The following is a 45,157-nucleotide window of genomic DNA, read 5'->3' as shown; positions in this document are numbered from 1 at the left end:
CCCGGCCCGTCGGCCCGGCCCGTCGGCCGGCCCGGCTCGCCGCGGCCCGTCGGCCGACCCATCTCACCGTGCACACCCAGCTGAGCCTTCCATTCCGTGGCTAATTCAGGAGATTCCACGAGCAGCGGTCCCAGCCCCGCGAAGTGTCGCATGATTCTGCGGGCCGAACGCACCGTGCGCTCGTTTCTCCTGAGTTAGCCCCAACGACCTGCCCGACCGGGCCAGCCCCGCCCAGCCCGCACCACCCGGCCGGCCCGGGTCATCCATCGCCCCGGCGCATAACTCCTGCCAATTCCGGTGAGTGCCCGGAACCGCCCAGGCGTCCCGGGCATCCGTGCCGCAGCTCCGCCGAATTGGAGGAGTTGTGCGCACGGACCGACCTGCACCCCGAATCGGGCAGCAGCAGCAGCAGCAGCCGCGCACACGTCGTGGCCAACTCAGGAGATTCCGGCGAGCGGCGGCCGCGCCCCCGCAGATTTTCGCATGTTTGCGCGGAGTTCTGCGAGTCGGCCACACCATCCGCACGTTTCTCCTGAGTTAGCCCCAGCGCACCGGGCCGATCGAGTCGAGCGGGCGCGCCGGCGGCGGCGAGCTACAGCCAGCGCATGGTGAAGGCGCGGGCGAGCACGGCGCTGGCGGGCGGCGCCGCGAGGGCGCGCACGAGGCCGTTCCGCGCGCGCAGGCGAAGCCCCTGCACGGGTCCGCCCATCGCCATGTTGAAGTCGGCCTGCCGGGCGGCCATCCGAGCGCTGCGCCGGCGGCGGCGGTCGTAATCCCCGAGCACGCCTGAAGCGGCCTCCGGATCCCGCAGCGCCCGCTCCAGCGCCGGGGCCAGTTGCAGCGCGTCGAGCCACCCGAGGTTCATGCCCTGCCCGCCGATCGGGCTGATCTGGTGCGCCGCGTCGCCGATGAGCACGACCCGTCCCGCTACAAGTCTCGTGGCGAGGCGCTGCTGCACCGAGAAGGCGCTGGCCTCCGCGGTCGTCGGAGGCAGCTGCGTGCCGGTGCGGGCACGGATGAGCGCAGCCAGGTCGTCGGACGTCGCATCGGCCTGCAGGGTCGGGGTCATGGCCACCCAGCGGCGTCGGCCTCCCGGCAACGGGAACGACTCGACCACACCACCCCGCTCGAAGAAGAGCACGGCCTCCCCGAGATGCTCCCCCGTGTCGGGGTAGTCGCTCATCAGATACGTCTCGCCGCCGGTGCGCGCGGTGCAGCGGATGCCGAGTAGGTCGCGCACGAGACTGCGGGCGCCGTCGGCGGCGACCACGTAGCGAGCCTCGAGAGTTTCGCCGGCAGACACGCCCCCCTCGCCCGTCCCGCCCGTCCCGATCCCCTCGACCGTCCCGTGCGTCCCGCCTGGCTTCGCCGTCTCGACTGTCTTAGCCGTCTCGACCGCGACCCGACCACCGCGCTCGGACACCCCGGTCACCGTTACGCCGCCGCGCAGCCGGCCGGGCGCGAGTTCGGCGAAGCGCGCGCGCAGCACGGCCTCGGTCTCGAACTGCGGCAGAGAGATCACGCTCTGCATCCGGTCGACGGTTTCGGTGAACGCCAGTCGGCCCAGCGTGCGCCCGTCCGAGCGCACCACACCGCCGCGGATGCGCACCGCCCGGGCGAGCACCTCTTCTGCCACGCCCAGTTGCTCCAGAGCCCGCAACGACGGCGGGTGGATGCCGATGGCCCGGGATCGCAGCGACGGCTTGGCTCGCTGCTCGACCACCTCCACGTCGACACCGCGCACCGCCAGCAGTCCAGCGAGCAGGATGCCCACCGGTCCCCCGCCGACCACGATCACGTCCCGAACCCGTGCCCCGCTGTCGTTCGCCTGCCCCCGCTCGTGCACGTGCACGCGTTCAGGTTCCCTTTCCGGTCGAGAGTGCCCGTTGCGCCGGTCACTTTTGACCGGAAAGGACACGCTCGCCGGCACCGTCTCAGCAAGAACCGACCCAGCCGACGCCGTGCCAGCAAGAACCGACACAGCCGACGCCGTGCCAGCAAGAACCGACACAGCCGACGCCGACACAGCCGACGCGAGCCCGGCAGACGCCGGTCCGGTCGGCACCACCCGGCGCAGCACGAGGCGCGACGGATGTTCCCGCGTCACCTGCCACCCGGGCGGCACCACCTCGCGCAGCTCGGCCGCCGTAAAACTGCGGCGAATGGAGGTGAGCCCGTCGTCGCGGATGAACGACCGGCGAAAGAGCGGCCAGGTGCCGAGCCCGAAGCCGAGGTACGCGAACCGGCTGCGTTCGATGTCGGCGTGCAGCACCCGGTGCGCGGCGAGCCGTTCCGAGTCGGCGAGCAGTCCGCCGAGCTGTTCGCCGGTGAGGTGGTGCAGCACATGGTTGGAGACGACGACGTCGAACCGGCGCCTTTCTGCGACGAGATCGGAACTGAGCGCCCGCCGAAACGTCAGTCCGGGCAGTGGGGGCAGACTCATCGCGTAGGCGTGCGCGCGGGCATCCGGGTCAACGGCCGTGATGCGCAGGCGCAGGCCGTCCCGGGCGGCCCAGCGGGCCAGCGCCCGCGCCACGTCGCCGCCGCCGCAGCCGACGTCGAGCAGGGTGCTCTCCCGAGTGCTCGACAGCAATGGCCGGATATCGCGGCGGTACATCCCGCGCCACCCCGACACCACGCCGTTCACAAACCGGAAGTTCGCGTAGGTGCTGGCGAGTTTGACGGGGTCGCAGTCGGGGTCGTCCATGAGCTCGACGGCGTCACTCGCGCGCCGGCGCAGCGACGGAACGCCCAGTGACGGAACGCCCTGCGACGAGACGCCCAGGAAGGGACGACTCCGCGACGATCGGCGCGCCGAAGGGAAATGCATCGACGGGATGCCCACTTCCGCTACCCGGCGGTGACGGTCATCAGCCCGGATTCGACCGTGAGCCCCGGGCCGAACGCCATCGCGCAGACCCGCTCGCCGTCATCCGTGGCCGGGGAGTCGAGGATGGCCTTGAGCACGAACAGGATCGTCGCGCTGCTCATGTTGCCGTAGGTGCGGAGAGTCTCCCGCGAGGGCACGAGCTGCGCCTCGCTCAGCCCGAGCTTCGCCTCGGTCTTGTCCAGGATGCTGCGCCCGCCCGGATGGATCGCCCAGTGCGCGATCGCGGTGGCCGGTGTGGTGACCGGCGCGACGTCAACCGGTGCGACCAGGGTTGCGACCGACCCGGCCGAGACACCCTCCGGCACCCCGGCAGGCAGGAGCGACGGCACCTTGGAAGGCACAAGCGCCGGCGCCAACACTGCGCTGAGCGCGACGTCCCGCGCGAAGAGGGGTGCCAGCGCCCCCTCGATGTGCTGGTCGATGATGTGCGGCACGTAGGTGCTGAGGATCATCTCGAACCCTTCGTCGCCGATCTTCCAGGCCATGTCCCCCTCGCCGATGGGCGTGATCACGGTCTCGAACAGGTCGAGGTTGAGGGCGTTCTCGCCCGCCGCGGGGGCGCGGGAGCTGACGATCCCAGCCGCAGCTCCATCCGAGAACAGCGAGGAGGCGACGATCGTGTCCGGGTCGTCCGAGGTGCGCAGGTGCAGCGAACACAGCTCGGCGCTGACGACGAGCACGACGGCGTTCGGGTCGGCGTCGACGAACTGCTTCGCCGTGCGCAGGGCGGGCATCGACGCGTAGCAGCCCATGAAGCCGAGGTGGTAGCGCTGGGTCGCGGGGTTCAGGCCCAGCTCGCGCACGAGCATGTAGTCGGGTCCCGGAGCGTAGAACCCGGTGCACGACACGGTAACCACATGCGTGATGTCCGAGGCCTCGATGCCGGGGCACGCCTCGAGGGCCCGTCGCCCGGCCTCGACGAACAGCTTCGTCGCCTCCACGATGTAGAGCTCGTTGCGCACCCGGGTGCTCGGCTTGAGCAGCTCCTGCGTGGCGGCGTCGAAGAACTGGGGATCGGACGACGCCTTGTCGAGAGTGAGCTCGTCAATGACGGTGTGCCGGGTGTCGATCCCGGACAGGTTGAACGACGCGGTCACCAGGCGCTGGGCCAGGCGGCTGAGTCCCGGCTGGGCGGCGAAGATGTCGCGCACCTGATCCTGGATCAGTACTGTCGGGGGGACCACGGTCTGGAGCGCTCTAAGAGTGACGGGCATAGCCCAAGTGTTACACGTGGGCACGGCCCGGCACACCCCCGTAAATGCCGTCAGATCAGGGCAGTGGGGCGAACAAACGGATGCCCGTGAACCCGATCCCGAGCCCCGCGGCAACGATCGCGGTGACGCCGCCGATGTACGCGATGAGGGTTCCCGGGGTATCGCCGAACGCACGGAAGTACGTGACCAGGAACGCGGCGACCGCGACCGCGGCGAACGGGATCAGGATGCGCAGCTGCAGGCGGTCGACTCTGGGCGGGCGGGCGTTCGTCCCGCCGCGCGGTGCACCGCCCATCGACCACGGGCCGCGGGTCAGCACCAGGCCGGCCACGCAACCCCAGACCGCCACGACGAGCAGAGCCGCAATGACATCGCTGGGCCGATGCCAGCCGTTCGCCAGCGTGGCGACCCCGGCCAGGATGGCGAAGCCGGAACCGCCGAGGGCGGCGAGGCCGCGCGTGCGGGGACTCGCGACCAGGAAAACGGCGAGAGCGGATGCCGCCGCCACCGTTGTATGTCCCGAGGGGAACGAGTTGCCGTCGTAGCCCTCCACCCCGAGGTCCGGCCGGGTCAGGAGCATGATCTTCAGCAGCTGAGTGCTCAACACGGCGGCCACCGCTACCCCGCAGGCCACGATCAGGGTCCTGCCGTTGCGCCGAACGACGGTCACGACCCCGGTGAGCAGCAGTCCGGCGATGACGGAGACCAGCGGAACGGCATCCAGCAGCTCCTGCGCGAGCGGGGTGACGCTGCGGCGTCCGAACTCCGCGCCGTCGAAGGCGAGCTGGTCCATGGTCTGGCCGGAGAGGGTGCGCACGAAGTAGAGGTAGAGCCCGGCGAACAGGATGATTGCGACGAACGCCCCCACCAGGTAGCGAACGGGGCTGATCGACGAAGAGGTGCGCACGCTCTAGCTTCGCACGCGGCGGCGCGGTTGACTCCGTTCGGACCTCGGGCCTGACCCATCCCTCGGTGAGCCACCTCGGCCGAGCAGCCGTTGCAGGCGCAAGAGGGTACGAAGGAGACCACGTCCTGATCTCGCGGTGACGACGGGCCCGGAGGCGAAACACCCGGGTTCTTCACCGTGTTCGCCTGGCATTCACCTAAGGTTCAGCTCATGCTGCTCAAATAATCAGAGTAGAGTCAGCCAACTCTTCGAAGAGCTCTTAGCCCCAACGAATGGATGCTCCGTGAACATTCGAACGGCCGAATACCCCAAGCCGGATCATTTTCTACTCCACCTCAGCGACACCCACCTGCTTGCGAACGGCGGGCGCCTGTACGACCAGGTCGACAGCACCGCCCATCTCGCGCAGCTGTTCGCGGAGGTCGAAGCCTCCTCCGGCCGACCCGACGCCATCATCATCACGGGTGACCTGGCCGACAAGGGCGAACCGGATGCCTACCGGGCCGCTCAACTAATCGTCGAGCCGGCCGCGGCGCGGCTCGGTGCCCGCGTCTTCTGGGTGATGGGCAACCACGACGATCGGGCGGCGTTCCGCAGCACGCTGCTGAACGAGCCGGCGACCACCGAGCCGATCGACCACGTCGACTACATCGGCGGCCTGCGCCTGATCACGCTCGACACCTCCGTTCCCGGCCACCACCACGGCGCCGTGACCGACGACCAATTGCGCTGGCTGGCCGGCCAGCTGAGCGTTCCGGCGCCGGACGGCACCATTCTGGCCATGCACCACCCGCCCGTGCCGAGCGTGCTCGACCTGGCCGTGTCGGTCGAGTTGCGCGGCCAGGCCCGTCTTGCACAGGTGTTGCGCGGCTCGGATGTGCGCAGCATCCTCGCCGGACACCTGCACTACTCCTCGACCGCGACGTTCGCGGGCATTCCGGTGTCGGTGGCGTCGGCCACCTGCTACACCCAGGACCTGAATGTTCCGGTCGGCGGCACGCGGGGCCGCGACGGGGCACGCACCTTCAACCTCGTGCATGTGTTCGCTGACACGATACTGCACTCGGTCGTTCCGCTGGGTGACTACCCGGCGCTGGACTACGTCGACGCGACGGAAAGTGCGCGACGGCTCGCCGGCGACAACATCCGGATCATGCCCGCGGGTACTCTGCCAACGTTCCGCGAACCCCCGATGACCACACCGATCCCGGTTCTGCACTAGACGGCGGCGTGTGCCCGGCCTGGCCGGGAACGAGCTGGTTCTCGCGTTCCCACGGGGCGACGATCGGGAAGTAACGTTCGAGGAAGTCGGTCACGGCCGCGCGGCGAACCTCGTCGGAGATCTCCGGGTTGCTTCCGTCGTTCAGGCAGAACATGTCCTGGTCGCGGCGCTTGCGCAGGGCGTTCATCTGACGCAGTGCCAGCTTCAGCGTGGTTTCGATGTACAGTGAGCGCGCCTGGGTCTGCTCGACCGCCCGCCCGGTCATCAGCGCGTAGTAGTGGTACAGCGAGTTCGTGACCGAGATATCAGTCGCTGAGCGGAACTGGCTGGCCGCAGTGCGGGCGAAATCGCCGGGGAACTCCGCTTCGAGTTCCTGCATCACACTCCTGCGGAGCGGCGCCGCCGTGTGCTCGAGGTGCCGCGTGGTGACCTTGCCGAACCGATCGCGCAGCAGGGCGCGGTTGACCCGGGCGCCGTTCTCGAACCCGCTGCGGCTGGTGTTGTTCTCGCCGAGGCCGATCCGGGTGGATGCCTCGATGAACTTGGTCACGCCGCCCGGAGAGAAGAACAGCTCCGGTCCGACAGGGCGGCCGAAGAACATGTCGTCGTTGGAATAGAGGAAATGCTCGGCCAGTCCGGGGATGCGGTGCAGCTGACTCTCCACGGCGTGCGAGTTGTGCGTGGGCAGAACACTCAGGTCGGGGAAGAAATCCTCGCTGCGCATGATGGTGACGCGCGGGTGCTCGGCCAGCCACACCGGGGCCGGCGAATCCGTGGCGATGAAGATGCGGCGCACCCAGGGCGCGAACATGTAGACGCTGCGGAGGGCGTACTTGAGCTCGTCGATCTGGCGGAAACGGGCATCCGAATCGTCGCCGTCTCCGACGACATAGGCCTGCATGCGCTTGGCCCGTTCACGCTGGAAATCACTGGACGAGCCGTCGACCCAGGAGAAGACCATGTCGATGTCGAAACTGACGTCGCTGGCCAGGTCGTCGAACATGTGTTGCAGGGTGCGCCAGGTGCGCCCGAAGAGGTCGATCGTGGTCTCGCGGGCCTCCGAACGCGGCAGACGTGCCCGCATCAGCGAGTTCTCGACGGGCGCGACGATCTCATCGTCGCCGAAGTGCCAGAGCTCGAACTGGAAGGCCGTTTCGGCGCCGTAGCGCAGGCGGCCGATCGGCTCGATGCGCGGTCGGTAGACCCGGAAGACGGATGACTTGCGCAGCGTCGTCAGGGCGCCGTCCGCCAGGAGCAGGGCCGGGGTCAGATTCCCGTCGAGGGGCTTGGCGTAGAAGGGCTCGTTCGCGAAAGCCTCCGCAAGGATGCGGGTGAGGTTCTTGCGGCGTTTGCGGTCGACCGCGATCACCGGGCGGTCCCCGTCGCCGCGCACGAGCAGGAAGTCGATGCCGGCCCGTTCGAGCGCGTCGCGGACCGCGAGGAGGTCCTTGACCATCGACTCGTGGGGGGTGAAGTGACCGTTGATCAAGTTGATCTCGCCCTTGCGCACGACCACGTCATCACGGTCGAAACGGCGGGTGCGCGGGTCGGGTGAGAGCAGCACGAGCTCGGGTTCCTGGCTCAGCGTCAGCACGGGCAGGTTGTCTGCCGGTTCGTTCGAGGAGCGACGCTCGGTTTCCGGGCGATCGAACGTGGCCATGGTCCTCCTCGAGAAGAATTGGGAACACTCATTCACGAGGCAACCACACGCAGTGCCGGGGAGAGTGCGTCCGTTGATGCCGGACAGCAACGACCGGTTCAGAGACCGGAGCGAAGCAGCCGGCGGAACGCGGTGGCGCCGTTGTTATTCTACGTCTTCTGCGTCCCCCGCTCGCCGCGGTGACGGGACCGCCCGGTGATCGCGGTCGAACCCGTGCGCAGGCTTTCCTCGTCGTGGCCGACGGCTGTCATCCAGGAGGTACCGAACGCCAGCTGCGAGTACCCGATCGCGCCGACGACCATGCTGGACGCGGTGGCCAGGAGTACGGCCCCGATGGTGATTTCGGGAACCATCGCCGGAGTCCGTTCGGTCGTCGGCGCAGACCGATGAGGTCGGCTGGCGTGAGGTTGCCGGCTTGAGGTTACCGGCTTGTAGTTACTTCGGAGGCCCGACGGCCGGCGCGATTTCCGCTCAGGTATCGGGTCAGGCGAACGGGTCAGGCCCTGTCAATCACATACTCGGCCAGGATCCTGGCGTGGTTCACCATCGGGTCCCGAGCGCCGTAGACCAGCGTGGTTGTCGTCTGCTTCTCCTCGTCGCGGGCGATGAGCGTGCGGAGTTCCTGCACGGCCGCCGTCGTCTCGGGTGCGGTGTCGAGTTCGGCCCGGTAGCGCACCGCGAACTCATCCAGAAGTGCCCGGTCGTGGTTCCACCACCGGCGCAGCTCCGGGCTGGGCGCGATCTGCTTCAGCCAGGCGTCGAGCCGGGCTTCCTCCTTCGAGACTCCGCGCGGCCACAGCCGGTCGACCAGCACCCGGGTCCCGTCGCTCGCGGAAAGTTCGTCGTAGACCCGCTTGATCTGTATGCCCATCTGTCCATTCTGTTCCCGGCGCGGCCACCGGGCCGACCAGCCTCCGTCCGGGTCAGGCCATCGGCAGGTCGGCGGGATCGGTGACGGGCAGGCGGCAGACGAAGTCACGGCAGAGGTAGGCCGTCGGCAGACCCTGGTGTGCGACCCGGCCGCGGAACAGTTCGAAGCCGGCGTCGGCGAAGGCCTGCGCCTGAACCTCGGTGACGGATGCGACGAGCCCGCTCCCGCGTCGGCGCACCGCGTCGAGCAGTGCGGCGGGTTGCTCGGGGGCGGCCGCGTCCGGCCCTGCCCCCGGCCCGACCACGTCCGCCCCGACCACCACGAGTTGTTCCACGGGGCCGGTCAGAATGCCGGACAGTCGCAGGGCCGCCCCGAAGGCGAGCGGGCGTTCGAGTGCGCGCTCGGCGAGGGCCGCCATCGCGGCAACGGCGGCCGCGCGATAGCGGTCGTCGGCGGTCAGCAGGTAGAGCAGGTTCGCCGCCTCTGCGGTCGCCGTGATCCCGGACGGGTAGGCCCCCTCCGACGGGTCGACGTCCAGGGCGAGTCCTTGCGCGGCAAGCACCGGGTCGGGCCCGTCGGGAGCGCGAAACGGCATCCCGCCGGCGACAGTGCCGGCCGTGCCGGCGGCGTCGGTGGGGGCATTGGTGCCGGGAGTGCCGGAGCCGGGGATGTCGGTGGCGGACCGTACCGTTTTGGCATCCGTTCCCCCCAGCGTGCCGTCGATGAGCCGGCGCGCGGCCGTGGCATAGCGCACCTCGCCCGTGGCCAGAGCAAGCTCGAGAAGACCCTGTGCACACATCCCGAAGTCCTCCAGGGTGGCCTGAGCGGCAGACGTGCGCCCCGCGATGGAGGCCCGCACGAGGCTGCCGTCCCGGCGCAGGTGACGCGTGAGCAGGTGGTCGGCGGCCCTCGCGGCCGCCGTCGTGAGGTCGGGATCGGCGAGGGCGAACCCGGCGCGGGCCAGGGCTCTGATGGCAAGGCCGTTCCAGCCGGTGAGCACCTTTTCATCGAGCGCGGGCGGCTCCTCCTGCCGCCGGGCGTCCTCGTCCAGGGCGTAGTACAAGCCCTCGACGCGGCGACCGGCAACGGTGCTCTCGGAGTCCTGGGCGCTGGCGAACCCGCCGCCGGGCAGGCGCAGCACGGTCGTGAGGAACCCGGCGACACCCTCCGCGACCGTCTGCGCCCATTTCTCGCCGGTGAGCTGCCAGGCCTGGGTGTAGAGGTCGAGCAGCTGCGCGTTGTCGTAGAGCATCCGCTCGTAGTGCGGGTCGCTCCAGTCCCGGTTCACGGCGTAGCGGAAGAAACCGCCCTCCACCGGGTCGCGCAGGGGCGAGGCACCCATGCGCTTCAGGGTGCGCAGGGCGAGGGCCTGCGCTTCCGGGACCTGTCCCACGGCACCCGGCCGGCCGAGCAGAAACCCCAGCACCGGCGCTACGGGAAACTTGGGCGCGCCGCCGAATCCGCCGAAGCGGGGGTCTTCCAGGCCCACGAGTTCGGCCTGGACCCGGTCGAGCGCGGCGGGGCCGGGCAGCGCTCCGCCGGCACCCTGTCGTGCGGCGGCGGCCGCGAGCGTCTCGGCGACGAGGGACGCGCTCGCGGTGACCTCGGCGCGGCGGTTCGTCCAGGCATCCGTCACCGCTTCAAGCACCTGCCGGAACGACGGATGCCCCGGCAACGGCAGCGGCGGAAAGTAGGTGCCGGCGTAGAAAGCCTGCCCGTCGGGGGTGACGAACACGTTGAGCGGCCAGCCGAGCCCGCCCACGAAGGCGCTGGCCGCGGCGAGGTAGCTGGCGTCGACCTCGGGATGCTCCTCCCGGTCGACCTTGATGCTCACGAAGTGCCGGTTCAGGTAATCGGCGAGCTCCGGGTCGCTAAAGCTCTCCCGGGCCATGACGTGGCACCAGTGGCAGGTCGAGTAGCCGATCGAGACGAGCACGGGCAGATCCCGCAGCCGAGCCTCCACGAAAGCCTCCGAACCCCAGCCGAACCAGGCAACGGGATTGTCGGCGTGCGAGCGCAGATAGGGGCTGATTGCGTCGGCGAGGTGATTGGACATGCCTCCATTGTGCCGCTGTCCCCGGCCCAACGCTCCCTGCGTATTTCCTCAACGAACCTGAGCGGAGCAGGTCAGGGCCGGTCAGAGCCGGGCGGCCACCAGGTCGACCGCGAGGGCCCTGCGGGCGCGGCGCTGCACGCGCATCCAGACGAAGAAGCCGGCGAGGGTGAACGCGCCGTAGAAGATGTAGAGGATGGCCGAGGCGTAGTAGCCGGCGCTGAGCAGCAACGGCACCCCGACGATGTCGACCGCCACCCAGATCAGCCAGAACTCGGTCCAGCCCTTCGCCATGCCGTACGTGGCCAGCAACGAGCCGGTGAAGATCCAGGCATCGGCCCAGACGGGCTCGAACGAGCCGAGCGCACGGAAGACCGGCGTGAGCACCAGAGTGCCCGCGACGAGCCCGAATCCGAGCAGGATGCGCGCGCGAGCACCGGCCCAGTGCGGGGCCACGGCAGCCTGCGCGCTCCCCCGACGATGGGTGGACCACTGGACCCAGCCGAAGATCGACACGACGATGAACATGATCTGCCGTCCGGCCTGGCCGAGCAGATTGACCGGGTTGGGCGTGCCGAACACGGCGCCGAGGAACACCGTGAACAGCAGCACGTTGCCCGCGATTCCGATCGGCCAGGCCCACACCTTACGGCGCATCCCGCCGACGGCGCTCAGGATGCCGAAGGCGTTGCCGATGATCTCGCGCCAAAGAATGGTCTGGGTTCCGATCTGCAGCTGTGCGTCGAAAAGCCACTCGATCGGGTTCATCCGTCATCTTCCTCGCCGGGCGGTTCCCGCCCTCCCCAACCTAACCCTCCTCCCGGGCTGTTATTCCCGGTGGCGGCAGGGCGGAACGAGACCGCGCGAGGCGGAGCGCGTCAGTTCACGTCGTCGGGCTGCGCGCTCACCCGGCCGGCGGGCTCGGCTCGGCCCACTCGCTTCCGAGGTGCAAATGGCACAGCTCGGGACCCACGAACGGGCGCAGCCCGACCTGGTCCGGGTCGTGGCCGAGCTCGCGGGCGACCCCGCGCACGAGGCCCAGGTGCACCGAGCAGATGACGTCGGGGGCGTCCCGCGCATCGGCGCGAAACGGGCAGGCCAGCAGGGTGATCAGCGGGGCGGCAACGTCGGCGACACCGTCGGAGGCACCGTCGTCCGCCGCGGACTCGGCTTCCGAAGCCGGAGCCGGCTCCACCGCCGAAACCAGCTCCGGATCGAAGCCGAGCCGGTCGAGGATACTCAGCAGCGGCGCGATGCCCTCCGCGGCGCTCCCCCGCAGCTCGTCGGCGTAGCTCTCGGCCCAGGTCTCACCGGCGCGGATTGCCCGGGCCCGCCCGCTGTCGGCGTCCTCGGCGAGCGCGGTGGCCAGCACCCGGCTCAGATCGTGCTGGGCGCCGCCTTCCCGGGCGGCGGGTCCAGCGGTGAAGAGGATTCGCGGGCGCCCACGCGTCCCCGCGCGCCCGACGGCGCGCCGGATCAGGTCGGCGTTCTCGAGCTGATCGAGATGGAACCGGGCGGTCGTCACGTGCAGTCCGATGCGCGCCGCGACCGCGGCGGCGTCGAGCGGGGTGGCCGATCCCATCAGGAGGTCGAGCACCTGGCGGCGCGCGTCGGAGGCAAGGGCGGCGTGCCGGTCCCCCGTCCCTTCGTCGTTGATCATTCTTTGATGCTAACATCGTGCGGTTAAAAACGCGCCGATACAGCCACAGCCGTCGGGCCGATCACAGGCGAACCCGGGCAGCATCCGTCGTTCACCGCGAGGTCATACGATGGAAGGCTCATGATCCCCGTCGAAGTCACCTTCCCACCCGACCTTCCGGTCAGCCAGCGCCGGGAGGATATCGCGCGCGCCATCCGTGACAACCAGGTGGTCATCGTCGCCGGCGCGACGGGTTCCGGCAAGACCACCCAACTGCCGAAGATCTGCCTCGAGCTGGGCCGGGAGAACATCGGCCACACGCAACCCCGCCGTCTCGCCGCGCGCACGATCGCTGAACGCATCGCCGAGGAACTCGGACAGGAAGTCGGCCAGACGGTCGGCTACCAGGTGCGGTTCACCGACCAGGTCGGCCCGGACACCCGCATCAAGCTGATGACCGACGGCATCCTGCTCAACGAGATGCACCGCGACCGTCTGCTGCGCAAGTACGACACGATCATCATCGACGAGGCGCACGAGCGCAGCCTCAACATCGACTTCCTGCTCGGCTACCTGCGTCAGCTGCTGCCGCAGCGCCCCGACCTCAAGCTCATCATCACCTCCGCGACGATCGACCCGCAGAGCTTCGCCGAGCATTTCGCCACGCCCGACGGCACGCCGGCCCCGATCATCGAGGTCTCCGGGCGCACCTACCCGGTGGAGATCCGCTACCGGCCGCTGGTCGTCGAGGCGATGGACGGCGACGACGACGACACGACGGATGCCGCGCCCACGGTGGACAGGGACTACATCGAGGGAATCTCCGCCGCGCTCGATGAGCTCGAACGGGAGTCCAACGGCGATGTTCTGGTCTTCCTCAGCGGTGAGACCGAGATTCGGGACGCCGCGGACGCCCTGCAGGGCAAGTACGCCTCCTCGGGGCGCACCAGCCCCACCGAGATCCTGCCGCTGTACGGGCGGCTCTCCTCCGCCGACCAGCACAAGGTGTTCCAGCCGTCTAAGGTCGCCGGCGTGCGACGCCGCATCGTGCTGGCGACGAACGTGGCGGAGACCAGCCTGACCGTGCCGGGCATCCGCTACGTCATCGACGCCGGGACCGCCCGGATCAGCCGGTACAGCGTGCGCTCGAAGGTGCAGCGGCTGCCGATCGAGGCCATCTCGCAGGCCTCCGCGAACCAGCGCTCGGGCCGAAGCGGCCGCACCAGCGACGGTATCGCCATCCGCCTCTATTCGGAGGAGGACTTCACCCGCCGGCCTGAGTACACCGAGCCGGAGGTGCTGCGCACGAACCTGGCCGCGGTCATCCTGCAGATGATCTCGCTGGGCCTCGGCGACATCGCCGCGTTCCCGTTCCTCACCCCGCCCGACTCGCGCGGCATCAAGGACGGCCTCGACCTGCTCGCCGAGCTCGGCGCGGTGGCTGCGCTCACCGCCGGCCACAAATCCGGCATCTCCAAGCCCGGCATCTCCAAGCCCGGCATCTCCACACTGACCCGCATCGGCCAGCAGCTCGCAAAGCTGCCCATCGATCCTCGGTTCGGACGAATGGTGATCGAGTCGAAGACGCAGGCGGTGAGCCGCGAGGTGATGGTGATCGTCTCCGGGCTCACCATCCAGGACCCGCGCGAACGGCCCCTCGAGCGCCGCGCGCAGGCCGACCAGCAGCACGCCCGGTTCACCGACCCGACGAGCGACTTCCTGAGCCTGCTGAACCTCTGGAACTACCTCGAGACGCAGCAGAAGGAGCTCGGTTCCAGCGCCTTCCGACGCCTCTGCAAGAACGAGTTCCTCAACTATCTGCGCGTGCGCGAATGGCAGGACGTGTACAAGCAGTTGCGCCAGATGGCCAAGCCGCTCGGTCTCCACATCGGGGATCCCAGCGTGAATCCCGATGGGATCCACCGTTCGCTCCTCGCCGGTCTGCTTTCCCACATCGGTCTCAAGGACACCGCCAAGAAGGACTACATCGGCGCGCGCCAGCAGCGTTTCGTGATCTTCCCGGGCTCGGCGCTCGCGAAGAAGCAACCGAACGCCGTGATGAGCGCGGAACTGGTCGAGACCAGCCGCCTGTTCGCCCGGATGAACGCGGTCGTCGACCCCGCGTGGGCCGAGCCGCTCGCCGGCGACCTCTGCAAGCGCAGCTACTCCGAGCCGCACTGGGAGAAGAAGCAGGGCGCGGTCGTCGCCTACGAGCGGGTCACCCTGTACGGGGTGCCGATCGTGCCGCGCCGCCGGATCCAGTTTTCCCGGGTCGACCCGGCCTACGCTCGCGACCTATTCATCCGGCACGCGCTCGTCGAGGGTGAATGGGACCTTGACCGAATCGACCAGCGCGTCACGGCCTTCGACCGGGCGAACACGAGCCTGCGCAAGGAACTCGCCGAACTCGAGGAGCGCACGCGGCGCCGTGACATCCTGTTCGACGACGAGGCCGTGTTCGAGTTCTACCAGAAACGCATTCCCGCCGACGTATGCTCATCGCGCACGTTCGAAACCTGGTGGCGCCAGGCGCGCACCCAGACGCCCGATCTGCTCACGATGACCGCCGAGGCACTGGTGCCCGAGGACGCGCCGGAGATCGACGAGGCCGTGTTCCCGCCGATCTGGCGCCAGGGCGACCAGAAGTTCGCGCTCAGCTACCGGTTCGAGCCCGGCGCGGACGACGACGGCGTGACCGTGCAGATCCCGCTGGCCCTGCTCGCGAGGCTCTCTCCCACCGGCTTCGACTGGCAGGTACCGGGCCTCCGCGCCGACCTGGTGACCGCACTGATCAAGTCGCTGCCCAAGAGCATCCGTCGCAACGTGGTGCCGGCGGGGGACTGGGCCAAGCGACTGCTGAACGAGTTGCCGCCGGCGCCGGGCGAGGTCTCGGTCGGGGTGTCGGGCCTGGGCGAAGCCACCCGCGGCTCCATGTTCGACCGCGACGATGTCCCCTTCACCGAGACGCTCGCCGCCCTGATCCAGAAGCTCACCTACGTGTCCGTGAAGGCGAACGACTTCGAGCTGGTCCGGGTTCCGGCCCACCTTCGCATGACGTTCCGTGTCGTGGACGAACGCGGTCGCCCGAGCGCCTCCGGCAAGGACCTCCTGGAACTGCAGCGCCGGCTCGGCACCCAGGCCCGCGAGAGCGTGGCCGCGGCATCCGCTGCCACCCCCACCAATGCGATCGAGCGCACCGGACTCACCACCTGGGATTTCCCGGAGCTGCCCCGGTTCCTCGACACCAGGCAGGGTGACAACACCATCCGCGGCTACCCGACCCTCGTCGACGAGGGTGCGTCGGTGGCGATCCGCATGATGAGCACGGAGGCCGAGCAGGCCCGCACCCTGCCCGATGGCGTGCGTCGCCTGCTGCTGCTCGCCACGCCCTCCCCGGTGGCCTACGTGCAGCAGCACCTCACCGGGGCAGAGAAGCTCAGCCTGGCCACCAGCCCGTATCGCACCACCCAGGCGCTGTTCGACGACTGCCTCGCGGCGAGCGTCGACGACGTGCTTTTCCGGGTGAAGCCCGGCGGCCAGGTGTTCATGCACGCCGAGTTCGACACCATCCGGGACCGGGTGTCCGGCGTCGTGATGGATTCCATGTTCGATACGGTGGGCCTCGTCGCCCGCATCCTCGCCGCCGCGCGCGCCGCCGACAAGGCGCTCAAGGCGTCCACCAGCATGGCCCTGCTCCCGGCCCTGACGGATGCCCGCGCGCAGCTGACCGGGCTCGTCTACCCCGGTTTCGTGAGCGCCACGGGACTCGTGCAGCTGCGGCACTTGCCGCGATACCTCGGCGGCATCACCGCGCGCATCGTGAAGCTCAGCGACAATCCGAGCCGCGACCGGGTCTGGATGAATGAGAGCCAGGCAGCCACGGGCCGGTTCGAGGATGCCGGCGGCACGATCCCCCTGCAGGCGAACGCGGCCGCCAACCTGGTGCGTGCGCGCTGGCTGATCGAGGAACTTCGGATCAGCCTCTTCGCCCAGGAACTGAAGGCCGCGGAGCCCGTTTCCCTCCAGCGGATCCACAAGGCCCTGACCGGCTGAGGTCTCCGTCGTTCTCGGTATCCGGCACCGCTGCGCTGGATCATCGGTAGCCCACCTGCTTGAAGTCAGCGTTGAGGTGGTCCTCCAAACGATCCCTCATCGATACGGGTGCGGGCTGGGCTCCTGGCGGGGCTCCTGGCGGGGCTCCTAGCGGGGCTCCTAGCGGGGCTCCCTTGGAAGGCGTATATAAATACGATAAATTCTTAGTTTTTTCTAGGCTAACATGGTTTATTTGTTCACAATGAGATAAACTCGGGTTGGTGATCAACCTCCTGGAACAGCCCGAAGCGAATGCCGCGCACGGCCTGTCCGCGGCGGCTCGGGCGGTCGCGGGGCTGCATGCTCTCGCGGCGGGGCTCGGGGAATCCCTGCGGTGCTTGGCGGTGCGCGGTCTCGACGACGACGGCCTCCTGCAGGTGACCACGGCGGTCGAGGTCCTCGGCCGGCGGGTCGACGCGCTGCGGGTGGCGGCCGCGGCGGAGGTCGCCGACCGGTCCCGGCCCGAGCTCGGCACCGGGCAGCTCTCGGCGAAGCTGGGCTGCCGCACCGCCGGAGAACTACTCGAGCGCCTGACGCTCGTCTCCGGGCCGACCGCGGGGCGACGGATGCGGTTGGGCACGCAGCTGCGCACCGGCCGCTCCTTGGGGTGGCGAACCACTGCCGCCCACCTTCCCCGCCACGGCCATCGGCCTGGCCGCCGGGGCGATCGGCGTCGACACGGCCGACGCGATCCTCACCGCGTTGACGCCGACGCTGCGGTACACCGACCTGGACTCGGTGCAGGCAGCCGAGAGCGAGCTGGTCGCCTCGGCCACCGGCACCATTTCTGAGACCCCGGTGCCGGCGTCGGTGCCGGCGTCGCTGCCGGCGTCGCTGCCGGCGGATGAGATCCGGTTGCAGGGTGCGGTCTGGAGGGCCGTGCTCGCGCCCGACGGGTCCCGACCAGCGGCGCCACGACGTGCTCGCCGTGATCCTCGACGTCGTCTCCCGGGCCGGGGAGGCCCCGACCATCGGCGGCGCCCCGGCCACGGTTCTGGTCAGTGTGCGGGAACAGGACCTGAACGCGGACTTCGGTCAGGGCCGCGGCGTCGGCTGGATCGACGGCGTCGAAACCCCGATCTCGATCAGCGCCGTCACGGACCTGATCAGCAACGGCGGTCAGCAGAAAGTCGTCATCACCGACGAGGGACGCATCATCGCCCTCGGCTCACCCGAACGCTGCTTCACCGCCGCGCAACGCCGGGCGATTCAGCTCCGCGACGGCACCTGCATCATCCCAGGCCGCAAAATCCCGGCCGGGATGACCGAGATCCACCACGTGATCCCGCACTCCGAGGGCGGACCGACGCACACCGACAACAGCGTCTGTCTGTGCTGGTGGCATCACCGCTACCTCGCCGCCTCCGGCTGGGCAATCCGGATGATCCGCGGCGCCGTGCAGATCATGGCACCACCCTGGCTGGAGACCGGGGCCCCCAAATGGCGGAACGAGACCAAGTCCCGCCCCCGAATGACGGACGCGGCCGAACGGGAAAACGGATAGGGATCCCTGGCCCCTGGCCTCGACAGGCTCGACAGGCGTCCGCTTTTTCACCCAGCGACAGTGGGACCGCTCCGCTTAGGCTGTAGGCATGGAATTCCGCTATCTCGGTTCATCAGGCCTGAAAATCTCCGAAATCACCTACGGCAACTGGCTCACCCACGGTTCGCAGGTCGAGAACGACATCGCCACGCAGTGCGTGCATGCCGCGCTCGACGTGGGGATCACCAGCTTCGACACCGCCGACGTCTACGCCAACACGAAGGCGGAGTCCGTTCTCGGCGACGCCCTCAAGGGCCACCGCCGCGAAAGCCTCGAGATCTTCACCAAGGTCTATTGGCCGACCGGCCCGCGCGGCCACAACGACGTCGGGCTGTCCCGCAAGCACATCATGGAGTCGATCAACGGTTCTCTGACCCGACTGCAGACCGATTACGTCGACCTTTACCAGGCCCACCGCTTCGACACCGAGACCCCACTGGAGGAGACGATGCAGGCCTTCGCCGACATCGTTCGGCAGGGCAAGGCGCTCTACATCGGCGTCAGCGAGTGGACCGCCGCGCAGCTGCGAGCCGGCCACGCCCTCTCCCAGGAGTTGGGCTTCAGCCTGATCTCGAGCCAGCCGCAGTACTCGATGCTGTGGCGCGTCATCGAAGACGAGGTCGTGCCGACTTCGCGCGAGCTCGGCGTCGGCCAGATCGTCTGGTCCCCCGTGGCCCAGGGTGTGCTTACCGGCAAGTACAAGGCAGGCCAGGCCCCGCCGGCCGGCTCGCGCGCCACCGACCTCAAGGGCGGCGCCGACATGATCAGCCGCTTTATGAACGACGACGTGCTCACCCGGGTGCAGAAGCTTGAGCCGATCGCCGCCGACCTCAACCTGTCGATGGCGCAACTAGCCGTGGCCTGGGTGTTGCAGAACGACAACGTCTCAGCAGCCCTCGTCGGAGCTTCCCGCCCCGAGCAGGTGCGCGAGAACGTCGAGGCCGCGGGAGTGAAAATCCCGGCCGAGAGCATGAGGCAGATCGACGAGGTGCTCGGCGACGTCGTGGAGCACGATTCCGCGATGACCGCGGCTACCGCACCGCAGAGCCGCCCGGCGTAGGGCAGGCTCGGCGTCACACTGCTCGGCCCGAACGAGAGTCGCCGTTTGTGCCGAGAGTCGCCGCAACGGCGGGTACTCTCGGCACAAACGGCGACGGTCGCTGCGGTTTTCCTAGAGCAACATTTCTAGAACGCCATTTCTAAAGCACCTTCGACAGGAACGCCTGCGTGCGGCGGTGCTGCGGGTTCGTCAGGATCTCGTCCGGGTCGCCCGCTTCGACGACCACACCGCCGTCCATGAAGACGAGCGAGTCGGCGACCTCCTTGGCGAAGCCCATCTCGTGGGTGACCACGATCATGGTCATGCCCGATTTGGCCAGACCCTTCATCACGTCGAGTACCTCGCCGACGAGCTCAGGGTCGAGTGCGCTGGTAGGCTCGTCGAAGAGCATGAGCTTGGGTTCCATCGCGAGTGCGCGGGCGATCGCCACCCGCTGCTGCTGCCCACCCGACAGGTGCGCCGGGTAGTAGTCGGCACGTTCGGCCAGACCCACCCTGGCCAGCAGATCGAGAGCGCTCCGCTCCACCTGGGCCTTCGGCAGCCCCTTCACCCGGATCGGCGCCTCCATCACGTTCTCTAGCGCCGTCATGTGCGGAAACAGGTTGAACCGCTGGAACACCATGCCGATGTCCCGTCGCTGACGGGACGCTTCCTTGGGTGCCATCTCGTAGAGCTTGCCGTTGGTCTCCCGGTAGCCGATCAGCTCGCCGTCGACGCTGAGCCGACCGGCGGAAAGCACCTCGAGGTGGTTGATGCAGCGCAGGAACGTGGACTTGCCCGACCCACTGGGCCCGACCAGGCACATCACCTCGCCACGCTTCACCTCGAGGGAGATACTCTTGAGCACCTCGTTCGAGCCGAAGCTCTTCGATACCTGCTCGGCCAGAACCATGGGAGGAATCGTGACGGATGCCCCGGCCTGCGTGTTCACGTCGGTCATTTCACGCCTCCGGGGTTGGCTGGTGGATCGTTCTCGCGCGGCGGTGCGATCACCGACGGCTGCCCGGAACCGATGACGGGGACGACCCCGGTGAGGGTTCCCGTTCCGGTGCCGACGGCATCCTTGCGATCCGGCTGCCGGTCGCCCACGCCGCGGGCGAACCGCTTTTCGAGGAAGTACTGGCCGACCATCAGGATGGACGTGAAGAACAGGTACCAGATCGAGGCCACGATCAAAAGCGGGATCGGGTTGAACGTCTCCGCGGAAATATCCCGCGACCGGGTGAACAGCTCGAAGCTGAACGGCACGGCGGTGACGAGCGACGTGGTCTTCAGCATCGAAATGACCTCGTTGCCCGTCGGCGGGATGATCACGCGCATCGATTGCGGCAGGATCACCCGCGTCATGGTCTGCGACCAGCTCATTCCGAGCGCCGTCGCAGCCTCCTCCTGGCCGCTGTCCACGGCCAGGAGGCCGGCGCGCACGATTTCAGCCATGTAGGCCGCTTCGTTCAGGGCCAGCCCGATGATGGCGATGGTGAACGTGCTCAGTGCCGCGTTGGTCGAGAAGGACACCCACGGGTCCATGAACGGGATGCCGATGTCGATGCTCGAGTAGATCAGCGAGATCAGACCCCAGATCGTCAGCTGCACGTAGACCGGGGTGCCACGGAAGATCCACAGGTAGAACCAGGCCAGGCTCTTCACCACGGGGTTGGGCGAGAGCCGCATGACGGCCAGGATCACCCCGAGGACGATCGCGATGACCATGGAGTACACGGTCAGCTGCAGGGTCACGACGGCCGCCTGCGAGATGCGGCGGTCGAAGAGGTACTTGCCGACGGCGGGCCAGTCGTAGGCCGGCCGGAGCGCGGCGTCGACGACGATGGAGACGAAGACCACCACGAGCAGAATGGCGAACACCATCCTCCACGGATGCCGCAGCTTGATGGCCTTGATCGGCACCGATGGGGCCGGTTCCCCGGGCGGGCGGGTTGCCCCGCCCGCCTTCGGTGGAGTTGTGATGCTCATACGTTATCCGTTCGACGCGGCGTTGATCGTGATTGTCTCGATCGCACCATCCGCGACACCCCACTCGTCGAGGATGTCACCGTAGGTGCCGTCGTCGACCATGGACTGCAGCGCAGCCTGCACGGCCTTGGTCAGCTCGGAGTCCTTGGCGACCACGATGCCATACGGCGCCACATCGAAGGTCTCTCCGGCCGGCTGCAGCTTGCCCTCGGTCTGGGCGATCGCGTAGAGAGTGACGGGCGAGTCGGCGCTGAGCGCGTCGGCCTGGCCCAGCACGACCGCGTTGGTGGCCTGGTCCTGGGTGTCGTACTTCAGCTTGTCGATCGCCGGCTTGCCGGCCGCGACGCAGGCGTCACTCTTGGCCGGCACTTCGTCGGTGTCCTCATACGTGGTGGCCTGCACGGCGACCTTCAGCCCGCAGGCGTTGTCCGGATCGACGTCGTTGCCGACGGCCGAGGCCCACTGGATGCCGGCGACGAAATAGTTGACGAAGTCGACCTGCTTCTCCCGCTCGACGTTGTCGGTGAAGGAGGACACGCCGATGTCGGCCTTGCCGCCGGTCACGCTCGGAATGATGTTGTCGAATTTCGCGACCTGGAATTCCGGCTCCAAGCCGAGCTTGGCTGCGACGGCCTCAGCGATCTCGATGCCCCAGCCGATCGGCTCACCGGCTTCGTTCTTGAACTCGTTGGGAGCGTAGGTCGGGTCGGTCCCGATGACGAGCGTGCCGGAGTCGGCGACCTCGGCGGGAAGCATCGCGGCGGCGGCGTCGTCCACGGCGATCTCACTGGCGGAGGAGTCGGACGTCGCTCCGCCCGTGGTGTCCGTGGAGTTGTCCACGCAGCCGGTGAGCAGGAGTGCCGTGACGGCGGCGAGAGCCGGGAGCAGGTATTGAGCGCGCATTGCGTAACCTTTTTCGTGGTTGTCGGATGTGTCTGGTTCGTCTTTGAGGTCCGTTAACGGAATTCGACAAAAGCGAGCATATAACAGCACGCTCACGCGGATTCCGTGCGCAGATAACGTTTTGGGCCAGCCCTACTGAGCGTGGACGGGCTTCCCCGTGTCTCAGTATGACCGGAAGCGTGTTTCGCGCGGATTTCACGCCCGCGGGTCGCCCGTCGCGACCGGGCGGCCCGGCAGGTTGGACCACTGCGACCACGAGCCGGGGTAGAGCGCCGGTGAGAACCCGGCGATGGCCAGAGCGGCCGCCTCGTGCGCGGCGGTGACGCCGGAGCCGCAGTAGACGCCCACCGTGCCGCCCGCCGTGACTCCGAGCGCCTCGAACCGGGCGCGCAGTTCGGCGGCCGGGAGGAAGCGCCCGTCGAGGGTGAGGTTGTCGGCCGTGGGCGCGCTGATCGCGCCGGGGATGTGGCCGGCACGAGGATCGATCGGCTCCGTGTCACCACGGTAGCGCTCCGCAGCGCGGGCGTCGAGGAGCGCGCCGGTCTGCGCGAGCGCGGCGGCGGCATCCGTGTCGAGCACAGGCAGCACCCCGTCGGAGAGGGTGATCGTGCCCGGACGGACCGTTTCCGCGCTCAGCTCCGTTGTGGCCAGCTCGCCGACCGCGAGCGGCAGGCCGGCGGCGCGCCAGGCGGCGAGCGCCCCGTCGAGAAGCAGCACGTCGCGCACCCCGGCGTGACGCAGCAGCCACCAGGCACGGGCTGCCGACACCCCGCCCAGGTCGTCGTAGACCACGACCGTGTCGCCGTCACGAAGCCCCCAGCGGCGCGCGGCTGCCTGCAGCGTCGCACGGGTGGGCAACGGATGCCGCCCGTCGGCCGGTTCGCCGGGCCGGGCCAACTCGGTCTCCAGGTCGACGTACACGGCGCCGGGGATGTGGCCGGCCCGGTATTCGTCCGGCCCGGGAGGGCCACCCAGCTTCCAGCGCACGTCCAGCACCCGAACGTCGCTTTGGGACTCAAGCATGGCTGCCAATTCGTCGGCCGTGATCAGTATTCGCACGCGCTCACGCTACCTCGGCGGACGTAGACTTGAGTAGGTGAGCAGCTACTGGACCCTTTTGAAGACTCCGGGCGTTGCTCGCGTCATCGCCGCACAACTGACAGCTCGGTTCCCCTTTGGGATGCTGTCGCTCGCGTTCCTGATCCACATCGAGCAGGTCTTCGACTCCTATGGCGCCGCCGGCCTCGTGCTGGGTGCCATGAGCATCGGCCAGGCCGTCGCCGGGCCGCTCACCAGCCGACTGATGGGCCGCTGGGGCATGCGTCCGGTGATCACGGCCACCCTCGTCGTCTGCGCGACCTCCATCGTGACAATGGCTCTGGTCAGCATGCCCATTTATGTTCTGATGGCCGTGGGGCTCATCGCCGGGTTGTCCACACCGCCGATTCAGCCGGCCGTGCGCACCATCTACCCGAAGATCGTCAACTCCCGCCAGCTCACGCCGCTGTTCTCGCTCGACGCGTCGGCCCAGGAGATCATCTGGGTGCTGGGCCCGGTGATTGCCACGTTCGTGGCCATCCAGGTCAGCCCGGTCGCCGGCATCCTGCTCGCCGCCATCTTCCTCATCGGCGGCGGCGTCTGGTTTCTGGTGCTGCCCGAGGTCGGCCGGGTGCGCATCCCCCGTAGCCGCCGCAAACTCGGCGTCGTTCTCAAACGCCCGGCGGTCATGCTCAGCACCATCGTCGGCTTCATGCTGGTAGCCGCCTGCGCCTCGGTCGAGGCGGGTGTGGTGGCCGCGTTCGGGCACGGCAGCGCGGACTCGGGCTGGGTGCTCGGCATCTTCGCTCTCGGCTCGCTGATCGGCGGGCTCGCCCTCGGCCACGCCCCGATCGGCCCTTGGGCGTTGGCCGCACGGATGCTCATCGTCACCGTCGGCCTCGGGCTCGCCACTCTCGGGCTCAGCTTCTGGTGGCTGGCCGCCACCTTGCTGCTGGCGGGAATCGGAATCGCTCCGGCCTTCGCCGTTCTGTTCGGCATCGTGTCCGCGAGCGTCAAGTTCAGTGACACCGCGGAGGCCTACGGCTGGGTGGGCACCGGCCAGCTGATGGGCGCCGCCCTGGGTTCCGCCATCGCCGGTTTCATGATCGACCAGAGCGGCGCCACGGCGGCCATCCTGGTCGCGGCCGGCTTCGCGGGGCTCGGCACGATCATCCCCGCGCTCGGCCGGCGCTGGCACCCCGACCTGCGCGGCCGCGATGCGAGCCCGCTCCCCGACACCGCACCGATCCAGGTGCAGGTCTCCTAGCCGCCTCCGCTCATCGCGCGGTGAACCGACACAATTGCGGGGTTGAGCGTCCCGCGCACCCCTCAATCGTGTCGTTTCACGCCTCGGCGCAGTAGGACGAGGTTAGATGGGGGAATGACGCTCTCACCGTTACTTCCCCTGCATGACGGACACGGTATCCCCCAGCTCGGGCTCGGCGTGTACAAGATCGCGGATGCCGCGGCGGCCGACGCTGTGCAGGTCGCCCTGGAGGCCGGTTACCGCCACATCGACACCGCGGCGCTCTACGACAACGAGACCGGCGTCGGCCAGGGTATCGCCCGCTCCGGCCTGCCCCGTGAGGACGTGTTCGTCACCACGAAGGTCTGGAACGACCAGCACGGCTACGACAAGACCCTGCGCGCCTTCGACGTGAGCCTCGGCAAACTCGGCTTCGACTACGTCGACCTCTTTCTGATCCACTGGCCCGCACCCCGCCAGGACCTCTTCGTCGATACCTGGCGCGCCCTCGAGACGCTGCGCGCCTCAGGTCGCGCCCGGTCGATCGGGGTGTCCAATTTCCAGCCGCACCACCTGGACCGTCTGCTGGCCGAAACGGATGTCGTTCCGGTCCTCAACCAGGTGGAGCTGCACCCGTGGCTGCAGCAGTCCACCGTGCGCGAGTACGACGCGGCCCACGGCATCCTCACCGAGGCCTGGTCGCCGTTGGCCCGCGGCCGCGCGATCGGCAACGAGACCCTCGACGCCATCGGCGCCCGGCACGGCAAGACGGCCGCACAGGTGGTCATCCGCTGGCACCTCGAGCTGGGCAATGTGGTGATTCCGAAGTCGGTGACACCGGTGCGCATCCGGGAAAACTTCGACGTCTTCGACTTCACACTCAACGCCGGCGACCATGCCGCCATCGCCGCCATCGACGCCGGCCAGCGCACCGGCAGAGATCCCGACGACTTGGACTGAATCTCGGCTCGACCCGGATCGGTGCCCGCGGGTCGCGCTGAGGGCCCCGCGCCACTCTCCCGCGCCACTCTCCGCACGCCTGACGAATTCGACGGAGATTTCGACCGAATCCCGCCCAAACAAGCCGGAAACCGGCTTCAACCCAAAAATCTCCGTCGAATTGGTTCGCCGGAGCCGCAGTGCCTTGCGACAATGCCGCCCCCACAGGTCCACGCGAGAGCCCCCGTTCCGGTCGAGAGCGACCCGCGGAACGGGCACTCCCGACCGGACAGGCGCTACCAGCGGCGGTGGATCTGCTCGCGCAGCATCCGGTCGTAGATATCCTGCACGCCCTCGTTGAGCCCGAGGCTGAGCGGGGCGACCGAACCGGCAGCGGCGTTGCCGCGAGCCTGCTGCACCGATCGGGCCCCGGGGATGACCGAGCTGATGCCGTCAATCTGGGCCACCCAGGCCAGCGCGGCCTGCGCGGGCGTGAGCTCCTCGGTCAGGGAGCCCACGAGCGCCGCGAACTCCGCGGCGGCTGCCAGGCCGGTCTCATAGTCCACACCGGAGAAGGTCTCGCCGACGTCGAAGGCGCTGCCGTCGCGGTTGTAGTTGCGGTGGTCGTCCGCCGCGAAGGTTGTCTCCCGGGTGTACTTTCCGGTCAGCAGGCCGCTCGCCAACGGAACGCGGGCGATGATGCCCACACCGGCGGCGCGCGCGGCCGGCACGACGGCCTCGAGCGGCTTCAGCCTGAACGCATTCAGGATGATCTGCACGCTGGCCAGGCCGGGCCGTTCGATGGCTGCGAGAGCCTGGTCGCAGGTCTCGACGCTCACCCCGTAGCCGGCGATGGCTCCCTCGGCGACGAGTGTGTCGAGCGCGTCGTAGACCTCGTCGGATTCGATCACGTCGCTCGGCGGGCAGTGCAGCTGCACGAGGTGCAGGGTGTCCATGCCGAGGTTCGTGCGGGACCGGTCGGTCCAGGCCCGGAAGTTGGCGAGCGTATAGTTATCGGCCAGCTGGTCGACCCGTCGGCCCATCTTGGTGGCCACGGTGATGCCGGCTGCGGCGGCGCTGCCGGCCAGGAATCGACCGATGATCTGCTCGCTGCGGCCGTCACCGTAGACGTCGGCGGTGTCGAAGAAGGTGACGCCGGCGTCGACGGATGCCGCGAGCACCGCGGTCGCGTCGGCCTCCGACACGTCACCCCAGTCCGCTCCCAGCTGCCAGGTGCCCAACCCGATCACGGAGACGATTCGGCCGGTTTTTCCGAGGGTTCGTGTGTCCATGTCTCCAGCCTAGCCACGGAAGTCAAAGTGGAAGCAGTGACCGACGAGGCAGCAGCCGCGGACAAGGCCCCGGCCCCGACCCTGTCGTCCGCGTCGATGACCCGGGCCAGTGCCCGGGCGAGCCGCGGCCGGATGAGATGGTCGTTCGCTTCGACGCGGTGCATGGTGACGTGGCGCATCCGTTCGATCACCGTCATGGAGCCGGCCGCGATGAAGGCGTCCAGCACACCGTAGACCACGTCGACCGGCACTCGCACGGCCGCGATGTCGCTGACCACGGTCTGCGATTCGATGCAGTGCTCCAGCGATTTCACGAACGGGGTCCAGTTGCGCTCCGTCAGCTCGAAGATGCCCTTCGGCAGCAGCCGTGCGATGATGGCCGCGTTCGCGAGAGTGAACTCCTTGTTCAGCCGCAGGAAATCGTAGGCGCGCAGGTAGGCGTTCACCCGGGCCCGCACCCAGCGTTCACCGATGTCGGTCGGCGACAGATAGACCGGCGGCCCCACGAGCACCACCCGGGACACCTGGGTTCGACGGGACGCGCGGGTGCGGGGCATCGCCGCCAGCCGGGCCGCGATCAGGCTGCCGAGGGAGTGGCCCACCAGGATGAACGGCTCGCGGAGCTTCAGCGACCGGATCGTGGTGGCCAGGGCCTCGACGTGGTCCTCGAGCCGATACTCGCACCCTTCGGGGATCGGCGATTCGCCGAAACCCAGGATGTCGACGGCGATGACCCGGTGCCTGGGCACAAGCAGTGGCACCAGTTCCCGGAACGTTTCCGAGGAGGAGGCGATGCCGTGCACGAGAATCACGACCGGACCGGTTCCCTCATCGATTGCGATGTGCAGCAGCGGCGGGCGTGTCCAGCCGAGCCGTTCGCAGAGGGTCGCCCACCAGGTCATGGTTCCAGTATCGCCGTGAACGGCGTCCCCGATCCATTCAGCGACCGGTGTAGGCGGCGCATGCACGCGAAGCGCGCGCCGCATGCCGAGACTCGATTGTGATCCAGAGCCGGCGACAGCGGTCGTACAGTGGGGCCATGAAGCGTTTGCCCGCGATCGCCGCGGTACTCCTGAGTGCACTGCTGCTGGCCGGCTGCTCCGTGCCCGGCGCTTCCACCGACTCCGGCGGCCCCGCCACGTCCCCGGGCCTCGCCGAACCGGGCGTCGTCAATCCGGGGACCGTCACACCCGGCGCCGAACCCGGCGAGTCTCTCGACTCGCGCACCTTCCCGGACGGCAGCACGGGCGAGATCGCCTCCAGCCAGCGCGACGTGATCACCACCGGGATGGTGTCGATCACCGTGAAGGACCCGATCGCATCCGTGCAGGATGCCGTCACCATCACCGAGCAGGCCGGTGGTCGGATCGACAGCCGCACCGAGAACCCCGCCACCGGCAACCAGCCGGCGAGCGCGAACCTCACCCTGCGCATCCCCTCGGATGAGCTCGACCGCACGCTGGCGGAGCTGAAGCAGCTCGGCACCGTCAACTTCGTGTCACTCAATGCCTCGGACATCACCCAGCAGACCCAGGACCTCGATGCCCGGATCACCTCGCTGCAGACCTCGGTCGACCGGTTACTCGCCCTGATGACGAGCGCCACGAACACGACCGACCTGATCGCCGTCGAGAACGCGCTGGCCGAGCGGCAGAGCGAGCTCGAGGGGTTGCAGGCGCAGCGGGACTACCTGTCCGACCAGGTTGATTTCTCGACCATCACGCTCGACCTGTACTCGACCGGCACAGTGGATCCCGGCACCCCGGACGACTTCTGGGATGCCATCGCGGCCGGCTGGAACGCCCTCCTGACAGCCCTCGGTACCGCGATCGTGGCCATCGGCTTCGCGCTGCCCTGGCTGCTCGCTCTCGGCCTGGTCGCGGCAATCGTCTACCTGGTGATCCGGTTGGCACGCAAGCGGCGCACGCCTGCGTAAACTTATTTGGTGTACACGTCTACCGAACTCTCCCCGCTCGGTGACGAGCTGCTCGAACGCATCCGTTCTCGTGCCGCGAAGCATGACCGGGACAATACGTTCCCCGCCGACGATCTGGCCGACCTGATCGCCTGCGGTTACCTCCGCTCGCTCGTGCCTGTCTCCCATGGTGGCCTCGGGCGCAGCGTGCAGCAGGTCGCCGACGACCAGATCCGGCTCGCCGCCCACGCCCCGGCCACGGCCCTCGCCGTCAACATGCACCTCGTCTGGACGGGCGTGGCTCTCACCCTGCATCAGCGCGGCGACGACAGCCTCGCTTGCGTGCTGCACGGCGCCGCCGCGGGCGAGATCTTCGGCTTCGGCGTGAGCGAGCCGGGCAACGACCTCGTGCTCTCCGATTCGATCACGACGGCCACCCCACAGCCAGACGGCGGCTACCGATTCACCGGCACCAAGATTTTCACCACGCTCTCCCCGGCCTGGACCCGGCTCGGCACCATGGGGATCGACCGGGACTCCGTTGACGGCCCGAAAATCGTCTGGGCGTTCATCGATCGGGGCGACCCGGGCGTCAGTCAGAAGAATGACTGGGACACCCTGGGCATGCGAGCCAGCCAGAGCCGCAGCACGGTGCTCACCGGCGCATCCGCCCGCCCGGAGCAGGTCTTCCGGCGGCTGGATCCCGGGCCGAACCCTGACCCGCTGATCTTTGCGATCTTCGCCAATTTCGAGATCCTGCTGGCGGCCGTGTACACCGGCATCGGCCGGCGCGCGGTCGAGCTGGCCGTGCTGGCGGCGAAGCGGCGCACGTCGCTCAAGCACGACGGCCGAACCCTGGCGCAGGACCCGGACATCCGTTGGCGCGTCGCGGAGGCCGCGATGATGATGGATGGCCTGTACCCCCAGCTCGACGCCCTCGCCCACGATCTCGCCACTCAGGCCGACCACGGCCCGCGGTGGTTCCCGCTCCTGTCGGGCCTGAAGTATCGCGCCACCGAGACCGCGCGCCTGGTCGTCGACCAGGCGCTGCGGGTCAGCGGCGGCTCGTCGTACTTTGCCGGGAACGAGCTCGGGCGACTGTACCGCGACGTTCTTGCCGGGCTCTTCCACCCGTCCGACGCCGAATCGGCGCACGCCACCGTGGCTGCCGCCTGGCTGGGTCCGCTCGATGTCTGATGTCACCCGCGCGATCAACGTCTTCGACAGCGCCGCCTACACCCGCTCGGTCCTCGACCTCACCATGCGGCTCGCGGAGGTCATCTTCGCGGCTGGCGCCGGAGCCGAAGACGCCACGGCCGCCATGGAAGCCATCACCCGCGCCTACGGGCTGAGGGGAACCGAGGCCAACGTCACGCACACGATCATCGCGCTCACCCACGAGGACCCGGCCACGCACGAGTCCATCACCCGGAGCCGCAACGTCAAGTACCGTTCGCTCAACTACAGCAAGCTCGCGGCCACCTCCGAGCTGATCGCCGAGATCCTCGACTCGCCGCCGGATGTCGCCGATGCCCGCAAACGTCTGGCCACCATTGTCAGCGCCAAGCCGCAGGTACCGGCCCTGTACCGCCGGCTGGGCTGGAGCCTCGTCGGAGCCGGGGCCGCCGTGCTCATCGGCGGCGGCCTGGTCGTCTGCGTCGCCGCCTTCGTCGCCACCTTCTTCATCGACCTGATCACGACCTCGCTCGACCGCCGGCAGGTTCCCGTCTTCTACCAAAACGTGGTGGGCGGGGCGATCGGGCCGATTGTCGCCGCGATCGTCGCACTCATCGACACCTCGGCGAATCCGTCCCTGGTCGTCATCGCGACCATCATCATGCTCCTGGCCGGCGTCACCACCTTCGGCGCGGTCCACGACACACTGTCGGGCTTCTACCTGACCGGCACGGCACGGATGATGGAGGCCCTGTTGATCACGGGCGGCCTGGTCACCGGCGTGGCCGGGGCGTCACTGCTGGTGGCCCGCTTCGGGTTCCAATTGCGCGTCGATGCCAACCTCACGCCGACTCTGGCCGACTTGCCCGTGATGCTCGCCGCCGCCATGGTCATCGTCGCCGGTTTCGGCCTCGCCGTGCAGGTGCCGTGGCGGGCGTTCTGGGTGGTCTGCCTGCTCGGCGCCGTCGCCGAGCTGCTCTATCTGGGTGGGGCGAGCGCCGGCTTCGGCCTGGTCTGGTCGTCGGCTCTCAGCGCAATGGGTGTCGGTCTGCTGGCCGCGATCGCGGCCCGGATCGTGCGCACTCCCCCGCTGGTGATCGTCGTTTCCGCGCTCGTCCCCCTCGTTCCGGGGCTGATCCTGTTCCGCGGCCTGCTGCAGCTGTCCGACGGCAACATCGACGGCCTGCTCAGCATGCTGACCGCAGGTGCCGTGGCCGCCGCGCTGGCGGCGGGCGCCATCCTCGCCCAGTACGTGGTGCAGTTCGTCTGGGGTCCGGCGCGCAGGCTGCAGCGCCGCTTCGTGGGGCCGCTGATGGCTTTGCCCGTTCGGCTCGGCCGCGGCCCCGGCACCCGGATCTGACCCGGTGGACGAATCAAGCGGTTCCGGCTAGTTGGGAATATCCGCTTCGCCCTGCGGGTCTTCGGTATCCTCCTCAACGAAGCGGTAAGGGATCGGTTCCTCGGTTTCGTGGCCGATCCGGAAACTGCGGCGCACGGTTGAGCCGTCTTCCGTCTCCTCGAGCACGACCTCCTGCTGGTACTCGCCGTTCACGTACTCGAGTTTCCGGGGCGTGCCGGCGGCGATCACGTTGGGTCCGTAGAAAATGGCCTCGTAGGTGGTCGTGTCGCTCATATTTGGATCCCTTTCTCCGGGTGGAGACGTCTGCCTCTCTGGCGGGGCGCGTCGGTCTCAGCCTACGGCCGGGCGCGCAAGTTGCACAGGCCCGGGTGCCGGTGCGAGCGGGAAGGTGCCGTTTCGCGGCAACCCGCGTAGGGTCGAAGTCACGGTGCCGCTGGGGCTCGGTTCGAAGGAGTACACATGGCTGACAAATCACCCAAGAAGGACGCATCCAAAAAGGTTGCCGGCAAGTCCTTGAAGGAGAAGCGTGCCGACAAGCATGCCAAGGCGAACGAGACGACCGAGAAGGCGCGCAAGGCCTAGCGCCTGCTCCACGATTAAACTCAGGGTGTTGCCGCGCTAGCCGCGGCAACACCCTTTTATGTTCCGAAAGGACCTGCCGATGACCCTTCCCACCATGGACACCCAAGTGAGCTACCCGGCCGGGCAGACCGAGAGCACCGCGACGGTGCTGCACGTCGAGCCGCTCCCGACCGGACTGCTCGCCGTGCTCCTCGACACCACCCCCGTGCACCCGGTTGACGCGGGTTGGCCCGACCAGGGTCCCGACCGGGCCGTGCTGCGCGCCCAGGGAATCGAGCTGCCGGTGCTGGACTGCGTCGTCGGAGCAACGGACGGGTCGGCGCTGCATCTCGGCCGGGACATCCCGGTGCCGAAGGGAACGCCCGGCTGGGCGTTCGTCGTGGCCCACATCGTGCAGCCCCATGCCGCCCTGATCGAGGGGCAGCCGGTCGACGCCGTCGTTGACACCGGCTACCGGCGACGGATGTCCGCGGGCCACACCGCGTGCCACCTCGCCTCCCTCGCCCTCAACCTGGCTCTCGCAAACCGGTGGAAGAAGGACGTGCGCACCGACGCTCTCGGCAGCCCCGACTTCGACGGCACCGCGATCGACGTGTCCCTCATCGGCGAGAACGAATCCGTGGACACCTACCGGCTCGGCAAATCCCTGCGCCGCAAGGGCTTCGTCACGGAGGAACTGGCCGACCAACTGGCCGAGATCGAATCGATGCTGAACACCTCTCTCGCCGGGTGGGTGGCTACGGACGCGAGCGTGCGCATCGACCGGGACGGCCCACTGCTGACCGACCGCCGGTACTGGGTCTGTGAGCTGCCGGCACACGACGTGCGCATCCCCTGCGGCGGCACCCACGTTTCCTCCCTGGCCGAGCTCGGTGCTGTGCGCGTGGCGCTGTCCACAACCGACGTGGAGGGCACGACCGTGCTCACCATGGAGACGTTCGTCGGCCGATCGGCGCTCGGCGGCTGAGGCCGGCGCAGGTCGGCACGTGAACTCGGCTTGGATCAGAAACTCTCATTTCGGAGATTTTTGCGACACGCTGTTCACCCCGGCGCACCACGCCGCATGAACCGAAATCTCCGAGTTCGGCGACGGAATGGCTCGTCGGCCTGAAGACGAAGACAGAAAGAAGCAGGCCCCCGGTTTCCCAGGGGCCTGCGACTGACGATTGTCACTATCTCGGTGGAGCTAAGGAGATTCGAACTCCTGACCTTCTCATTGCGAACGAGACGCGCTACCAACTGCGCCATAGCCCCTAACCGCTTATGCAGAATATCACGCGCGGCGACCGAGTTTCGCCGAACCGCCCGCTAGAGCCCGAATGTGCCCGGGTTCGGTCAGCCGACGGCGCGGCGACGGCGCAGCACGTCGTCGAGGTCGCTCATGCCGGGAGCGGTGTCTCCGACGACCCCCATCGACGCGAACCGGCTCGCTGCGGGCACAGCCGGAGCATTCTCGCGACCGGGCGCCGCACGCGTGAGCGGGGTGACGGCCACCTCGAGCGCCGCGGCCCGGCGGGCGAGTTCCGCCTCTGCGGCTACCTTCCGCAGCTCGGCGGCGGCATCCACGGATGCCATCGCCGCCTGGGCGACGGATCCGCGCGACAGGTGCATCGGCCGAGGCAGCGGCAACGGCGTCCAGCTCGGAGCGACGACCGGCGTCTCCTCGAGGTGCACGGACTCGAAGGCCTGCCCGACACGGGCGGAGGGGTAGCTGACCTCTGAGCCATTCGCGGCGGCAGCGTGCTGGTGGGCGCGGCGAGATGTGCGGGCGAGGCGCGACAGCGCCCCGACAGCGAGCGCGACCGTAGCCAGGCCGGCGAGGACTGCGGTCCAGGCTCCGCCCGCTGCCACCGCGAGAACCCCGGAGACGAAGAAGAGGATGCCCCCGAGCAGGATCAGGGAGGTCAGCGCTCGCACTCGGCGCAGACGCAGAGCGCGAGCGCGACCCGGCAATCTGGCCACGACCCCGGCGCCCACTGCGCCGGCACGCACTGCGGAAGCCTGGGCAGCGACCTCTCGGGCGGCAGCGGCGCGGTTTGTGGCGGCCAGGGCCGCGGCGGAGCGCCGGGCGGACGCGGCGGCATCCGTCACCGCCTTCGCCTCGGCTCGGGCATCGTCTTCGGCCTGGGCCAGCAGCTTGCGTTGGGTCAGGACGGTTCGGGCATTCGCTTCGAGCCGCACCTGCTGGGGCACCTCGGACGTCTCCGCCAGAATGCGCATGGTCTGCTGCAAGCGAACAGCGTTGCGCTCGGTGGTGAGGTACTGGCGTCGGCGCGCCCAGGTCGGCATGAGGTAGGTCACCCACAGGGCAGCCGCGACCGCAATCATCACTCCCCCGCCCAGGATCTCGCTACTCATAATCTCTAAGGTAAGAGGGCCGTAGCCATGCGGTGATGATTATCGAGGGTGTGTCACGGGCAATTCTTGCACTCATCGGTCACTCACCGTCAACGGATGCGCGGCCGCGGCCCGATCGACGTCCGTCACCCGGGCGGCGTCGGCCGGCGCCTGGCCGAACTGCCAGCGGTGCAGCACGCCCTGGCGCACCTCTTCGGCCACCAGCCCGAAGCAAAAATGGTCGCGCCAGTCGCCGTTAATGTGAATGTACCGGCGACGCAGACCCTCGTAGCGGAAGCCGAGTTTCTCCACGACCCGCAGCGAGGGCACGTTCTCGGGTCGGATGCAGATCTCCATGCGGTGCAGCCCGAGCTGGCCGAAGCAGTAGTCGGTGGCCAGGGCTACGGCTGTGGGCGTGATCGCCTTCCCTGCGAATTCCTCGCCCACCCAGTAGCCGATGGTGGCCGACGACAGGGAGCCCCAGGTGATCGACGACACGTTGAGCTGGCCGGCCAGCTCGCCCTGGTATTCGACCAGGAACGGCAGCCCGCTGCCGGCACGAGAGTGCGCAAGCAGGCTGCGGATGCTGGCGCGGGTGTCGAAGGACATCGGCGCATAGGGGCTGGTGGCCTCCCAGGTGCGCAGCCAGCCCCGGTTCTCCATCAGGGAACGGTCGAGGTTGCGGTCGTCGCGCAATCGGATCGGTCGCAGTGTGACGGGACCCTCATGAAGCGTCGGTATTGCGATCGCCACAGTGTGCCCGTCTACTCAATGCCGAAATGGTGTTCCCTTAATCTACCGCGCGTGTTTTAGTCGAGAGTGGCGACGAACTCGTGCAGCCAGGGCCGCAGGTCCGGTCCGAGGTCCTCGCGGTCGACGGCAAGCTGCACAATGGCCTTGATGTAGTCGAGGCGGTCGCCGGTGTCGTAGCGGCGGCCACGGAAAATGACCCCGTACACGCCGCCGCTGGTGACCGGGTTCAGCGCCATCTCCTGCAGCGCGTCGGTGAGCTGGATCTCGTTACCCTTGCCCGGCTGGGTGCGCTCGAGCACCTCGAAGACCTCGGGGCGTAGCACGTAGCGGCCGATGATGGCCAGGTTCGACGGGGCATCCTCGGTGCTGGGCTTCTCGACCAGCCCGGTGACCCGCACCACGTCGGGATCGTCGGTGGCCTCGACCGCGGCCGCCCCGTAGAGGTGGATCTGTGAGGGCTCCACCTCCATCAGGGCAATGATGCTGGTATTGCGCGTGCTCTGCTCGGCGAGCATCTTCGACAACAGCGGGTCGCGCGCGTCGATGATGTCGTCACCGAGCAGCACCGCGAACGGTTCGTTGCCAACATGCATCTTGGCTCGCAGCACCGCGTGGCCGAGGCCCAGCGGGTCACCCTGGCGGACGTAGTGGATGTCGGCCAGGTCGGTGGCGTGGTTGACCTTCTCCAGTCGGCTGTGGTCGCCCTTTTTCTTCAGGATCGCCTCGAGTTCGGTCATGCGGTCGAAGTGGTTTTCCAGCGCGTTCTTGTTGCGCCCGGTGACCATCAGCACGTCGGTCAGGCCCGCGGCCACGGCCTCCTCCACCACGTACTGGATCGCCGGTTTGTCGACGACCGGCAGCATCTCCTTCGGCATGGCCTTGGTGGCCGGAAGAAAACGAGTGCCCAGTCCTGCAGCAGGAATGACGGCTTTGGTAATTGGTGTCCCCATGGTCCCTACGATATCGGCATCTAGGATGAGATATATGGATTCCGTTATCGGTCACCGAAAGCGCGCGCTTCGCGCCGAGCTGCGGGAGCGCCGCCAGAACCTGACCTCGGTCGAGCGGGAGGCCGCGACGGCCGGATTCACTCAGAATCTGCAGAGCATCACTCTGGATCTGTCGGCCCGGTCCATCTCCTGCTACCTGTCCTCCCGCAACGAACCGGACACCCGCCCGTTCGTGAACTGGGCGGAGGCCCAGGGCATCCGGGTGCTGTTTCCGGTGTCCCGCGATGACGGACTCCTCGACTGGACCGTCGGCGAGGACCAGACCGAATTCGAGGGTCTCTCGGGCGCGCCCGAGGCAGGCGGCAGCCTGCTGGGCCCGATCGCGATCAACGACGTTGACCTCATCATCGTGCCGGCCGCCGCCGTCGATGCGACCGGCCTGCGCATGGGCTGGGGTCGCGGCTACTACGACAAGACCCTAGGCTCAATGGAGAAGTGCCCGCCGGTGTATGCCGTCGTCTTCGACAACGAATTCGTCGACGAGGTGCCCCGTGAGGTTCACGACCAGCCGGTCGACGGCCTGGTCACCCCCACGCGCATCATCGCGTTCTGATCGGCACTCCCCCTACTTCCTGTTCAACGAAAGCCATTTCATAATCGGAGATTCCGGCCCACGGGCCGGTCCCCCATCGGAGTTCCAGTGCCTACCTATTCCTACCGCTGCACCGAGTGCGACACCGCGTTCGACATCCAGCAAGCATTCACCGACAGCTCGCTCACCACGTGCCCGACCTGTGGCGGCAAGCTGCGCAAGGTCTTCTCGTCGATCGGCGTGACCTTCAGCGGTTCCGGCTTTTACAGCAACGACGCCCGATCGGATGCGAAGCGCTCGCTCGAGCGCTCGTCGAAGACCCCAGACAAAAAGTCAGATAAGAGCTCAGACGCGAAGTCGGGCGATTCCGGCTCCGGCACCGGTTCCGGCTCCTCCAGCGAGAAGTCCGCGGCCCCCGCGAAAGACAGCTCCGGCCCGACGAAAGTCGCAAGCACCAGCACCAGCAACACGCCCGCGTCCGCCGCGAAGGCCTCCTAGCCCCCAGCACCTCACCGCCTCAGCACCTCAGCACCTCAGCACCTCAGCACCTCAGCACCTCAGCACACCACTCGCCTGTCCCGGCGCCGAGACCTCACCGGAGTATCACCATGATCCAGGGCTTCAAAGAATTCATCATGCGCGGCAACGTCATTGAGCTTGCTGTCGCCGTGGTCATCGGCGCGGCGTTCACCGGGGTGGTCAGCGCGATCGTCACGGGCATCTTCAACCCGCTGATCGCGGCGATCTTCGACTCGGAGAGCCTGACGGAGGCAATGGTCATCGGCCTTCCCGGCGGGGGCGGCCTGTCGTTCGGTCTCGTCCTCGCCGCGGCCATCAACTTCCTGCTGGTCGCGGCCGTCGTCTATTTCGTCTTCGTGATGCCGCTCAACCACCTCAAGCACACGCAGGAGCGTCGCCGTGCAGCCGGAATTCCCTCCACCGCCGATGCCGCCGCCCCCACAACGGAACTCGACCTCCTGACCGAGATCCGGGACCTGCTGGCCGCCGGCGCGACACTCGACCAGGGTCCGAAGCACACGCTCTAGATGAGTGAGGCCTCATCGATTGGTTATCGCTCCCGGCAAGCCAATTCTGACCGGCCCCCGTTGACGCTGCTCAGTACAGGCGGAAGGCCGTGTCCGGGGTCGAACCAATTCGACGGAGATTCTGACGTTTGAGCGGGATTTCGGCCTGTTTCCGGACGATACGGGCAGAATCTCCGTCGAATTCGTTCGGGCCGCGGGCGGAGCGCGTGGTGGATACCGAGCGGCACAAGCGCTGCTGCACAGCGGGCAGGCGTTGTGGCCAACTCAGGAGATCCCTCCGGCCGGGTCGGGCATCCGCGCCGGTTCCGCACTGCTCCGCGGCGGTTCCGCACTGCTCCGCGGCGGCTGGTGAATGCGGCCGACGGATGTCCTGAGTTAGCCACACACACACACACACACACACACACACACACACACACACACACACACACACACACACACACACACACACACACACACACACACACACACACACACACACACACACACACACACACACACACACACACACACACACACACACACACACACACACACACACACACACACACACACACACACACACACACACACACACACACACACACACACACACACACACACACACACACACACACACACACACACACACACACACACACACACACACACACACACACACACACACACACACACACACACACACACACACACACACACACACACACACACACACACACACACACACACACACACACACACACACACACACACACACACACACACACACACACACACACACACACACACACACACACACACACACACACACACACACACACACACACACACACACACACACACACACACACACACACACACACACACACACACACACACACACACACACACACACACACACACACACACACACACACACACACACACACACACACACACACACACACACACACACACACACACACACACACACACACACACACACACACGGGCTCGGCGGGCCCATCGCCCACGACGATGCGGCCTCACTCATCCACGGCAGTCACCAACTCCGTCCCTTCGGCTACCAGTGCGGCGGGCGGTCCTGACGGAGCCGTTCGTCGTTGACGCCGCGGGTGCCCGGTCCGGCGGGATCGGCGGGCACGATGCCGCCCTCCTCGCGCAGAACCGGTGGGTGCGGATCGGGGTCGGTGTCGGGCGCGGGCGTCAGCCGAGCACGCCGGGACGTGCCGGCCGATTTGACGACGGACTGCCGGGGAACGACGGATGCGTCCCGATGGCCGACCTTATCCCGGTGGTCGAGCTTGTCGAGACCATCCCGCTCGGGTAAGTCGCGCTCAGGCACCAGGTCGGCGCACCGGACCGGATGAACCAGGCGCCGTCGAACCAGTCGCCGTCGAACCACGCCCCGTCGTACCAGGCGCGGCCGAGCCATGCGCGGAGGATCCGGCAGCCGCCGGCGGCACCGACAGGCCGACGAGTGCCGCCACGCGGGCGGCCACCGCGTCCGGGTTGCTGAAGAGTTCGAAGCTGTGCACCCGCAGGTAGTGCCAGCCGAGGCGGCGCAGCACTTCGGGGCGGAGCCTCAGGGACTCGCGCAAGCTCGACCGGCCGACGACGGCATCCGTTTCGACGACGACGGCACGGCCCGCGTGCGAGCCGGCGAGGGCCAGCTTGCCGCGGTGGCCGAGCGACACGGTGAGGCCAAGGCGTTCCAGGCGGCGGGCCAGGTCGACCAGCATCGCCTCGCTCGCGTCGGGAACTTGGGCCTCGTTGCGGCGCGCCTCAGTCTCGCTGAGCACCTGGGAGAGCGCGAGGATGCCGTGGCGCTGGCGATCCTCGTCGATGTCGGAGGGGCGGAAGCAGGAAACGATGTCCATGGCCCGGCGGGCCCGGGTCATGCCGATGGCCAGCAGCCGCTCGCCGCCCGGTTCACCGAGCGAACCGAAGTTCGTCAGGAGACGGCCGTGCGGGGTGCGGCCGTAGCCGATGGAGAAGATCACCCGGTCGCGGCTCTGCGCCACGGCCTGCTCGAGGGTGAGCACAGTGAATGGCTCGGCCCGGTCTTTCAGGATGAAGTCGGAGAGGTCGGTACGCTTGGAGAAGGCGGACAGCACGGCCTGGTGCACACGCACGGAGTGCCGCGCGCTGGCCGTGATGACCATGAGTGATTCCTTCGGGCGCTTGACGGCGTGGTCCATGACGAGTTCGACGACCTTGGCCACCTCGGCGTCGACGCTTTCCACGGCCCCGGAGTCGGCGTCGGGCATGCCGTGCCCGCCGGCCACGTAGTTGATGGTGAGGCTGCCGTGCCCGAGGTAGCTGCCCGCCCAGGGCAGGGAGTCGATGCGCCCGCCGTAGAAGCGGTGGTTGACGAGTTCCGCGAGGTCTTCGCCGCCAGCGCGGTAGCTGCGGGTCAGGGTGAGGGTCGGCAGCAGCTCGCCGAGGCGGGCCAGGGCCGAGTCGGCGTGCAGGGCGTCGACGTTGGTCTCCTGCTCGACGCGGTCGTCGGCGGCGGCCGTGATGCCGGTCTCGAACGACGACGGTGTCTGCGTGACCGGGTCGCCGAACGCGACGATCTGCCGGCCGCGACGGATGGCGCCGACGTTCTCGGCCAGAGTGGTGGCGCCGGCGTCGACGAGCAGGACGGTGTCGAAGCTCATCTGGTCAGCGAGTGCCGCCACCTCGTAGGGCGAGGCCAGCCAGACCGGGGCGAGCACGCGACCCAGGTGCGGGGCGGCCTTGTGCAGGCGGGTGGGGGTGGCCCGGTCGGCGCGCAGCAGGCGCCTGAGGTTGTCGGCCTCCTCGGGCCAGTCGACGACGCCGATCTTCCAGGTCTCGGCGAGCAGCCAGGCGAGGAGCTGCCCGGTGGTCGAGGCGTGCGCCTCGTCGACCAGGCGGAAGTCGGCCTCGAGCCGGTCGAGAACCTGCGTGTTGGCGTTCAGGAGGGCCTTGTCGCCGCTGAGCATGGTCTCGAGCACGGACTGCCACCAGGCGAGTTCGAGCTCGTCGGCGACGTCTCTCTCGGACACGTGGCGCTGGGCCAGGTCGGTCATCAGCGGGTCGAGATTGTGTTCGCGCAGGGTAGCGAGCAGCGCGGTGCGCTCATGTAGGTTCGCCAGTACCTCGCTCTCGGCGGCCAGGCCGGAGATCGTGTAGATGAGCTCCTTCACCGGGCGGTTCGACAGCTGACGCGTGGTTCCGGCCGCTCCGAGCGGAACGTCGAGGCTCGCGAGGTCTTCCGAGACGCGCTGGTAGGCCACGTGCACATCCGAGATGCCCACGGGCACCTCGGGGGTGACGCCGGCGACTACGAAGCGCTGCCACAGGGTGCGCTGCTGCTGGATGCGGCGCAGGCTCTCGTTCATGTCGCTCACGTGCACGCCGGGGCGCAGGTATTCCACAGCGAGCTTGCGCAGACGGCGACGGTTCGCGCCGGTCATCTCGGGCGACTCCCGGCGGGACGCGGTCGCGGAGATCAGTTCGGTCAGGGACCGGTCGAAGACGGCCGGCTGGAACTTGTCGAGCGTCTCCCGGATGTCGAGCAGCAGCCGCAGGTAGACGCCGAGCTCGGCGATGGTCTCGAACGGTCGCAGTCGGGTCTGGCCGACGAGTCCGGCGGCACGCTCGAGCAGGCGTGGGAGTTCGATCTGGTTGACCCGTTTGGCCAACTGGTGCGCCGCCGAGGCGTCCGCGGTGGAGGAGAAGGAGGCTCCGTACCAGGGCGAGTCGCCCGGTCCGTAGCGGAATTCACCGAGTGCAGCCGCCTTGATCAGGGTGTCGGCGGCGGCCGGCCGACCCTGCGCCAGGCGTTCGAGCGCGCGCCGGTCGAGCCTGGCCGTGGTCGAAGGAGGTGAGGGCAGCTGCGCGAGGCGTGCCAACTCTCCGAGGGCGTCGAGAACGGACACCCCGAGCGCCGGGTCGCGGCGGGTGAGCGCCGACCGGTAGTCGAGTAGCACCTTGCGCAGGCGCACAAGCGCGTCGTCGACGTCGCCGACCATGGGCTGGGTGGCCTTCTCGTTGCGGGTGATCGCCTGGATCAGGTCCCGGCGCAGGGTGCGCGGGGTCACGGCGACCCCGGGCAGCCCGACCTGCACCAAGCGGTGCGCGATACCGTCGAGGCTGGAACGGCGGGCGCTGACGACGAGCACGCGCTTGTGCTGAGCGATAAGCGAGCCGATCGCGTTCACAATCGTCTGCGTGCCGCCGGTGCCGGGAAGGGTTTTCACGACGAGCGAGTTGCCGGCCGCGATCTGCGCGACGACGTTCTCCTGCTCGGAGTCCGCGTCAAGCAGAAGGATGTCGGTGGCCGGTGGCCGGGAATCCTGGCCGAGCGGGACGACCGGGTTGTACGCGGTCTCGATGGCGCGCCGGGCGTTGGTGTTGCCACCGATCGCGTCGAGCAGCGGATGGTCCAGGTTGGCCGCATCGGCGGCGAGAGCGCGGCCGACGTCGGCGAACACGGAGGCCACGAGGCGCGGTACCACGTTGAACCAGGGCAGGTGCGAGGTGAGGCCGCGCAACCGGTCGATCACGGGCTGCGGTTTGAAGGCGCCGTTGGTGACGGCCAACGCCACGAACGCATCCGCATCCAGAACGATCTCGAACTGGTCCTTCAGCGCGCGGGCCAGTTCCGGGTTGAGGAACGGCTGGCCCTTGAGCTTGAGTTCGAAATCGCGGCCGTAGCGGCGGATGGCGAGGGGGCGCAGCAGCACGGGAGCGCTGTAGTCCACCTCGTTGTGGCGCCACTCGGCGAGGCCGATGGCCAGGTGCACCGATTCGATGCCGCGCATGGAGCGCAGTTCGATGCCCTTCTGGGTGATCTCGCCAGCCGCCAGCCGCGCGTTGCGCAGGGCCAACTCGTCGCGGATCAGGTTGGAGAGCAGAGCCGTCTTGCCGGTGATGAACTGGGGCAGACCGCCCGGATGGGTGGCGCTCAGTTCGATCCGCGTGCGGGGTCCGTCGCTGAAGTGCAGCAGCGGGGAACGCCCGCCCACTTCGGCGAGTTCGTCGCGCCAGCGCTGCCAGACCGGGTCGGCCACATTGCCCACGGTGAGGGACGGATCGCCCAAGCTGACCGCGTGCGGAGCCGCGGAATCGTGCGGGTCGGTGGGCGGAGCATCCTGAATCTCCGTCAGGATGCCGTCGTCATCTAGTTTCTTATCGAGGCGCCACACACTCGACACCATAAGCCAAATCCCTCCGATTCCGCGGCAGGCGGCCCGGAATTGCGCGGATTCAGCCCCGAATTGTCTCAAAACGGGGCTTCCGGATGCGCGTGCGGCCGTCAGCGATTCGGCTCGCCTCGGCGAGAATGGTGCAATGAAACTCCCCCTCGTCGAACTCCACCTGCACATCGAGGGAACCCTCGAACCGGAGCTGCTCTTCGAGCTGGCCGCGCGGAACGCGGTGACTCTGCCGTGGGCGTCGTTGGCGGAGCTGCGCGCCCAGTACGACTTCGCCGACCTGCAGTCGTTCCTGAACCTCTACTACCGGGCCCTGGACGTGCTGCGCGAACGGATCGACTTCACCGACCTGACCCGCGCCTACCTGGCACGCGCCCGCACGGCCGGGGTGCGGCACGCGGAGCTCTTCTTCGACCCGCAGGCGCACACGAGCCGGGGCGTCCCGCTGGTCACCGCCCTGGCGGGGGTGCGCGACGCCCTGGACCGGTCGGTCGACGAGTGGAGCATCAGCACGAAGCTGATCGTGACGTTCCTCCGGGACCGTCCACCCGCCGAGGCCCTGCAGATCCTGCGAGAGATTCTCGCCGGTGGGGTGCCGATCGATGGCATCGGGCTGGACTCGGCCGAGGTCGGCTATCCCCCGGAGCTCTTCACCGAGGTCTTCGCTCTGGCCCGCGAGAACGGTTTGCGCCTGGTGGCGCATGCGGGCGAGGAAGGACCGCCCGACTACGTCTGGCAGGCCCTCGACCTGCTCGGGGTGGAACGCGTCGACCACGGCATCCGCAGCCTGGAAGACGAGGTGCTGCTTGACCGGCTTGTGCGGGACCGCATCCCGCTCACGGTCTGCCCGTTCTCGAATGTGCGACTGCGCGTGATCGACACTCTCGCCGACCACCCCATCGTGCGGATGCTCGACCGCGGGCTGCTCGCCTGCATCAACTCCGACGACCCGGCCTACTTCGGCGGCTACATCGACGACAACCTGGCCGCGGTCGATGCGGAGTTCGGCCTGGGACCGGACCGGCTGGCCCTGCTCGCCCGGAACGGGATCGAGGCGTCGTTCCTGACGAACGGGGAGAAGGCGGCCCTGACTGCCGAGGTCGATGCCTGGCGTGCTGCCCAGCCGGCGCCGGCTACAGCCATCCGTTCTTCTTGAAGACGCCGTAGAGGCCGACGCCCATCGCGAGCATGAGGGCGAGTGCGAACGGGTAGCCGAACACCCAGGTGAGCTCGGGCATGTGGGTGAAGTTCATGCCGTAGATGGTGCCCACGAGCGTGGGCGCGAAGAGGATGGCCGCCCAGCTCGAGATCTTCTTGACCTCTTCGCTCTGGACGAGGCTGGTCTCGGACAACCGCCGGGTCTCCTCGTTCTGGCGCTGGGTCACAAGGGTGCTGTGCACAGTGAGGGCATTGTCGAGGAGTTGGCGGAACGCGTCGCCGCGCTCGACAACCCGAAGGGTGTGGTCGAGCACGTCACGCAGGTGGTGGCTGAGCTCCGCGGGGACGTTGTAGGTGGTGGAGCCCTTCTGCAACGACTCCAGCATGCCCACGAGCGGCTGCGTCGCACGCTGGAACTCGATGACCTCCCGGGAGAGGTCGTAGATGCGCCGGGCGACGGCCTGATCGCCGTCGAAGAGTTGGTCCTCGATCTCGTCGATGTCGTTCTCCAACCCGGCGACGACCGGCCCATACTCGTCGACGATCTGGTCGAGGATGGCGTAGAGCACGGCCTCCGGCCCGAGGGCCAGCAGCTCCGGCGTCTTTTCCATGCGCTCGCGCACCTGCGCGAGGTCGGGCGACTCGGCGTGGCGAATGGTGGCCACGAAGTCCGGGCCCACGAAAACGTGCAGCTCGCCGAACTCGACGCGTTCTTCCTGGTCGAGATAGCGGGCCGGACGCAGCACGACGAAGAGGATGTCGTCGAAGCGTTCCAGCTTCGCCCGCTGGTGGCCCTTCAGCGCGTCTTCGACCGAGAGGTGGTGCAGGCTGAATTCGGCCGCGACCGAGCGCACCTCGTCGGGTGAGGGCCGGTACATCCCGATCCAGGCGAAGCCCTGGTGGGCCTTCATCACCTCATAGGTCTCGTCGAGCGTCGTCGGGTTCGCGGCCCGGCGGCCCTTCACATATACAGCGTTGTCGATCAGTGCCACGCGCGCTCTCCTTAGCTAACAGCTACCAGTGTCGCACCGGACGGGCCGCCCGCTGAGCGGGCTCGCGCACTGACCGGGCACCGGCGGGGAAGGTAGGTTGGGGGTCGTGAACCCTGAGCGAGCCGGCGACGTCTTCATCGTCGTCGCTCCCCGCGGGTCCACGGATGCCGACGACCGGCGGTTCCTGGCGGCCGCGGCTGCCTGGGCGCTCGGCGTTGATTCGCGCCTCGTGCGCATCGAGCGAGACTGTCCGCACTGCGGCGGCCGGGACCACGGCCGGCCGCTGGTGGCGGTGTCGTCCGGGGCCGGGACGGGGACCAGCCCGCTGCACGTCAGCCTCAGTCGCGCCGTCGGGTGCGTCGCGTTCGCCCTGACCTTCCTCGGCCCGGTCGGGGTGGACATCGAGAGCGTCGCGGACGTCTCCCGGGCCGGGTTCGATGCGGTCGCGCTCGGGCAGGCGGAGCTCACCGCCCTGGCCAGGCTGTCGGCCCCCACCGCGGGCGCCGCCGCGGGCGCCGACGCGGGCGCCGCCGCGGGCGCCGCCGAAACCGCACGCGCGCGGGCCCGGTT

At 68.3% G+C, this 45,157-nt stretch carries 38 protein-coding genes, 1 tRNA gene and 1 pseudogene; 17 read left to right on the top strand and 23 right to left on the bottom strand.

Going from position 1 to position 45,157, the window contains the following annotated elements:
* Positions 1–592: 592 nt before the first annotated feature.
* From E3O47_RS16865 to E3O47_RS08375, 3 genes are read right to left on the bottom strand one after another with little or no spacing between them, the layout of a single operon-like run.
* A complete protein-coding gene (locus E3O47_RS16865) occupies positions 593–2,830 on the bottom strand; it encodes an FAD-dependent monooxygenase (RefSeq protein ID WP_347232584.1) in 2,238 nt (745 codons plus the stop codon).
* A 20-nt stretch (positions 2,831–2,850) separates the two neighbouring features.
* The gene (locus E3O47_RS08380; protein WP_241986133.1) at positions 2,851–4,104 is read right to left on the bottom strand and encodes a type III polyketide synthase; all 1,254 of its coding nucleotides are present in this window, start codon (positions 4,102–4,104) and stop codon (positions 2,851–2,853) included.
* A 55-nt stretch (positions 4,105–4,159) separates the two neighbouring features.
* Positions 4,160–5,011: a phosphatase PAP2 family protein gene (locus E3O47_RS08375; protein ID WP_134420195.1), complete on the bottom strand. Its 852-nt coding sequence runs from the start codon at positions 5,009–5,011 to the stop codon at positions 4,160–4,162.
* A 283-nt stretch (positions 5,012–5,294) separates the two neighbouring features.
* Between E3O47_RS08375 and E3O47_RS08370 the strand changes: the two genes are divergently transcribed.
* Positions 5,295–6,233, top strand: coding sequence for a phosphodiesterase (locus E3O47_RS08370; protein ID WP_174720204.1), 939 nt, complete (start codon positions 5,295–5,297; stop codon positions 6,231–6,233).
* On the opposite strand, the gene E3O47_RS08365 is transcribed toward E3O47_RS08370, so the two are convergent.
* From E3O47_RS08365 to E3O47_RS08340, 6 genes are all read right to left on the bottom strand, one after another.
* Positions 6,163–7,893: a stealth family protein gene (locus E3O47_RS08365; RefSeq protein WP_104099552.1), complete on the bottom strand. Its 1,731-nt coding sequence runs from the start codon at positions 7,891–7,893 to the stop codon at positions 6,163–6,165. The two genes, E3O47_RS08370 and E3O47_RS08365, sit on opposite strands and share 71 nt — an antisense overlap.
* Before the next feature lie 149 nt (positions 7,894–8,042).
* Positions 8,043–8,246 (bottom strand): DUF1761 domain-containing protein, encoded by a 204-nt coding sequence (locus E3O47_RS16525; RefSeq protein WP_134342433.1) that lies wholly within the window; start codon positions 8,244–8,246, stop codon positions 8,043–8,045.
* Between the two features lie 143 nt (positions 8,247–8,389).
* Positions 8,390–8,764 (bottom strand): DUF488 family protein, encoded by a 375-nt coding sequence (locus E3O47_RS08355; protein ID WP_104099553.1) that lies wholly within the window; start codon positions 8,762–8,764, stop codon positions 8,390–8,392.
* A 52-nt stretch (positions 8,765–8,816) separates the two neighbouring features.
* Positions 8,817–10,820 carry a DUF255 domain-containing protein gene (locus E3O47_RS08350; protein ID WP_134420193.1) on the bottom strand — a complete coding sequence of 668 codons (2,004 nt, stop codon included), beginning with the start codon at positions 10,818–10,820 and terminating at the stop codon, positions 8,817–8,819.
* 81 nt (positions 10,821–10,901) lie between these two features.
* The gene (gene pnuC, locus E3O47_RS08345) at positions 10,902–11,585 is read right to left on the bottom strand and encodes a nicotinamide riboside transporter PnuC (RefSeq protein ID WP_104099555.1); all 684 of its coding nucleotides are present in this window, start codon (positions 11,583–11,585) and stop codon (positions 10,902–10,904) included.
* Between the two features lie 136 nt (positions 11,586–11,721).
* The gene (locus tag E3O47_RS08340) at positions 11,722–12,477 is read right to left on the bottom strand and encodes a helix-turn-helix domain-containing protein (protein ID WP_134342430.1); all 756 of its coding nucleotides are present in this window, start codon (positions 12,475–12,477) and stop codon (positions 11,722–11,724) included.
* 120 nt (positions 12,478–12,597) lie between these two features.
* Here E3O47_RS08340 and hrpA point away from each other — a divergent pair, with 120 nt between their 5' ends.
* The 4 genes from hrpA (at position 12,598) to E3O47_RS08320 (ending at position 19,151) form a co-directional block, all read left to right on the top strand.
* Positions 12,598–16,509 (top strand): ATP-dependent RNA helicase HrpA, encoded by a 3,912-nt coding sequence (gene hrpA, locus E3O47_RS08335; RefSeq protein WP_134420191.1) that lies wholly within the window; start codon positions 12,598–12,600, stop codon positions 16,507–16,509.
* 260 nt (positions 16,510–16,769) lie between these two features.
* A complete protein-coding gene (locus E3O47_RS08330; protein WP_134420189.1) occupies positions 16,770–17,339 on the top strand; it encodes a hypothetical protein in 570 nt (189 codons plus the stop codon).
* A gap of 53 nt (positions 17,340–17,392) precedes the next feature.
* On the top strand, positions 17,393–18,052 hold the full coding sequence (locus E3O47_RS08325; protein ID WP_134420187.1) for an HNH endonuclease signature motif containing protein: 660 nt from the start codon (positions 17,393–17,395) through the stop codon (positions 18,050–18,052).
* A gap of 88 nt (positions 18,053–18,140) precedes the next feature.
* A complete protein-coding gene (locus E3O47_RS08320) occupies positions 18,141–19,151 on the top strand; it encodes an aldo/keto reductase family protein (RefSeq protein WP_104099560.1) in 1,011 nt (336 codons plus the stop codon).
* Between the two features lie 139 nt (positions 19,152–19,290).
* Here the strand turns inward: E3O47_RS08320 and E3O47_RS08315 are convergent, their stop codons facing one another.
* From E3O47_RS08315 to E3O47_RS08300, 4 genes are all read right to left on the bottom strand, one after another.
* Entirely contained in the window at positions 19,291–20,043 is a 753-nt protein-coding gene (locus tag E3O47_RS08315) for an amino acid ABC transporter ATP-binding protein (RefSeq protein ID WP_104099586.1), read from the bottom strand.
* 44 nt (positions 20,044–20,087) lie between these two features.
* Positions 20,088–21,017, bottom strand: a complete 930-nt coding sequence (locus E3O47_RS08310) for an amino acid ABC transporter permease (protein WP_233191170.1) — start codon at positions 21,015–21,017, stop codon at positions 20,088–20,090.
* Between the two features lie 108 nt (positions 21,018–21,125).
* Positions 21,126–22,025, bottom strand: coding sequence for an ABC transporter substrate-binding protein (locus E3O47_RS08305; protein ID WP_134420185.1), 900 nt, complete (start codon positions 22,023–22,025; stop codon positions 21,126–21,128).
* Positions 22,026–22,220: 195 nt separating this feature from the next.
* A complete protein-coding gene (locus E3O47_RS08300; RefSeq protein ID WP_104099563.1) occupies positions 22,221–23,084 on the bottom strand; it encodes a sulfurtransferase in 864 nt (287 codons plus the stop codon).
* Positions 23,085–23,121: 37 nt separating this feature from the next.
* Here E3O47_RS08300 and E3O47_RS08295 point away from each other — a divergent pair, with 37 nt between their 5' ends.
* Together E3O47_RS08295 and E3O47_RS08290 are read left to right on the top strand one after the other, a co-directional pair.
* Positions 23,122–24,330 carry an MFS transporter gene (locus E3O47_RS08295; protein WP_104099564.1) on the top strand — a complete coding sequence of 403 codons (1,209 nt, stop codon included), beginning with the start codon at positions 23,122–23,124 and terminating at the stop codon, positions 24,328–24,330.
* A gap of 114 nt (positions 24,331–24,444) precedes the next feature.
* Complete coding sequence (locus E3O47_RS08290) at positions 24,445–25,269, top strand: aldo/keto reductase (protein ID WP_104171888.1); 825 nt, start codon at positions 24,445–24,447, stop codon at positions 25,267–25,269.
* A gap of 275 nt (positions 25,270–25,544) precedes the next feature.
* On the opposite strand, the gene E3O47_RS08285 is transcribed toward E3O47_RS08290, so the two are convergent.
* Complete coding sequence (locus E3O47_RS08285; RefSeq protein WP_134420183.1) at positions 25,545–26,540, bottom strand: aldo/keto reductase; 996 nt, start codon at positions 26,538–26,540, stop codon at positions 25,545–25,547.
* A complete protein-coding gene (locus E3O47_RS08280) occupies positions 26,495–27,442 on the bottom strand; it encodes an alpha/beta hydrolase (protein ID WP_134401442.1) in 948 nt (315 codons plus the stop codon). The genes E3O47_RS08285 and E3O47_RS08280 overlap by 46 nt, the downstream gene beginning before the upstream one ends.
* A 137-nt stretch (positions 27,443–27,579) precedes the next feature.
* On the opposite strand from E3O47_RS08280, the gene E3O47_RS08275 reads away from it, so the two are divergent.
* The 3 genes from E3O47_RS08275 to E3O47_RS08265 are packed head-to-tail and all read left to right on the top strand — an operon-like array spanning position 27,580 to position 30,991.
* Entirely contained in the window at positions 27,580–28,476 is an 897-nt protein-coding gene (locus E3O47_RS08275) for a DUF4349 domain-containing protein (RefSeq protein WP_104099568.1), read from the top strand.
* 9 nt (positions 28,477–28,485) lie between these two features.
* The gene (locus tag E3O47_RS08270; protein WP_233191164.1) at positions 28,486–29,652 is read left to right on the top strand and encodes an acyl-CoA dehydrogenase family protein; all 1,167 of its coding nucleotides are present in this window, start codon (positions 28,486–28,488) and stop codon (positions 29,650–29,652) included.
* Positions 29,645–30,991, top strand: coding sequence for a threonine/serine exporter family protein (locus E3O47_RS08265; RefSeq protein ID WP_104099570.1), 1,347 nt, complete (start codon positions 29,645–29,647; stop codon positions 30,989–30,991). The genes E3O47_RS08270 and E3O47_RS08265 overlap by 8 nt, the downstream gene beginning before the upstream one ends.
* Before the next feature lie 27 nt (positions 30,992–31,018).
* Here the strand turns inward: E3O47_RS08265 and E3O47_RS08260 are convergent, their stop codons facing one another.
* Positions 31,019–31,264 (bottom strand): hypothetical protein, encoded by a 246-nt coding sequence (locus tag E3O47_RS08260; RefSeq protein WP_104099571.1) that lies wholly within the window; start codon positions 31,262–31,264, stop codon positions 31,019–31,021.
* Between the two features lie 186 nt (positions 31,265–31,450).
* On the opposite strand from E3O47_RS08260, the gene E3O47_RS16795 reads away from it, so the two are divergent.
* A complete protein-coding gene (locus tag E3O47_RS16795; RefSeq protein ID WP_255408599.1) occupies positions 31,451–31,573 on the top strand; it encodes a hypothetical protein in 123 nt (40 codons plus the stop codon).
* 79 nt (positions 31,574–31,652) lie between these two features.
* A complete protein-coding gene (locus E3O47_RS08255; protein ID WP_134342418.1) occupies positions 31,653–32,540 on the top strand; it encodes a metal-dependent hydrolase in 888 nt (295 codons plus the stop codon).
* A gap of 214 nt (positions 32,541–32,754) precedes the next feature.
* On the opposite strand, the gene E3O47_RS08250 is transcribed toward E3O47_RS08255, so the two are convergent.
* The 4 genes from E3O47_RS08250 to galU form a co-directional block, all read right to left on the bottom strand.
* Positions 32,755–32,827: transfer RNA gene (locus E3O47_RS08250), tRNA-Ala, on the bottom strand.
* Positions 32,828–32,908: 81 nt separating this feature from the next.
* Positions 32,909–33,931 (bottom strand): hypothetical protein, encoded by a 1,023-nt coding sequence (locus tag E3O47_RS08245; RefSeq protein WP_104099573.1) that lies wholly within the window; start codon positions 33,929–33,931, stop codon positions 32,909–32,911.
* Positions 33,932–34,003: 72 nt separating this feature from the next.
* The gene (locus E3O47_RS08240; RefSeq protein WP_104099574.1) at positions 34,004–34,663 is read right to left on the bottom strand and encodes a GNAT family protein; all 660 of its coding nucleotides are present in this window, start codon (positions 34,661–34,663) and stop codon (positions 34,004–34,006) included.
* 56 nt (positions 34,664–34,719) lie between these two features.
* The gene (gene galU / locus E3O47_RS08235) at positions 34,720–35,613 is read right to left on the bottom strand and encodes a UTP--glucose-1-phosphate uridylyltransferase GalU (RefSeq protein ID WP_104099575.1); all 894 of its coding nucleotides are present in this window, start codon (positions 35,611–35,613) and stop codon (positions 34,720–34,722) included.
* Between the two features lie 34 nt (positions 35,614–35,647).
* Between galU and E3O47_RS08230 the strand changes: the two genes are divergently transcribed.
* From E3O47_RS08230 to mscL, 3 genes are all read left to right on the top strand, one after another.
* Positions 35,648–36,226, top strand: coding sequence for a 5-formyltetrahydrofolate cyclo-ligase (locus tag E3O47_RS08230; RefSeq protein ID WP_104099576.1), 579 nt, complete (start codon positions 35,648–35,650; stop codon positions 36,224–36,226).
* An 87-nt stretch (positions 36,227–36,313) separates the two neighbouring features.
* Positions 36,314–36,703: an FmdB family zinc ribbon protein gene (locus tag E3O47_RS08225; protein WP_104099577.1), complete on the top strand. Its 390-nt coding sequence runs from the start codon at positions 36,314–36,316 to the stop codon at positions 36,701–36,703.
* A 110-nt stretch (positions 36,704–36,813) separates the two neighbouring features.
* Positions 36,814–37,251, top strand: a complete 438-nt coding sequence (mscL, locus tag E3O47_RS08220; protein WP_104099578.1) for a large conductance mechanosensitive channel protein MscL — start codon at positions 36,814–36,816, stop codon at positions 37,249–37,251.
* A 1,063-nt stretch (positions 37,252–38,314) separates the two neighbouring features.
* Here the strand turns inward: mscL and E3O47_RS08215 are convergent.
* The gene (locus E3O47_RS08215) at positions 38,315–38,596 is read right to left on the bottom strand and encodes a hypothetical protein (RefSeq protein WP_134420181.1); all 282 of its coding nucleotides are present in this window, start codon (positions 38,594–38,596) and stop codon (positions 38,315–38,317) included.
* Positions 38,589–42,440, bottom strand: a complete 3,852-nt coding sequence (locus E3O47_RS08210) for an AAA family ATPase (RefSeq protein WP_241986131.1) — start codon at positions 42,438–42,440, stop codon at positions 38,589–38,591. Before E3O47_RS08210 ends, E3O47_RS08215 begins: the two co-directional genes overlap by 8 nt.
* A 133-nt stretch (positions 42,441–42,573) precedes the next feature.
* Here E3O47_RS08210 and E3O47_RS08205 point away from each other — a divergent pair, with 133 nt between their 5' ends.
* Positions 42,574–43,593 carry an adenosine deaminase gene (locus E3O47_RS08205; protein WP_134342416.1) on the top strand — a complete coding sequence of 340 codons (1,020 nt, stop codon included), beginning with the start codon at positions 42,574–42,576 and terminating at the stop codon, positions 43,591–43,593.
* Here the strand turns inward: E3O47_RS08205 and E3O47_RS08200 are convergent.
* On the bottom strand, positions 43,571–44,587 hold the full coding sequence (locus E3O47_RS08200; protein ID WP_134420179.1) for a magnesium and cobalt transport protein CorA: 1,017 nt from the start codon (positions 44,585–44,587) through the stop codon (positions 43,571–43,573). The two genes, E3O47_RS08205 and E3O47_RS08200, sit on opposite strands and share 23 nt — an antisense overlap.
* 106 nt (positions 44,588–44,693) lie before the next feature.
* On the opposite strand from E3O47_RS08200, the pseudogene E3O47_RS08195 reads away from it, so the two are divergent.
* Positions 44,694–45,157, top strand: a pseudogene (locus tag E3O47_RS08195) (hypothetical protein); the annotation flags it as partial.

It is taken from the genome of Cryobacterium sp. TMT2-17-1, assembly GCF_004402765.1.
Classification (GTDB): Bacteria; Actinomycetota; Actinomycetes; order Actinomycetales; family Microbacteriaceae; genus Cryobacterium; species Cryobacterium sandaracinum.
This window is presented reverse-complemented; position numbering and strand designations above follow the sequence as displayed.

What these genes read in the sequence shown, in the direction of transcription:
- E3O47_RS08265 (WP_104099570.1), top strand. Translation starts at nt 29,645, where the DNA reads ATGTCTGATGTCACCCGCGCGATCAACGTCTTCGACAGCGCCGCCTAC.
- E3O47_RS08305 (WP_134420185.1), bottom strand. Translation starts at nt 22,025, where the DNA reads ATGCGCGCTCAATACCTGCTCCCGGCTCTCGCCGCCGTCACGGCACTC.
- E3O47_RS08380 (WP_241986133.1), bottom strand. Translation starts at nt 4,104, where the DNA reads ATGCCCGTCACTCTTAGAGCGCTCCAGACCGTGGTCCCCCCGACAGTA.
- E3O47_RS08255 (WP_134342418.1), top strand. Translation starts at nt 31,653, where the DNA reads ATGACCCTTCCCACCATGGACACCCAAGTGAGCTACCCGGCCGGGCAG.
- E3O47_RS08355 (WP_104099553.1), bottom strand. Translation starts at nt 8,764, where the DNA reads ATGGGCATACAGATCAAGCGGGTCTACGACGAACTTTCCGCGAGCGAC.
- E3O47_RS08285 (WP_134420183.1), bottom strand. Translation starts at nt 26,540, where the DNA reads ATGGACACACGAACCCTCGGAAAAACCGGCCGAATCGTCTCCGTGATC.
- E3O47_RS16865 (WP_347232584.1), bottom strand. Translation starts at nt 2,830, where the DNA reads ATGCATTTCCCTTCGGCGCGCCGATCGTCGCGGAGTCGTCCCTTCCTG.
- E3O47_RS16795 (WP_255408599.1), top strand. Translation starts at nt 31,451, where the DNA reads ATGGCTGACAAATCACCCAAGAAGGACGCATCCAAAAAGGTTGCCGGC.
- pnuC (WP_104099555.1), bottom strand. Translation starts at nt 11,585, where the DNA reads ATGAACCCGATCGAGTGGCTTTTCGACGCACAGCTGCAGATCGGAACC.
- E3O47_RS08315 (WP_104099586.1), bottom strand. Translation starts at nt 20,043, where the DNA reads ATGGTTCTGGCCGAGCAGGTATCGAAGAGCTTCGGCTCGAACGAGGTG.
- E3O47_RS08230 (WP_104099576.1), top strand. Translation starts at nt 35,648, where the DNA reads ATGGATTCCGTTATCGGTCACCGAAAGCGCGCGCTTCGCGCCGAGCTG.
- E3O47_RS16525 (WP_134342433.1), bottom strand. Translation starts at nt 8,246, where the DNA reads ATGGTTCCCGAAATCACCATCGGGGCCGTACTCCTGGCCACCGCGTCC.
- E3O47_RS08290 (WP_104171888.1), top strand. Translation starts at nt 24,445, where the DNA reads ATGACGCTCTCACCGTTACTTCCCCTGCATGACGGACACGGTATCCCC.
- mscL (WP_104099578.1), top strand. Translation starts at nt 36,814, where the DNA reads ATGATCCAGGGCTTCAAAGAATTCATCATGCGCGGCAACGTCATTGAG.
- E3O47_RS08365 (WP_104099552.1), bottom strand. Translation starts at nt 7,893, where the DNA reads ATGGCCACGTTCGATCGCCCGGAAACCGAGCGTCGCTCCTCGAACGAA.
- E3O47_RS08325 (WP_134420187.1), top strand. Translation starts at nt 17,393, where the DNA reads ATGAGATCCGGTTGCAGGGTGCGGTCTGGAGGGCCGTGCTCGCGCCCG.
- E3O47_RS08350 (WP_134420193.1), bottom strand. Translation starts at nt 10,820, where the DNA reads ATGTCCAATCACCTCGCCGACGCAATCAGCCCCTATCTGCGCTCGCAC.
- E3O47_RS08320 (WP_104099560.1), top strand. Translation starts at nt 18,141, where the DNA reads ATGGAATTCCGCTATCTCGGTTCATCAGGCCTGAAAATCTCCGAAATC.
- galU (WP_104099575.1), bottom strand. Translation starts at nt 35,613, where the DNA reads ATGGGGACACCAATTACCAAAGCCGTCATTCCTGCTGCAGGACTGGGC.
- E3O47_RS08205 (WP_134342416.1), top strand. Translation starts at nt 42,574, where the DNA reads ATGAAACTCCCCCTCGTCGAACTCCACCTGCACATCGAGGGAACCCTC.
- E3O47_RS08210 (WP_241986131.1), bottom strand. Translation starts at nt 42,440, where the DNA reads ATGGTGTCGAGTGTGTGGCGCCTCGATAAGAAACTAGATGACGACGGC.
- E3O47_RS08245 (WP_104099573.1), bottom strand. Translation starts at nt 33,931, where the DNA reads ATGAGTAGCGAGATCCTGGGCGGGGGAGTGATGATTGCGGTCGCGGCT.
- E3O47_RS08280 (WP_134401442.1), bottom strand. Translation starts at nt 27,442, where the DNA reads ATGACCTGGTGGGCGACCCTCTGCGAACGGCTCGGCTGGACACGCCCG.
- E3O47_RS08340 (WP_134342430.1), bottom strand. Translation starts at nt 12,477, where the DNA reads ATGATCAACGACGAAGGGACGGGGGACCGGCACGCCGCCCTTGCCTCC.
- hrpA (WP_134420191.1), top strand. Translation starts at nt 12,598, where the DNA reads ATGATCCCCGTCGAAGTCACCTTCCCACCCGACCTTCCGGTCAGCCAG.
- E3O47_RS08260 (WP_104099571.1), bottom strand. Translation starts at nt 31,264, where the DNA reads ATGAGCGACACGACCACCTACGAGGCCATTTTCTACGGACCCAACGTG.
- E3O47_RS08310 (WP_233191170.1), bottom strand. Translation starts at nt 21,017, where the DNA reads ATGGTGTTCGCCATTCTGCTCGTGGTGGTCTTCGTCTCCATCGTCGTC.
- E3O47_RS08275 (WP_104099568.1), top strand. Translation starts at nt 27,580, where the DNA reads ATGAAGCGTTTGCCCGCGATCGCCGCGGTACTCCTGAGTGCACTGCTG.